This window comes from Amycolatopsis albidoflavus, from assembly GCF_039525725.1.
Lineage (GTDB): Bacteria > Actinomycetota > Actinomycetes > Mycobacteriales > Pseudonocardiaceae > Amycolatopsis > Amycolatopsis albidoflava.
On the sequence record NZ_BAAAHV010000008.1, the window covers coordinates 227,062 to 284,732 of the forward strand.

Here is a 57,671-nt window from a genome sequence, read left to right on the forward strand (position 1 = left end):
CCGATCAGGATCGCGCACAGGATCGCCGCGACGGTGAGGATGATCCGCCGACGCGCGGCCGCCTTCTCGCGAACAGCTTGTGCGGACGCGGCCTGCTGCGCCGGGGTGGGCGTGTAGCGGGCGGTCGGCTGCTGCATGGCTTGCTGCTGCATCGGCTGCGCCGGAGCGGGAGCCTGCGGCACCTGCTGGACCGGAAGCTGCATGAGCGGAGCCGGTTGCTGCGCGGGCATCGGCTGCTGCGGCGGCATGATGTGCTGGGTGGCGTCCGGCTGGATCTGCTGAGTGGCCTCGGCCAGGTTCGGCTGCTGTGTCGGCACCGGCCGCGACGCCGGAACGGTCGGCAGCGCGGGCGCGGTCGGCGGAATGAACGCGGTCTGCTCGCGTCCGACGGTGATCGCCTTCAGCGCGTGCACGGTGTCGTCCATGGTCGGCCGAGCTGACGGCTCGGCGCGCAGCATCTTCTGCAGCGCCCCGGCGAGCGGACCCGCGTTCTCGGGCGGCCGTTCCGGGGACTGGCCGTCGTCGCCGAACGGCGGCACACCCTCGACCGCCGTGTACAGCGTCGCGCCCAGCGAGAACACGTCTGCAGCTGCCGACGGAGGAGCGCCCCGGGTGACCTCAGGCGCCCGGTAAGCGGCGTGCGGACCCCCGCCGGTGATGCCGATGTCGGTCAGCTTGACGCTGCCGTCGTCGGCAAGCAGCACAGTGTTCGGTTCGAGCGTGCGGTGGACGATGCCCGCCGAGTGGATCGACGCCATCGCGTCGCCCAGCTGAATGCCCAGGAACGCGGCCTGCTCCGGGGTGAGGCGGCCGTGCTCGGCGAGGAACACCGACATCCCGCGCGACGGGATGTACTCCATCACCAGCCACACGTCCTGGCCGTCGGGCAGCACGTCGTACACCGTGATCGCGCACGGATGGTCGATCCGCGCCGCGGCCTTGCCCTCTTCCATCGCCATCGCGCGGGCCTGTTCGGCACGGTCGGTCGGCAGGCCGACGGGCAGGTACATGCGTTTGACGGCGACGGTCCGGAACAGCCGCGTGTCGAACGCGAGCCACACGATGCCCGCGCGGCCGCGCCCGATCGGCTGGTCGAGCCGGTACCGCTCGCCGACGATGCTGCCTTCTGAACTCAATGCTGTCCCTGGATCGCTTAGCTGGACGGACCCGTCGGCGGTGCCGTTGCCGAGGTTTCCGACGGCTTCGGCTTGGTTGCCGACGACGTCGGTGACTCCCGCGTCCTCGACGGCTGATCCTGCGTCGGAGTGTCCTCCGCCGTAGTGGACTTCCGCGAGTGCCGCGTCGACTGCGTCTCTCGTGTTGAGCTTTCCCGGAAAGACGTAGGCGGGGACGTAGTGGTTGCTTCCGAAGGCGGCTGTGTGACGGATGTCGGCGCCACTGCGGAGGACGAAGCGGGCGGTGCCGGCTGCGAGGCATCCGGCGGATTGCCCGGGGTCAGCAGCCACACGCCGAGCGCGACCAGGCCGACCACCACAACGCCGCCGATCAGCGCGGGCTTCTTCCAAGCGCCGGGCTTCTCGTCCTCGTCGTCCTCGGGCGCGGTCTGCACCCGGGTGCGAGGTGCGGGGTCCTCGTCGTACGGGTCGTCCTCGTAGTGGTCCGGCACCGGGACCGCGCGCGTGGCGGCGAGGCCGTTGCGGCTGGGGTCGCCGTACAGCGGCGGTTCCTGGTAGCCGTCCTGGTGGTAGCCGTGGTCGTCGTAGTCGTCCTCCGGGTAACCGGAGCCCGGCGGGTACGGGTCCTCGCCGTAGTACTGCTGCGCGCTCGGGTCGTATTGCTGCGTGGCGCCCGGGTCGTCGAGCAGCGTGCCGGAGTGGCCCTGCTCGTCGTCGTGGTGCAGCAGACCGGCCGCGGCCGCGCCGCCCGCCGCGCCCAGTGCGGCAGCGCCGAGGGTGCCCGAGGACGAGGCCATCATCGTCTCGCCGTCCGGGCCGCCGAGCGGGGTCTCGCCGCGCGCGACGGCGGACAGCAGCTCCTCGCATTCCTCGGCGGTGGGCCGGTGCTGGGTCTCCGGGTGCAGCAGTACCGCGAGCACGCTCGCCAGCGGACCGGACTGCCGAGGCGGGTTGATCTGCCCCGCGGCGACCGCGTGCAGCAGGCTCAGCGTGTTCTCGGACAGGCCGAACGGCGGCTGGCCCTCGCAGGCGGCGTACAGCGTGGAGCCGAGCGAGAAGACGTCCGACTCGGGGCCGGGGTCGCCGCCGATCGCGACCTCGGGGGCCAGGTAAGCGGGGGTGCCCGCGATCATCCCGGTCTTGGTGACCGTGACGTCGTCCTTGGCCCGCGAGATGCCGAAGTCGGTGATCTTCACGGTGCCGTTGCCGGCGAGCAGGATGTTGCCCGGCTTGATGTCGCGGTGCACGATGCCGACCGCGTGCGCCTCGCGCAGTGCGGCGGCGATCTGCGCGCCGATCCGCGCGACCTCCAGCGGCGGCAGCGTGCCCTTTTCCTGCAGCACCTGCGCCAGGCTGGTAGAAGCCAGGTATTCCATGATCAGGCAGGGCTGGCCGTTGTCGTCGGTGACGACGTCGAACACGGTGATCGCGTTCGGGTGGTGCAGCCGGGCGGCGATCCGGCCCTCGCGCATGGTGCGCTGCCGGGCGTCCTCCGCCTCGTGGTTCTCCAGCCCGGGCTGGAGCAGAAGCTGTTTGATGGCGACCGTACGGCCCAGCACCTCGTCGTGGGCGCGCCAGACGGCCCCCATCGCGCCGGAACCGATCTTTCCGACGATCCGGTACCGGTCGGCGACCAGACGACCCTCGTCGCTCACGCGACCTCCCTTTGGGGCTCCGACTTGCCGGGGCGGGACTTGTCTACCCCAAAGGGGTGAGTTCGAACCCGCCGCAGCACCGGAGCGTAGGCACCTGCTGTGGACCGTGCGCCGGTTTTGCCGAGACCGACCCGTGACAAGGCTAGGCGCTCACTCTGCGCACACGCACGCGGCACACTTCCGACGACCCGGCACAACCACGTTCGCGCAGGTCAGGAGTAGACCGCGGACAGGACGCGGGCCTGGGAGATCACATCCTGCTCGACGACGTCGAACAATTGGGTCACGCGCACCAGGGTGCCGTCGGCCTGGTGGACCAGCGCCACGGCGAAGACCGAGCCGTCGTCCTGGACGTGCAGTTCCTGGACGTCGATCGAATCGGCGCCGCTCCACGCGCGGACCAGATCGCCCGTTTCGCCGCGCGCGACGTTCGGGGCGAGCAGCGAAAGCGCGTTCTCGGGCTGGTGGTCGATCGAGGCGTAGAACTTGCGCACCGCTTCGAGCTTCACCGGATCCGGCGCGGCCGCCGACGAGGTGGCGGACTTCTTGTGCGACTCTGCCGACGACGGGGCGCTCGGCGCGGAAGACGACGAGGTGCCGGAGGTGGTCTGCGGAGTCGCGGCACCCGAATTCGACGGCGTCGTGGCCGCGGAGTCGGTGTGCTTGGACTGCGTCGTGCTTTCGCTCTGCCCCGACGTCGTGCCGCCGGACGAGTGGCTCTTGCGCTGCTGCGGGACGGCCTGGCCGCCGAGCGCTGCCGCGCCGCTGAACCCGGCCGGCATCGCGGTTTCCTCGGCGACCGGAACGGTGGGCCGCGGTCCGCCGCTGAGCAGCGAGGCGGTGACGACGGCGCCGGCGACGAGCGCGCCCGCCCCGACGAGCCCGGCCAGCTTCGCGCGGCGGGCGAGCTTGCTCTCGGGCTCTTCCACGGGTTCCGCGGCCCGGACGACCGGACGGCGGCTGCGCGGCGGCAGGTACTTCTGCGGTTCGCGGAACACCTGCTCGAGATACTCGCGGTCGGCTTCGGCCACGTCCTCGAGCAGCTCCGGCGGGATCACGTCCTCGACGCGCACGGCGTCGGGTTCTCGCCGGGTTCGCTGCCGTTCAAGCACGAAAGTCCTCGCTCTGGGGGTTCGGGGCAGGACACGACACGGTGGCGGTGTCCCCGGGGCGGTCCGGACAGCCGATTCGTGGTCGGCGCCGGGCCTTGTAGTCGCCAGGTAACCCTGTGCCGACCGGCTGCCGCCAGACTCCGTCGCCGGAATGCCGCCGTCGTACGACGAACGGCAGCTTATGTCACCCAACCGGACGAGGGAACAACCGCTCACCGCTCCGCACGTGCATCAGCATTTGCAGACAGTGTGCTGGTCAGCGGCCGTCGTCGGTGATCTTGCCGTTGTCGTCGAAAGTGAGGGTGCGCTGCTCGGTGCTCTTGCTGCCGTCCTCGTGCGTGACCTCGACGGTGTTCACCGTGGTGCCGTGCTGCGGGTCGATGGTGACCTTCTTGACCTCGAAGTACGCGACGCCGGCGTAGCGCTTGCGCAGGCCCTGCGGACCCTGCTGCTTGAGGTCGCCGGACGTGACCGACGAGGCCTCGGACGGGTCGGTGGTGACGTTGTTGAAGAACTTCTCCGAGTTGTTGCCCATGGTGTTCGGGTCGGCGGCGGTGAAGTAGGGGTCCTTCGTTTCCCGCTGAGCGGGAGTGACCGGCGGCTTCTCCGGCGGCTCGCTGGACGAGGGCGTGTCCGTGGTGGTCGGCGCGGACGTCTTGCTGCCGGTGCCAGGGCCCGCGGACGTGGTCACGCCGGTGGAGCTGCTGCTCGCGGAACTGCTCGGACCGGGGCCCTGCTGCGGGTGCGTGCCGTTGTCCGAGGTGACGCCGTCCGGGCTGGTGCTGGCGCCGCTGCGCGGGACGTTGCCGCCGACGCCGCCGTGCTGCCCGTTCGGGATGAGCGCGCTGAGGTTCGGGTTGCCGCCGTTCTGCCTGCCGGGCCAGCCTCCGCCGCCGACCGCGTCGGTCGTCGTGGTGGTGGGCCCGCCGACCAGGAACGTCCCGGCGAACAGCAGCCCGACGACCACCGCGCCGGACGCGCCGGTGGCGAACCACGCGGCCTTGCGCCAGGTCTTCGGCGGGGTGACCGAAGCGGGCACGGAGCCGAGGTCGAAGGTGCCGAGGCCGTCCAGCAGCGGCGCGGCGTACACGCGCACCTCGTCGTCCTGCTGTTCTTGCGTTTCCTGCTTCGAGACGGCCGGCTCGCCGAGGGTGACGCGCTGGCGCCGGGGCGGCTCTTCGGAGACCGGGTTCAGTTCGACGCGCTCGCGGGGGCTTTCCGGCCGGCTGGCCAGCGCGGCGGAGGTGGTCGCGACGCGTTCCTGCCGGGTGCGCCGGGTCGGCTGGGGGAGCGCGCTCTCCGGCGGGGCGAAGGCGCGGTGCTCCTCGGGGATCCGGTCCTGCGGGGGCGCGAAGGCGGCGCGAGATTCGGCGCGGCGGCTCTGGGCTTCCGGCTGCCGGGCAAGCGGGGCGGCCTGGCGGCTCTGCGGCTCGGCGGTACGGCTCTGCGATTCGGCCGGTCGGCGCGGCGATGCGGCGGTGCGGCTCTGCGATTCGGCGGTGCGGCTCGGCTGGCCAGGGGAAACGACGGTCTGGCGGGGTTCGGCCAGCCGATCCGGGACGGCGGCCTGGCGACGTGAAGGTTCGACCGGGGCTCGGCGGCCCTGCGGCTCGACCGGAGCCCGGCGGCGCTGCGGCTGCGGCAGCGGGGGCTCGCCGATCGGCAACGTGCCGCTCGAGGTGGGGAAAACGGGCTGGTTCGGGGCCGGGCGGTTGCCGTCATCGGGCACCCGGTTCGCGCGCGCGGCCGGTGCGCCGCGCTGCTGCGGGTTCTCGCTGCCGCGCTGCGCCGGAGCGGCCGGGCCGCCGCCGGTGCGGTGCCGGTGATGTCCGGCGGCGCGGGCGGGCACCACGGGAGTCCAGGTGCCGTCGGCGCGGACGCGGTGCCGTCCGGGGACGGTGACCTCGGCGTCCGACACCGCGCCGGGACGGTCAGCGTGCCGCGAACCGCCCATCGTGTTTCCCGTCATGCCGGTCCGACCCCTCCGCGAGAGGGGCGTGACGGCGCCGGGGCGGTCGTCAACCCGAACGGAGCAGGGAGGAAGAGAACGACGCTTGCGTCCACACTTGCGAACTCCCGAGCAAATGCACGCGCACGCGGAGAACGGCGCGCGGAGCCGCAGCTCCCGCGCGTCCTCCGGGCATAGCCCGGCGCAGACGCCAGGGTCCTCACGGACTTCACAGTAGGAAACCGGCAGGCGAATGTCTTCACCCATCCTGCAACTTGCACCGGTTTCACTCGACCGGGCGCGCCCGAACGGGCGGCACGTCACGCAGCGCAGCATGCCGCCCGGTATTTCCCCAGTTCGGGGGCTAATCAGCCGCCGCTGCGGTACTTCGCCTGCGTCGACTGGAGGGCCTTCACCGACGTCGCGCCGCTACCGACCGCGATGACGATGGCGAGGATGTCCAGCACGACGTTGCCGGAAGTGAGCAGCCAGGCGAACAGCGAGGCCGCGGTCGCACCGCCGGCCAGCGCCCAGCGGCTGCGCACGTACTGCGCCACCGGAGCCCCGCCCGCCCGCTTGCCCGCCGCGTTGTTCAGCATTGCCAGGTAGCCGACGTGGCCGAGGGACGCCAGCACGCTCGCGATAGCGATGATGACGGCGATGATGTTAATCATGTGTCCAGTCTGCCCGGTTTCCGTGCGGCGCGAATCGGGGATGCCCCGGATACCGCGTCAGCGGCCCAGCCTGCCGCGGCCGAGGTTCAGCAGAAGCATCGCGAGCTGACGGCCCTCCGGACCCAGTTCGCGGTAGCGCGCCAGCACGTCCATCTCGCGGTTGTAGACGATTTTCGTGCCGCCCGCGGCCATCCGGGCCGCGCCGATGGTCTTCGACACCTCCACCCGGCGCTTCACGAGCCGGAGGATTTCGGAGTCGAGGAAGTCGATCTCCTCGCGAAGCGACGAGATGTCCTCGCCCGCCGGCGTGTGCTCGGAAGGCTGGCCGTCGGCGTTCTGCGTCTGCGCGTTCATCGGGACCTCTCTGAAGTCCGGACTCCCTGTGGCCCAGGGACGGCGAAAGCCCCGGGTCCAGTGGACTCCGGGGCTGCGGGTGATGGCGGGTGGGGCACTACGCGATCACGGGAGCCGGAGTCCGGGTCCCGTAAAAAAATCGCTCGCTGCTGTGCCGCACGGGTTCAGTATGGCACAGGCGCACCCGGTCGCCGCCGGAACGCCCGCACCCGCGCGTGCAGCACAAGGCTGATGAACAGCCAGAACAGCGGCATCGCCGGCCAGAAGAACAGCGCGCCGCCGATCGCCCATCGGACGATCAGCAAGGTCGCGAGCACCGCGACGATCCCGAGATGAACGCGCAACGCCGGATGTTCGCGCAAGGCCGCCCGGGTGAGCGGCCAACCGCCGCCGCGCGGCCGGGCGGGCGTCGGGCGGGGGAGATCGGAGGTGAGTTCGCCGAGTTCGTCGGTGTAGCGGACGGCGTAGACCGCGCGCAGCCGCTCTTCCACCTCTTCGAGTGTGAGCCGTCCTTCGGAACCGGCGGCCTGGATGGTCTCGGCGACGCGCTCGCGGTCGCCGTCGGAAGCCCTCAGCCGGGCGGGAATCTTGTCGTCCATACCGTTCGATGCTCCGCGCCGCGGCGGCCTCGCGCGTCGGACGCGAGGCGACACTGCGGCGTACGTCGACAAGCGCAGGCCGACCCCGTGGCTGTTCCGGGACTGTCGTACCCCCGGGGTAGCGTTGACAGACGATGGACACCCTCTTCGATCTCCCCGCAGACCCGCCCGCCCGCGCTGCCCGGCCGGGAACCGCAGACCTGCTCGAGGACCTCAACCCCGCCCAGCGCGAGGCGGTGACGCACGCCGGAGGTCCGCTGCTGGTCGTCGCGGGAGCCGGATCGGGCAAGACGCGCGTGCTCACGCGCCGGATCGCCTACCTGCTCGGGCAGCGCGGCGTGCATCCGGGCGAGATCATGGCGATCACGTTCACCAACAAGGCCGCCGCCGAGATGCGCGAACGCGTCGCGGCGCTCGTCGGCAAACGCGCGAACGCGATGTGGGTGTCCACGTTCCACTCGATGTGCGTGCGAATCCTGCGCCGCGAGGCGAAAACCCTCGACATGTCGTCGAGTTTCTCGATCTACGACTCGGACGACACGAAGCGGCTCATCACGCTCGTGGCGCGCGATCTCGACATCGACCCGAAGAAGTACGCCGCGCGCACGCTCGCGGTGCACATCTCGAACCTCAAGAACGAGCTGGTCGATCCGGACGAGGCGGCCTCGAAGGCGGCCAACGACCTGGAACGCCGGGTCGCCGAGGTCTACGCCGAGTACCAGCGCAGGCTGGCGAGCGCGAACGCGTTCGACTTCGACGACCTGATCATGCGGACAGTGTCGTTGCTGCAAGCGTTCCCGGACGTCGCGGAGTACTACCGGCGGCGTTTCCGGCACGTCCTGGTCGACGAGTACCAGGACACGAACCACGCGCAGTACACCTTGGTGCGCGTGCTCGCCGGCACCGAGGCGACGGATACCGGGATCGAGCCCGCCGAACTGTGCGTGGTCGGCGACGCGGACCAGTCCATCTACGCCTTCCGCGGCGCGACCATCCGCAACATCGAGGAATTCGAACGCGACTTCCCGAACGCGCACACGATTCTGCTGGAGCAGAACTACCGCTCCACGCAAACGATCCTGTCCGCGGCCAACGCGGTGATCGCGCGCAACCCCAACCGGCGGGCCAAGCGGCTGTGGACCGATTCGGGCGACGGCGAGAAGATCGTCGGCTACGTGTCGGACAACGACCACGACGAGGCCGCGTTTGTCGCGGGGGAGATCGACTCGCTGGCGGAGAAGGGCGAGGCGGACTACTCGGACGTCGCGGTGTTCTACCGCACCAACAACCAGTCGCGAGTGTTCGAGGAAATCTTCATCCGGCTGGGCCTGCCGTACAAGGTCGTCGGCGGCGTGCGGTTCTACGAGCGGCGCGAAGTGCGGGACATGATCGCGTACCTGCGCGTCCTCGCGAACCCCGACGACACGGTCAGCCTGCGGCGGATTCTCAACGTCCCCAAGCGCGGCATCGGCGATCGTGCCGAAGCCGTCGTGGCCACGCACGCGGAACGGGAACGGATCTCGTTCTGGGCCGCGCTGCGCGATGCGGTCGAGGACAAGGTGGCGCTGCTGAACCCGCGCTCGGCCAAGGCGATCACCGGGTTCGTGACGCTGCTGGACGAGCTGCAGGAGATGGCGTCGTCCGGCACCGAGGTGCACGACCTGCTCGAAGCGGTCCTGGAACGCACCGGCTACCGCGCGGAACTCGAGGAGTCGGACGACCCGCAGGACGCGTCGCGCGTCGAAAACCTCACCGAATTGGTGACGGTGGCGCGTGAATTCGCGGAGTTCACCGCCGAGGTCACCAACGACGAAAACGCGGAACTGGTCCTGGACGACGGCGTCCCCGCCCCTGGTTCGCTGCCCGCTTTCCTGGAACGGGTTTCGTTGGTCGCGGACGCCGACTCGATCCCCGCGGCAGACGGTGGCGAGGAAGGCGACGGCGGCGCGGGCGTGGTCACGCTGATGACCGTGCACACCGCGAAGGGCCTGGAATACCCGGTCGTCTTCTGCACCGGCTGGGAAGACGGCGTGTTCCCGCACATGCGCGCCCTGGGCGATCCCGCGGAGCTGGCCGAGGAACGCCGCCTGGCCTACGTGGCGATTACCCGTGCGCGGCAACGACTTTACGTGTCACGAGCCCTGACTCGGTCGGCATGGGGACAGCCGCAGATGAACCCGGCCTCCCGCTTCCTGGACGAACTGCCGCCCGATCTCGTCGACTGGCGGCGCCTCGAACCGTCCTCGCCGGGCTTCGGCAACTTCGGCTCGTCTTCCGGTTCCTCCTCCGGCCCGCGTGCCGCGACGACGTGGGGCCGCCGGTCCTCGACGTCGACGTCTTCGAGCTCGCCGTTCGGAAAGGGCTGGAAGGAGACAGTGGCCCTGAAGCTGGACGTCGGAGACCGGGTGAGCCATGACAAGTACGGCCTGGGCACGGTCATTTCGTGCGACGGCATCGGCCCGCGCGCGACGGCGACGATCGACTTCGGAGCGTCCGGCAAGGTCCGGCTGATGCTGATCGGCAGCGTGCCGATGGTGAAACTCTGAGAACTGCTGGGATTTCGGCGGTTTCGGTGGGTTGATCTCTCGGTGCCGTGCCGTGCCGTGGTGCGTTCTCCCCAGCGGGGGTCATAGCGTCAGCCCAACCCACGCTCCAGCCCAACCTGTCAAACCGGCCGGCGCACCTCCTCCCCGCCCTTCGCAGCCCACCGTCCTCCCGGATTTCTCCGTCTCACCCAAGGCGTCAGTCAGCTTGCCTAGGCAGAGACTGGCCTGCGCAGATCCCCGACCCGGCACAGGCCTCCCCTCCGCGCGGTGCCGTCCCGCTGCCACCGGATGGCTCTCGGGGAGCTAGCCCTGGAACCTCCGGCTCCTGATGCTGCCCTGCTCCCAAGGCACAGCGAGCCGCTCATGCCCGGTGCCCACGACGCCCTCTCCCGCCCCGTTCCGGACAACTTTCGCCGGACCGAGTGAACCCTCCAGCGATCAGCCGATCTTGTCGGTCCCCTCCGGCATACTGAGCTATATCGAACACAAGTTCGATGAAATGCGGTATGCTGTGGAAGGGACGCAGGGGGATGGACGCGGTGCTGTTTGGGGTATTTGCCGCTGGGGTACAGGAGTACCTGAGGAGAGTCGCGGGGACGGTTGCTGTGGGGACGGCAATCCGGCCAGCTCGGGACGTGCCAGGGGATGTGGCACGGCTGGCCGCGGCGTGGCGCGCGTTGCTGAGGCAACACGCATTGGGGCCAGACGGCAGATGCGTCGTCTGCGGAGGATCGTCGCGCGCCGACGAGAGGATCGCGCGATGGATGCCGTGGCGAAGACGCGCGGACCTCTGCACCGTGTGGCAGGTGGCAGTCGCCTACTTCGTCCGTCGCCTTCCGGGCAACGATCCGTGATGCCCACTGACGGCCTAGGCCTATCCCAGACGCTCACACGCGGCCTGGCGGAGATCGCCGCAGATTCCCTGCGGCACCAGATTGTTCGGAGCGACTTCCACTCGATGCACCACGACGAAAGCAGGGCCGATTGACCGATATTCTGCCGCGGCACGCGGACTGTACACACGCAGCGCGGTTCAGCGCTACCAGCTGCGTGCGAAGCAGATTCCGCTGCTAGCCGTAGGGATCGTTCCGCGCGGTTCAGGCACAGATGGCGACCATCGAGGCGGCGGCAGTTGCCTCTCTGCACTGGTTACCTGGCAGGCGCTCCGTCCGGCTCAAGCTCAGGCGATGATCGCGGTGGGGCAGTAGATGCCCAGTGCGCCAGTTGTCCGACAGGCAAGACGTGCTGGCCACGCTCAGATGGCGTGCGTCGCGCGGCGGCAGAGCCAATGCGCCGGGTTGCCCAGCGGGCGAGACGTGCGTTCAAGCTCAGAGGGCACCCGTCGCGCGACAGCGGATGTCGCTGCACCGGTTGACCGGCGGGCGGACGAGCAGGTCAGCGGACGGCGGACGAGACGAGCAGGTCAGTTGACGTTCACGCCGCGGGCAGCAAGCCACGGGCGCGGGTCGATCTTCTTGCTGCCGTCCTGCCACACCTCGAAGTGCAGGTGCGGGCCGGTGCTCTCGCCGCGGTTGCCGATCTCGGCGATCTGCTCACCGCACTTGACCTTCTGGCCCTCGCGGACGGAGAAGCTGTTCATGTGGCCGTAGACCTGGATGGTGCCGTCGTCGAGCTGGACGCGGACCCAGAGGCCGAAACCGCTGGCGGGGCCTGCCTGGATGACAGTGCCATCGGAGGCGGCGTAGATCGGGGTGCCGATCGAGTTGGCGATGTCGATGCCGAGGTGGCTCGTGCCCCAGCGGGCGCCGAAGCCGGAGGTGAACGTGCCGTGAGCGGGCATGCAGGTCTTCGGGCGGGCGGCCTCTTCGGCGGCCTGGCGCGCGGCTTCCGTTTCCGCCTGCACGCGGGCCTTGGTGACCTTGGCGCTGTCGGCCATCTTCGCGGCTTCGGCGGAGGCGTCGACGGCGTGGCCGGTCGGCAGCAGTTCGGGAGCTCCCCCGGAGCCCGAGCTGCCGAGGGTGAACGAGGCGCTCGCGTTCTGTGCGTTGGCGAGCGGGGTGACCGCGGCGTCGGAGTCCCCGCCGCTGGTCGACTTGAGGGTCTGCCCGGCGGCGGCTGCGGCGAACGCGCCGGCCGCGACGGCGGCGACCACGACCCGTCCGCGAAGGGCGGAGGAGGGCGGGGAGATGCGGTGCTGTCCCCGGACGCGGATGACTGCACCGTCCAGTGCGTCTTTCAGCGCCGGGGAAGGGGCTTGGCCGCCGGGGGAGCGGTGTGAAGCCAAGACAGGGCCTTCCATCGTCGGGGAGCCGGGCGGAAGCGAACTCGGGCGGGGGATCCCGTGAACGAACCTCGGGGGTGATTCGCTCAGCGTTCTGCTTCGTGACCTGACTGTAATGGGGACCGGAGGACAGTAACGAAGCGGCGCCTCAATGAGCAAGGCGCGACCGGGCTTTCGGCCGAACGAGTGGCACGCATCGAGCTTCTAGCTGTGGAAACTACCCAAAGTTAATCGGGAACTACTTCACTGGATGTGGCTTGAGTCACATACCTTCGGATGGCCCAACGCCCCGAAGGCCCTCCCGGCGGCCTGGCGGACGAAATAACCGGCCGCCCAGGTGCGTTGAAGGAGTTTCACGCCGAGTTCTGTGATGGCGCTCACTCGCGCCAGGCCCGCCCGGACCCTCTTGGACGGCTTCGCTTCGCGACACTTCGCGCCCACTCTCCGGCGACGGATCTCTCCCCGGAACCACATGAACCAGGCCCGGGACCCGGTCCGTGCTGCCCCCCGGCAGGCCCTGGCCATCCCCGTCTCCGGCGGATCGTCCCCACGATCCGCCAGTTCTTGTCGCAACTCCGCGACCCGGCCCGGTCGCCTGTCCTCCCCGGCAGGCGACCGGACCGTCTCCGTCCCGGTCAGGCCCTCCCCGGCCTGACCGGGACGGAGATCGCGGCTCCCCTCCGCGAGGTGGCCGTTCACCTGCCCTCCCCGGCAGGTCTCGGCCGTCTCCACCTCGGTCCCGGCACGTCGTCCCCACGACCTGCCGGCACCCGCCGCGGCTCCCCTCCGCGGCCTGGTCGGGTGCCTGCCACGAACAGGCATCCGACCTCGTCCATCGCCCCCGCGATGTGTCCCCGTGCTTCGTCCCGCGCCGGAGTGACGCCCCGAACGCCACTCCCTTACGCGACTTCCCCGAAGTTTTTCCTCGACACTCCCTCCGGCCTTCGGTCCCTCTGCCGTCGAGACCTCCGGCCCGCGCCCCTCTTACGCGGATCGGAGGATTTTTTCTTCGCACCTGTCAGACGCACGGGGACGGCCCGAGGTTCATCCGACGCGGAATTCACCCGCAAGTGCGTTCCGGCCTGGTCGAGGCGGCCCTGCCGTCCGCCTGCCGGGACCGGTCCTTGCTAGCGTCGCGAGCGATGACTCCGCCGACCCCAGAGCCTCCCGACGGCGACTCCGCCCCGGACACCCCGGGCCGTCCCGCCGGATCCCGGCGTCCCAGCCTCGCCGAGCGCAAGGCCGCCGCCCGCGCCCGAGCCCGCCGTGACGCCGGTCGCGCGAAATCGGACCAGGTCGACAGTCCCGCCGACTCATCCCGCCGTGCCGGGGCGACCGCGGAAAGTTCAGACCCCTCCAGCAGCGACGAGTCAAGAGCGAAAAACTCGGCTACTCAGTCCGGCGGAGAAGGCGCGGCACCCGAGACCTCCGACGCGCCCCCTGCCAAGGACCCGCGCGACAAGGCCGCACCGGCAGGCCTGACCAGCCGCCAAAAACCCGATGCTGACCCGTTCGAGCGAAGGTCAGCGCCCCGCACCATTCCCGGCCGTAAAGACTCGAGCCAAGGCGAGAACACGCCCCTCCTCGACCTTGCCGACCAAACCCCCTCCCCAAGGCTCCGGGCCGCCACCGCCCTCCTCGCCCTCGGCGCCCTGGCTCTCGCCGCCGGGGCCATCGCCCCCGTCTCGCCCGACGCCGGACCCGGCTACCTCTCCTGGCCGCTCCTCGTGATCCTCGCCGTAGTCCCGGCCGGGATCGCGTTCGCGGCGGCTCGCAGCGGGCGGCACGGCCTGGCCGCCGGTCTCGTCACCGGCCTCGCCGCTCTCGCGCCGGGACGGCTGATCCTCGATCTCCAATTCCTCGTCAACGGCTCCAAAACCATCCGCCCCGAGCTGTATCTCCCGGACCGGCTGCTCGACCGCAGCGGCGTAGGCATCGGGTTCTGGCTGCTGATCGCCGGGCACCTGCTCACGCTCGTCGCCGGAATCGTGGCCGCGCAGGTCGTGCGCGAGCGCAACGAGATCGCCGGAGGGGACGACAAACGCCGCTGGCGGTTGATCATTCCGCTGCTCGCCGTAGTCGCCGCGGTCGGATTGCTGATGACTCCGGTCCTCTCCGACGATCCGTTTCTCCTTGCGCGGTCAGCGTTTGAGGGTCCTGGGCTAGCGCTCGCCGGTTACCTTCTCCTCGCCGGCGCGCTGCCGGTCGCCGCCGTGCTCGGGGTTTCCGCCGGGTCCGACGGGGTCGCTCGAGGGACGCTCGGCGGGATCGTCGCGGCGGTGCTCGCCGTCGCGGTGCCGACGTTCGTCGCTGGGCTGGCCGTGTCGGGGCTGGGGGTGTCGACCGGTGCGTATCTCGCCGTCGTGCCGATGGCGCTGGTCCTCGTCCTCACTCCACTTGCGACACCGCAGCAGACCCAAACCGAACGCACCGACCTGGCTGGCGAGGCCCGCGTCCCTGGGCTCACTATGTGGCGCGCGCTCACCGCATTGCTGGCATTGCTGACCGGAATCGCCGCGGCGATCGGCGCGTACGCTCCGCAACTCGGCAACAGCACGGACAGCCCGGCCCGCTTGCAACTACTGATCGCGGCAGTTCTTGTCGTGCTGCCAACACCTTTCCTCCTCGCAAGCCGCACCGCGTCGTTCGCGCGCGGGGTGCTCGCGGTGTTGTGGGCCGGTGTCGTTCTCGCGGGAACGGCCGTGCTCAGTACCGCCATCACCGCTTCCGAGGCGACGGGACTCGGCGGGCTCGGCGGCGCGATCAGTTACCACCTCGGCGCGGGAGCCGTTTTCACCGCGATCGCGCTGGGGCTCGCCGGGCTTACCGGATTGGCCGCGGTGGTGACCGGCGTCGTGGAACGCGACGACACCGGTACCGAAGGGCCGCGATCCCGAGTTCTGCTTCCGGCCGGAATCACCGCTGTACTGGCGATCGCGACGTTCGGCACGCCGGTGTTCACCGCGCAGGATTACGCGCCGCCCGGTCTCTGGTCCGATTTCGACACTCCGTCGTGGGGATTGCTCGCCGCGGTGCTCGTCGTTCTCGGGACGCTCGGGCTGAGCGTGCGTTCGCGGCCCGGCGCCGCGGCGGCGGGGCTGACCGGAGCGGCGGTGCTCCTTGCCTTGCACGTCGCCGAGATTCCACTGGTCAGTTCCCTGTTCTCTACAGCGAAGCCGGGCCTGGGTTTCTGGCTCGGGCTCGCCGCGACAGCGGCGGCAGTGGTCGCCGCCGTCACCGCGGCCGCCGGTGCGAAGAAGTGAGCCCGCGGCGCGTCGTCCTAGTGGAGCTGGCTGAAGAAACCGCGGCAATTCCCTTGGCGAGAATGCTGCGCGACGCCGGTCTCGAAGTCGTCCACGTTGGACACCTGGACACGACGGAAAAGATCGTGCGGACAACCGAACAGGAGGATCCAGACATTCTGGGCCTCCTCGGCGGTCCAATACCCGAGGGTCTCGCTGAAGCGCTTCACGGCACCGACGTGATCGAACTGGGTGCCGAAAGCCTCGAAAAGGCCGTCGAAATGCTTGTCGGTGGGCGGTCTCACACCCTCGGCACACCCTCTGACCGCGCACGGTGACCGACTTCACCAGGTGCGGCGTCCCCTGCGTCTGCGCTGGTCGCTAACCTCGACTGGTCCGACAGCGCGGTCCGGAAAACGGACCACCACAGTGGCGTGTCGTCAGGAGACTGGAGTAGTGGACCTCTACGAGTACCAGGCGAGGGATCTCTTCGCCGCCCACGGAGTACCGGTTCTGCCGGGCGCCGTGGCAAGCACCCCGGAAGAAGCCAAGGCCGCCGCGGAGCAGATCGGCACCCAGGTCGTCGTCAAGGCGCAGGTGAAGGTCGGCGGCCGGGGCAAGGCGGGCGGCGTCAAGCTGGCCCAGACGCCCGACGAGGCGAAGGAGAAGGCGGAAGCCATCCTCGGCCTCGACATCAAGGGCCACATCACGCACCGCGTGCTGGTGGCGGAAGCCTCGGACATCGCGTCCGAGTACTACTTCTCCTTCCTGCTCGACCGCGCCAACCGCACTTTCCTCGCGATGGCGTCGTCCGAGGGCGGCATGGAGATCGAGCAGCTCGCGGTCGAGCGCCCGGACGCGCTCGCCAAGATCCCGGTCGACGCGATCAAGGGCGTCGACAAGGCGACGGCGCTCGAGATCCTGAAGGCCGGCAACTTCCCGGCCGAGATCATCGACGAGGCCGCCGACGTCGTGGTGAAGCTGTGGGAGACCTTCGTCTCCGAGGACGCCACCCTGGTCGAGGTCAACCCGCTGGTCCGCGACCCGCAGGACAAGATCATCGCCCTCGACGGCAAGGTCACCCTCGACGAGAACGCCTCCTTCCGCCACCCGGCGCACGAGGAGCTCGTCGACAAGCAGGCCGAGAACCCGCTCGAGGCGAAGGCCAAGGCCAAGAACCTCAACTACGTCAAGCTCGAGGGCGAAGTCGGGATCATCGGCAACGGCGCGGGCCTCGTGATGTCCACTTTGGACGTCGTGGCGTACGCGGGCGAGAAGCACGGCGGCGTGAAGCCCGCCAACTTCCTCGACATCGGCGGCGGCGCGTCGGCCGAGGTCATGGCGGCCGGGCTGGACGTCATCCTCAACGACACCGACGTCAAGAGCGTGTTCGTGAACGTCTTCGGCGGCATCACCGCGTGCGACGCGGTCGCGAACGGCATCGTCGAGGCGCTGAAGATCCTGGGCGACGAGGCCACCAAGCCGCTGGTCGTCCGCCTGGACGGCAACAACGTCGTCGAGGGTCGCCAGATCCTGGCCGACGCGAACCACCCGCTGGTCACCGTGGTGGACACAATGGACAACGCGGCCGACAAGGCTGCCGAGCTCGCCGCGGCAGGTGCGTGAGATGTCGATCCTGATCAACGAGAACAGCAAGGTCATCGTCCAGGGGCTCACCGGCTCCGAGGGCATGAAGCACGCGACCAAGATGCTGAAGTCCGGCACCAACATCGTGGGCGGCGTCAACGCCCGCAAGGCCGGCCAGACGGTCACCGTCGAGGGCAAGGACCTCACCGTGTTCGGCACGGTCGAGGAGGCCATCAAGGAGACCGGCGCCGACGTGTCGGTCATCTTCGTGCCGCCGAAGTTCGCCAAGGACGCGGTCATCGAGGCCATCGACGCCGAGATCCCGCTGGCCGTCGTCATCACCGAGGGCATCCCGGTGCACGACTCGGCCTACTTCTGGGCGCACGCGGTCGCGACCGGCAACAAGACCCGGATCATCGGGCCGAACTGCCCCGGCGTGATCAGCCCCGGCAAGTCGAACGCGGGCATCATCCCGGCCGACATCTCCCAGGGCGGCCCGATCGGCCTCGTGTCGAAGTCGGGCACGCTGACCTACCAGATGATGTACGAGCTGCGCGACATCGGTTTCTCGACCGCGGTCGGCATCGGCGGCGACCCGGTCATCGGCACCACCCACATCGACGCCCTCGAGGCGTTCGAGAAGGACGCCGACACCAAGGTCATCGTGATGATCGGCGAGATCGGCGGCGACGCCGAGGAGCGCGCCGCGGCCTACATCAAGGAGAACGTGACCAAGCCGGTCGTCGGCTACGTCGCGGGCTTCACCGCCCCTGAGGGCAAGACGATGGGCCACGCGGGCGCGATCGTCTCCGGTTCGTCCGGCACCGCCGCGGCGAAGAAGGAGGCCCTCGAGGCCGCCGGCGTCAAGGTCGGCAAGACCCCGAGCGAGACCGCGGTTCTCGCGCGCGAGCTGTACAACAGCCTCGGCTGACCAGCAGCGACTCCAACGGCGGAGGCCGGGCACCGACACGGTGCCCGGCCTTCGCCGTTTCCGCCCGCAACCGATCCGGCGCTCGGTGCGTCCAACCTCGCGGACGCCAAGGGCGGATGCGCTAGCGTGCAGTCACTCGTGAGCGGGGGACGCCGCCGGCGCGCCCGGGCACCGCAGGATCTCGAACCGCCGGTCGATGAGACAGGAGACCTTCCGATGACCTTCCCCAGTGGCGGGCCCGGCTACCCCCAGCAGGGCCAGCCGTCCCAGGGACCGCCCCCGTCGGGCGGGTTCCCGCAGCAGCCCCAGCCGCAGCAGGGCCCGCCTGCCGCGGGTGCCGGAACGCCGCCGAACCTTCCGCTGCTGCTGTCCCTCGGCGTCGCCGGACTCGGGCTGGTGCAGTACTTCCTCGGCTTCGCCGCCGAGGCGGGCACGGCCGGGCAGGCCATTCTGTTCCTGCTCGTCGGCGGTCTGCTGTCGGCGATGAACCTGCTGCCCAAGGGGCCGAAGACGCTGCCGTTCGCCGCGCTGTTCAGCGTGCTCGGCGGGCTGGGCGCGCTCGACAGCGTCATTTCCGGCCGCTCGTCCGCCATTGTGATCGTGGTGCTGATCCTCGGTCTCCTGCAGATGGCCGCGGCGGTCGCCGTGCTGCTGTTCGAGTACGGCGTGCTCAAGCCGCCGACGGCGCAGCCGGCTGCCCCGGCGTACCAGCAGCCCTACGGTCAGCCGGGCCAGTACCAGCCGACGCAGTACCAGCCTGCTCCCGGACAGCAGACGCCCCAGCAGGCTCCGGGACAGCAGCCGCCGTCCCCGCAGCAGCCGCCCGCCACGCCGCCTCCGGGCGGACAGGCCACGACGTACGCGCCGCAACAGGGCCAGTTCTTCCAGCCGCCCGCCGACCAGAACAAACCGGGCACGCCGCCCGGAGGTTTCGGACAGCAAGGCTGATACCCCTGCGCATTACCCACCCGCTGTGACTCTCCGTGTCACAGCGGGTGTTTTTATTGCCCTCGTGCCACGACCGGGTGGGCGTTGGATTCGCCACGTCCGCCGGGCGGCGTGCCTCACCCGGACGGCCGAGCGCGGATGTCATGGTCGGGGACATGCAGGTGCTCACCAGTCCCGGACGCCCCGCGGGCGACGAGCCGGTGGGCGACTCCCTTGACCAGGATGTCCCGCAGGCACCCCGGTTGCGGGTGTTGCTCGTCGCGGCCCTCGGCCCGCTCGTCACCGGCTACGCGGCGGTCGCCACCCTGCTCGCGCTCGTCACGCTGACCGCCCAGCACGCGATCTTCTCGGCGGGCGGCGTGCTCCTGTCGGCGGGACCCGGCTGGCTGGCCGCCTACCAGGTCGAACTCGGGATCGGCGGTCATCCGCTCGGGATGCTGCCGCTGCTGCCGACGGTCGGCGTGGTGCTGCTCGTCGCGCGGGCAGCGGCCAAGGCGGTGCGACAGCTGCGCTGCGCCCGGCTGCGCCACACGGTTCCGCTGATCGCTACGATTTCCGGCGCGCACCTGGTGTTCGGCGTGCTGATTTCGCTGCTGTCGATCGGCGAACCGGTACGGGCGAACTTCTGGCTCGCCGCGGTGGTGCCTGCCGTGATCTCCGGACTCGCGGCTACCGGCGGGGTCCTTCGCCGTTTTGGGATGCCGCAGGTGCTCGCCGATCGGCTCGATCCATTGGCTCTTCGCGGTTTGCGTGCAGGCCTGCTCGGTCTGTTCGCGCTGCTGGCGGCGGGCGCTCTGACGCTGACCGCCGCCACGGCGCTGTCCGCGCGCACAGTGTCCAGCCTGTTTGAGCCGTCGTTCGGCAGCAGTTTCGGTCTGTTCCTGCTTTCCGTGCTGTACCTGCCGAACGCTGTGGTCGCCGCGATGTCGTTCGTGAGCGGGCCCGGGTTCAGCATCGGGACCCTCGACGTGCACCTCATCGGCTATCGCGGCGGTTCCGTCCCAGGGGTTCCGTTGCTGGGCGGCATTCCCGAGCACGCCGCGTCGTGGTGGCCGGTGCTGCTGGTGCTGCCGCTGGCCGTCGGGGTGCTGGTCGGCTGGTCGGTCCGCGCGGTGGACGAGGACCCGGCGGCGCGGCTGCGGGTCGTGGTCGTCGCGGGAGCGGTCGTCGGGTTCGGCTGCGTGCTGCTGGGCACGCTCGCCGGCGGACGGCTCGGCGACGGTCCGTTCGACCCGGTCAGCGTGCCGGTCGGGGTGGCGTCGATCGTGGCGTTCTGCTGGATCGTGATTCCGGCCGGGTTCGTGGCGTTCTTCGCGGGGGCGCACTCTCCGATGCGGCCGGTCGGTTCGCTCGAGGTGGAGGACGAGGAGCCGGAAACCGAAGCCGAGTCGGATGCGGCTGAGGATGGCGAGCCGGAGGAGTCCGAGTCCGATGAGGACGTCGCGGACGAGGAATCCGAAGAAGTCTCGGACCTGGCTGAAGACTCCGAAGAGACTGAAGACGCCGAAGACTCCCCGGACGACGAGGACTTCGACGCCGAGGCCGACGCCGAACTGGGCCTCGACCTGCCGGAGGACGAGCCGGAAACCGAGGCCGCCGCGACCGAGGACAAGGCTGAAGCCGAGCCCGAAACCCCCGGCGAAGAGCCGGACGCTGTGACCGAGTCCACCGAGGACTCCGGCGACGCGAAGCCCGCCGAGGACGACCGTTAGGGTTGGGGCGACCTGGTGAAGCGCCGTGCGCCCGAGGCGTACCGCCGTGCAAGGAGCCCGTTCTGGCCAGCCGCTTGGAACTGCCCACTCCGGTGAAGATCGTCGTGCTCGCGTCCGGTTCCGGCACGCTGCTGCAGGCCGTGCTCGACGCCGTCGGGCAGCCCGGGTTCCCGGCCTCCGTCGTCGCGGTCGGCGCGGACCGCACCGGCATCGAGGCGCTTGCGCGGGCGGAGCGGGCCGATGTGCCGTCGTTCACCGTGCGCGTCGCCGACCATCCGGACCGGGCCGCGTGGGACCGCGCGCTCGCCGAGGCCGTCGCGGCTTACCGGCCCGACCTCGTGGTGTCCGCGGGCTTCATGAAGATCCTCGGACCGGAGTTCCTGTCGCGGTTCGCGGGCCGCGTGATCAACACCCACCCCGCGCTGCTGCCGTCGTTCCCCGGGATGCACGCGGTCGCCGACGCGCTGGCCGCGGGCGTGCGCGTCACCGGATCGACGGTGCATTTCGTCGACGCCGGGGTGGACACTGGCCCGGTCATCGCCCAGGAGGCGGTGCCGGTGGAGACCGACGACACCGAAGACGTCCTGCACGAGCGGATCAAAGCCGTGGAACGCAGGCTGCTGGTTGAAACGATCGAGCGACTCGGCCGTGGTGGGTGCACCGTGGACGGACGAAAGGTGAGGTTTTCGTGAGCACAGCACAGGGACGGCGCCCGGTCCGGCGCGCGCTGATCGGCGTCTCGGACAAGGCCGGCCTGCTCGAGCTCGCGACCGGCCTGCACGCGGCCGGCGTGGAGATCGTGTCGACCGGCGGCACGGCGAAGGTCATCGCGAACGCCGGGGTCCCGGTCACGCCGGTCGAGCAGGTCACCGGGTTCCCGGAGTCCTTTGACGGCCGGGTCAAGACGCTGCACCCGCGCGTGCACGCCGGACTGCTCGCCGACCAGGGCAACGACGACCACGTCGCGCAGCTCAAGCAGCTCGACATCGCGGCGTTCGACCTGCTCGTGGTGAACCTGTACCCGTTCCAGGCGACTGTCGCGTCCGGCGCGAGCCCTGAGGACTGCGTCGAGAACATCGACATCGGCGGCCCCGCGATGGTGCGCGCGGCCGCGAAGAACCACGGCAGCGTCGCTGTCGTCGTGGACCCGGCGCGGTACGCGTGGGTGCTCGAGCAGGTCTCCGCGGGCGGCTTCGAACTCTCGGACCGCAAGCGGCTCGCTGCGCAGGCGTACGCGCACACGGCTGCGTATGACACGGCTGTCGCTTCGTGGTTCGCCAACGCGTACGCGCCTTCGGACGACAGCGGCTTCCCGGACTTCCTCGGCGCGACGTGGGACCGTGCGGACGTACTGCGCTACGGCGAGAACCCGCACCAGAAGGCGGCGCTGTACCGCAGCGCGCAGCCGGGCCTCGCGCACGCGGAGCAGCTTCACGGCAAGGCGATGTCGTACAACAACTACGTCGACACTGACGCCGCGCGCCGGGCCGCCTTCGACTTCTCCGAGCCGGCTGTCGCGATCATCAAGCACGCCAACCCGTGCGGGATCGCTGTCGGAGTGGACATCGCCGAAGCGCACCGCAAGGCGCACGCCTGCGACCCGGTGTCCGCGTACGGCGGCGTGATCGCCACGAACCGCCCGGTGAGCGTCGCGGCGGCGGAGCAGATCGCCGAGGTCTTCACCGAGGTCGTGCTCGCCCCCGACTTCGAGCCGGAAGCGCTGGAGATCTTGCAGCGCAAGAAGAACGTGCGGCTGCTGAAGCTGTCCGCGATCGAGAACGCGGCCCCGGTGGAGTTCCGGCCGATCTCCGGCGGCGTGCTCGTGCAGACCGCCGACGCGATCGACGCCCCCGGCGACAACCCGGCGAACTGGGAGCTGGCCACCGGCTCGCCCGCCGACGAGCAGACCCTGGCGGACCTGGAATTCGCGTGGCGGGCACTGCGCGCGGTGAAGTCCAACGCGATCCTGCTGGCGCACGAGCAGGCGACCGTCGGGGTCGGCATGGGCCAGGTCAACCGCGTCGACTCGTCGCGGCTGGCAGTCTCGCGGGCAGGCGACCGGGCGAAGGGCTCGGTCGGCGCGTCGGACGCGTTCTTCCCGTTCCCGGACGGGCTCGAGGTGCTGATCGAGGCAGGCGTGCGCGCCGTTGTGCAGCCTGGCGGGTCCATCCGCGACGCCGAGGTGATCGCCGCCGCGGAGGCCGCCGGGATCACGCTGTACCTGACCGGAACGCGCCACTTCGCGCACTGATTTTTTTGCTGGCCGGCCGGGACTTTTGGGTCCCGGCCGGTTTTTCATCCCTCGTGTCCCTCGCGCAAGATCGCGTAGACGACCTCGTCGCGGTAGCCGCCGTCACGCCAGGTGACCTGGCACAGCAGACCTTCGCGATGGAAGCCGGTCTTCTCGAGCGCCTGCTGCCCGTCGAGGTCGTCACTGTCGACGAAGGCTTCGAGCCGATGCGCGCGGGTGTGCCGGAAGAGCTGGTCGACGAGCAGCTGGTACGCCTTGTCCATGCCGTGCCCGCGGTAGTCCGGCAGCAACGTGACGCCGACCCGGAAACACCCACCGGCCGGCCCGCCCCGATCGGCGGCTTCCCAGGTCGCCATCCCCGCGACAGCCGAGTCGGCAGTCACCGCGACCGCGCTTGAAGCCGGGCTGAGGAACCCGTCCTCAGCGAACCGGCGTCGTGCCCGCGGCCCGGTGAAACTCGTCCACTGGAAGGCCGCGGCGACGTCCGGGTCCGTGGAGAACCGGTCGAGCACCGGCAGGTCAGCTTCGGCGAAACCCCGCAGGGCGATGTGTCCTGTCTTCATCAGGGTTCCCAGTGTAAAGAGCTGTTTTCGTGGTGTCCCGGTGATCTTTCGGGTTCTTCCTTCGTCCGCGCTTGACAGTCGGGGAGGGGGCGAGTGAGACTGGATGGTGTCGAACGGGTGTTCGATCCTGTTCGGCGCAGTGGTGTGTTTTTGGGTGCGATTGTTGGGTGACCGTGCGGATTCCGCGCGGATGAGGATGCGGAACCGCCTTCCCCGCGGTGTGCCGACGTCCGTCCCGGGCTGGGTTTGACGACCCTGCTCCCGGGGCGGGCTGTCGGTCGATCTCGGAGGAAGGAGGGGACCGGTGACGACCGGAGTGGCTTCGGGGGCTGCTTCTTCGGAGCTCGCTTTTTCGGGAGCTGCTTCGGAGATCGCGGGAGAACCGGGAGCTTCAGAGGCCGCGGGGGCGGTTTCCGGAGCCGAGGGGACTTCTGCGGACGGTTCGGTCGCGGCTGGTTTTCCTGGGGCGGGTGCGGCCTCAGCTTTGGCCGGGATGGCTTCGGGGGCTTCCGGGGCGCGGGGCGTTTCGACCGCGGCCGGGGTGGGCGGCGTTTGGTCTCTGTCCGAGGCTGTTCCCGGGGCAGCCGGTTCTTCGGCGACGGCCGAGGACCTGGACGTGCCGATACTGCCTGCTGCCTCTGCTGATCTCCTTGGCATTGCGGGGATTCCAGCGAAGCCGAAGAAACCCGCCAGGTCGTCTCGGAAGAACTTCTCCGACGCGGAAGTCGTAGCTTCCGCCGCCACGAGCGTGCCGGAGGCGCGGCCGGCACGCTCGTGGGAAGTAACGGTGCCATGGGCGGCGATCGAAGCCTTGGCGAAGGAACGAACGCCGGTCGCCGCGATGTCCGCAGGGGCGCCGAGGTCGATGTTCTCGTTGGGGGAGAACGGATCTCATGCCCGGCCGAGTTCTCTGGACGTGGCGTACGAGCCATGGACGCCGGCCAACTTCGGCCGAACGGCAGAAGCCGGCTCGTCGACGCTTCGTTCACGGGCACGGTCAGGCCCGTCGGTCGAATCCGGTCGTGAACTTCCTGCCAGGACTGCGGCGTCTGCTGACGCGCGTATGTCCAGCGGACCTGATTCCCCGACCCCGCTCACCCCTCCGACTCAGCTGCACCCCGCAACTCCGTCTAACTCCGGTCCGAAAACTCCGCCCGAGAGTCCGCTCGCTCCTCCGACCCCACTGCACCCCGCAACTCCACCCGACTCAGCAACCCCGCTTAACCCCGAAGCACCCGACTCGCCGAAACTCCGTCCCCCAACCCGGCTCCACCCCGCCGACTCGCCCTCGCCCGCCGACCCGCCCGCACCCGCGGACCCCTCGCACCCGCTGGCCAAACTGACCGCCCTCCCCGGCGTCAGCACTGCCAGCACTGTCGCGGCCGAGCGGGCTTCCCGGGCCGACTGGGGCCAGGCCGCCGGGCGGATGCTCCCCGTGGCCCCAGCCCTGGCCGACCTCCTCCCCGGGGCGGGGTTGCGCCGCGGAAGCATCGTCGCGGTCCACCACTCCACTTCGTTGCTGTTCGCGTTGCTCGCGGAAGCGACCGCCGCCGGGGCGTGGGCGGCGGTCGTCGGTGCCCCGTCGCTGGGGATCGTCGCGGCGGCCGAGCACGGGGTCGCCGTCTCGCGGCTCGCGTTGGTTCCTCAGCCGGGGGCCGAATACCAAGCCGTGATGGCCGCTCTGCTCGACGGCGTCGACCTCGTGGTCACCGAGCCTCGCTCGGTCCGGCCGGACGTCGCGCGCAGGCTCGCGGCGCGGGCGAGGAATCGCGGGGCGGTGCTGCTTTCGTTGGGGCCTTGGCCTTCCGCCGACGTCGAGCTGCACTGCACCCCGGGAGCCTGGGCCGGGGTGCTTGAGCACGGTGCCGGACACCTCCGTTCCCGCCCCGTCGAAGTGCACGCCCGGGGACGCGGCGCGGCGGCCCGGCCTCGGTCGGCGTCGGTGTTTCTGCCCGGCCCGGACGGGCGGGTTTCCCGGGGCGAGAAGCGCGCCGCAGCACGGGAAGAAGCAGTCGGATGACCAGAACTGTCCATAAAGGACAGAAAGACCCACGTCGCCATCCGACGCGGATGCTGGTCTTGTGGTGTCCAGACTGGCCCGCGGTCGCTGCGGTCGCCGCGGCGGGGAGTGTGCTTACTCGGCCAGCGGCGGTGTTCCATGCGAACAGGGTCGTCGCGTGCACCGCGGTCGCGCGGACGCGGAACATCCGGCGCGGCATGCGGCGGCGAGAAGCGGAATCCCAATGCCCGGACTTGGCGGTGTTCGGCGTAGACGACGCGCGGGACGCGCGGTTGTTCGAGAACGTCGCGTCGGCGGTGGAGGAGCTGGTCGTCGGGCTGGAAGTGGTGCGGCCGGGGCTCCTCGCGGTTCCCGTCGCGGGTGCGGCCGGGTATTTCGGCGGCGAACCGCAGCTCGCGGAGAAGCTGGTGGACCAGGTGGCCGCGGCGGCCGGGGTCGAATGTCAGGTCGGCGTGGCGGAAGGGTTGTTCGCGGCGACCCTCGCCGCGCGGCAGGGCGCGCTGGTCGAAACTGGGCGGACGGCCGAATTTCTCGCTCCGTTGCCGGTGATCGAACTGGACCAGCCAGGTTCTGAGCGAGCGGACCTGGTCGGCCTGCTCGTCCGGCTCGGGCTGCGCACGCTCGGCGCGTTCGCCGAACTCGGCGAGCGGGACGTCGCCGCTCGGTTCGGGCGCACCGGGGTGCTCGCGCATCGGCTGGCCCGGGGGCTGTCCGATCGGCCGCCGTTGCGCCGCAGTCCGCCGCCGGAATTGTCGCTCGCCGAATCGTTCGACCCAGTGCTCGCCCGGGTCGATGTCGCCGCGTTCATGGCCAAGAAGCTCGGCGCGCGGTTCCATGCCGCGCTCGCGGATCGCGGGCTCGCGTGCACACGATTGGGTATATACGCGACCACCGAGAACGGGGAGCAGCTCGGTCGCGTCTGGCGTTGTGCGGAACCACTTACGCCGCAAGGGGTTGCGGACCGGGTCCGGTGGCAGTTCGAGGGATGGCTCAAGGCCGCGCCCGGCGAACGGCCCACGGCCGGGGTCGCGCGGTTGCGGCTCGAACCGGAAGAGACTGTCGAAGGGAGGTCATTGCAGCTGGGGCTGTGGCGGGGGAGCGATCCCGGAGCCGGCCCCGGCGAGGACGAGGAATTGGCTGCCGAACGGGCGGGCCGGGCATTCGTGCGGGTGCAAGGCTTGCTCGGCCCGGAAGGCGTGGTCACGCCGCTGCTCGACGGCGGACGCGATCCGGCGAGCCGGGTCCGGCTCATTCCGTGGGGCGACCCGCGGGAAGCCGTCGGACCACCGGACGCCACGTGGCCGGCCCGGCTGCCTTCCCCGTCTCCGGCGACGGTGCTGGAACAACCGTTGCCAGTCCAGGTCATCGACGAACAGGGGCGGCCAGTCGGCCTCACCGCGCGCAAACGGCTGACCGCGCCGCCGCACGGACTTCGCGTCGCGGGCGGGCCGCCGCGGCCGATCACCGGATGGGCGGGCCCGTGGCCGGTCACGTCGGGCCGTCGGTCGACCGGCCCGCAGCAAGCCCGGCTGCAATTGCTGCTCGCGGCAGGGGAAAACGAGGCACCGGAGGCGGTGCTCGTCCTCTGCTCCGGAACTGAAAATCCAATGTGGACGGTTGAGGGAAGTTACGACTGACGGAAAAGCTGATCATCCCTTGCCGAGAAACCCTGTGAAGACAACGAAAGGAAGCCGAAGATGATGGACCACGACCTGCCGACGCCCCGCGTCCCGGTCGAACCGCCGTGCCCGTTCGACCCGGCGCTGCTCGTGCTGCTGATCCCGCAACCCCGTCGATCGCCCGAGAACCGGGTGGACTGACGATGGGCTGGAACAACCCGCCGGTCCCGTGGAAGGACCTCGCGCGGGCGCTGTCGGGCGGGATGCCGCCTGGCGACCACGGTGACAGTCCGGCATGGGGGCGCAAACGCGAGGCGTATCGCCGACCGGCTGACATCCCACCGCCGCGCAGCGACCTGGAAGCCGGGCCGCGAGTGGCGTACGCCGAGCTGCACTGCCACTCCAACTTCAGTTTCCTCGACGGCGCCAGCCACCCCGAGGAACTGGTGGAGGAGGCCGCGCGGCTGCGGCTCGACGCGATCGCGCTCACCGACCACGACGGCATGTACGGCGTGGTCCGGTTCGCCGAAGCGGCCAAAGAGCTAGGCGTCGCAACGGTATTCGGCACCGAGCTGAGCTTCGGGCTGTCCGGTCCGCAAAACGGCGTCGCCGACCCCGAAGGCGAACACCTTCTGCTGCTGGCCCGCGGCGACGACGGCTACCGCAGCCTGTGCCGCGCGATCACCGCCGGACAGCTGCGCGGCCACGAAGACGAAAAAGCGGAACGTGCCGAAAAAGGCCGTCCGATCTACGACTTGCACGCGGTGGCGGAGGAAGTCGCGGGGAAATGCGCGGTGCTTACCGGCTGTCGCAAGGGATCCGTGCGATCGGCGTTGGTGCGCGAAGGCCCGGACGCCGCGCTCGCCGAACTGCGCCGGCTGGTCGACCTCTTCGGCCAGACCCAGGTATACGTCGAGCTGATCGACCACGGCCAGCCGCTCGACAGCGTGCACAACGACCTGCTCGCCGAGATGGCCAGCGAACTCAAACTGCCCACCGTCGCCACCACCGCCGCGCACTACGCCCGCCCGGAACGCGGCCGTCTCGCTGACGCGCTCGCCGCCATCCGAGCCCGGCGCGGCATCGACGACCTCGAAGGCTGGCTGCCCGGCGACGCCGCCGCGTTCTTGCGCTCTGGAAACGAAATGGCGGAAGTCTTCCAGCGGTACCCGGGCGCGGTGCAGCGGTCAGCGTTGCTGGGCATGGAATGCGCCTTCCCTCTTGAGCTTCTCGCGCCGGAGCTGCCGCCGTTCGACGTCCCGCCTGGCGAGACCGAGACCACACACCTGCGAACCCTCGTCAAGAAAGGCTTCAAAGAGCGCTACTCGGGCAAAGAGCACGAAGACAAGGCCTGGCAGCAGATCGAGCACGAGATGGGGGTGATCGAGAAACTCGAGTTCCCCGGGTATTTCCTGATTGTCTGGGACATCGTCCGGTTCTGCCGGGATAGCGGAATCCTGTGCCAGGGAAGGGGTTCAGCGGCCAACTCGGCGGTGTGCTACGCGCTCGGGATCACCAATGTCGATCCCATCGAGTACCACCTGCTCTTCGAACGGTTCCTCGCGCCCGACCGCGACGGCTACCCGGACATCGACATCGACATCGAGTCCGACCGGCGCGAGGAAGCGATCCAATACGTCTACGGCAAACACGGCAGGCTCAACGCCGCACAGGTCGCGAACGTGATCACCTACCGCGCCCGCTCCGCGATCCGCGACGCCGCCCGGGCGCTCGGCTACTCGCCCGGCCAGCAGGACGCGTGGAGCAAGCAGATCGACCGCTGGGGCGCCTTGCAGCGCACGGAAAAGGACCACGACCACGACATCCCGCGCGACGTCGTGCAGCTCGCCTTCGCGCTCGAAGACTTCCCGCGGCACCTCGGCATCCACTCCGGCGGCATGGTGATGTGCCGGGAACCGGTGAGCCAGGTGTGCCCGGTCGAATGGGCGCGGATGGAGAACCGCAGCGTGCTGCAGTGGGAGAAGGAGGATTGCGCCGCGGCGGGGCTGGTGAAGTTCGACCTGCTCGGGCTCGGCATGCTCTCCGCGCTGCACTACATGCTCGACCTGGTCGAGGAGTACAAGGGCGAGAAAATCGATCTCGCCGAGCTGAACCTCAACGACGAGAACATCTACGACATGCTTTGCCGCGCCGACGCGATCGGCGTGTTCCAGGTGGAGAGCCGGGCCCAGCTGGCGACCTTGCCGCGGCTGCGGCCGCGGGAATTCTACGACCTGGCCGTGGAAGTCGCGCTGATCCGCCCCGGCCCGATCCAGGGCGGTTCGGTGCACCCGTACATCCGCCGCAAACAAGGGCGCGAGAAGTGGGAGTACGACCATCCGTTGCTGGAGAACGCTCTGGAGAAGACGCTGGGGGTGCCGCTGTTCCAGGAGCAGATGATGCAGATCGCCCTGGACGTCGCGAACTTCACCCCGGCCGAGGCCGACCAGTTGCGGCACGCGATGGGGTCGAAACGGTCGCAGCGGAAAATGGAACGGCTGCACAAGCGGTTCCTCGACGGAGCCATCGCCAACGAGGTGGACGCGGAGCTGGCGGAGAAGATCTTCCAGAAGCTCAAGGCGTTCGCCAACTTCGGCTTCCCGGAAAGCCACGCGCTGAGCTTCGCGCATCTGGTGTTCGCGAGCGCGTACTTCAAGCACTACCACCCGGACGCGTTCTGCGCGGGGCTGCTGCGGGCGCAACCGATGGGGTTCTACTCGCCGCAGTCGCTGGTGGCGGACGCGCGCAGGCACGGCGTCACCACGCTCGGTCCGGACCTCAACCTGAGCCTTCCGCACGCGACGTTGGAAGCGTTGCCGGACAACGGAAAACTCCACGCGGTGCGCGGCGGGCTCAGCACTGTCCGGATGATCGGCGAAACGCTGGCCGAGGAGATCGTGGCGGAACGGCGCGCGAACGGCCGCTACGAGAGCATGTCCGACCTCGGCAGGCGCGTCCGGCTCAGCACGCCACAGCTGGAGGCGTTGGCCACCTCGGGCGCGTTCAGCGCGTTCGGCCCGGATCGGCGGCAGGCGTTGTGGTCCGCGGGCGCGGTCGCGCAGGACCGGCCGGAGAAACTGCCCGGCACCGGCGTCGGCGTGGACGCGCCGATGCTGCCCGGGATGGACGGGCTCGACCTCGCCGCCGCCGACGTGTGGGCCACCGGGATCTCGCCGGACAGCTACCCGACGGAGTTCATCCGCGACCGGCTCGACGCGCTCGGGGTGATCACCGCCGACCAGCTGCTGGGCCGGGACGACGGGGAACGGGTGCTCGTCGGGGGAGCGGTCACGCACCGCCAGCGCCCGGCGACTGCCGGTGGAGTCACGTTCCTGAACCTCGAGGACGAGACCGGCATGGTGAACGTGATCTGCACCCTCGGGCTGTGGCAACGGTTCCACCGGATCGCGCGGGGCAGCGCGGCGCTGCTGGTGCACGGAGTGCTCGAGAAAGCGGACGGCGTGGCGAGCGTGCGCGCGCAGAAACTCGAGCAGCTGACGCTGCGGATTCCCACGAGATCGCGGGACTTCCGATGACCGGCGGGCAGTTCGTGGACACACGCCTTCCGGCGGCTCGCAGCCACCCCGTCGACGAGGCGGCGCCGGGGCTGATGTCATCCTGTCGGGGTGACGGAGACCGGCGAGGACTACACCGAAGCACGACTTTCCGGCCAGTGGTGGGAAAAACGCCAGTTCGTGGGTTGCGACTTCACCGAGGCGGACCTGCGCGACCTGCGCACCCGCGGCTGCACCTTCGACAACTGCGACTTCACCAAGGTCGATCTCGCCGGCTCGCGGCACGACGCGTCGGCGTTCCGCTCGTGCACGTTCGACCGCTCAGTGCTCGCCGACAGCCGCTGGTCGTCGTGCTCGCTGCTTGGTTCGTCCTTTGTGGACTGTCGATACACCGGGATCGCGCTGACCGAATGCGATCTGTCGCTGGCGTCGTTCGCGCGCGGCCGGTTGCGGAAACTGGACCTGTCGGGTCTGCGGATGCGGGAAGTGAACCTCAACGAGGCGGATCTGACGGATTCCGACCTGCGGGGCACGGATCTGTCCGGAGCCCGGATGATCGGCGCGAAGCTTCCCGGAGCGGACCTGCGCGGCGCGGTCGTCGACGCGAACGGGCTGGTGCAGGCGGATCTGCGCGGCGCGTACGTGGACGTCGAACTGGCGGTGGCGTTCGCCGCGGCCCATGGCTTGGTCGTCAAGTAGCCCGTTTCCGGGCACGAAAAAGGGGCGAAGCCCGCTGGCCCCGCCCCTCTTCCGCGTCCTCAGTCGATCGGCGGTTCGCCCGGGTCGAGTTCGATCAGGTCGCCCTCGGCGAGCAGTTCTTCGATGCTCGCCGGAAGCAGGTACGCCGACCCGCCGCCGGGCTGGTTGAACCACGGGATCGCCACCCCGGCAAGGGTTTCGAGCGGCCGCTGCACCCGGTACACGTGGTAGGGGCGGTTCACCCACTCCGGCACCAGCGAACGCTCCTCGAACGGGGTGCCCGCCGCGTAGGTCAGGTTGCCGTTCGGGCCGCCGAAGCGGTCCAGCTCGCTGCCCGCGGGCAGTTCGCGCAGTTCCTTGCCGCGGAACAGGGTCAGCGGCGGTTCTCCGGACAACGGCGCGATCGGCCACTGCCCGCCGCCGCCGGTTCCGTTGGCGCGCACCGGTTCCTCGCGCCGCACCGGCGGCTCCCGGCGCTGCGGCGGGCTGACCGGCGGCGCGACCTGGGTGGGCGGAGCGCTGACCGGCGAGGCGATCTGCGTCGGCGGCGCGCTGACCGGAGGGGCCACCTGGGTCGGCGGGCTCACCGGTGCCGCGATCTGCGTCGGCGGAGCGGGCGGCGGGGTCTGCCGGGCAGGCGGTTCGTCGTCGGCCAGCAGCTGATCCGCGGGCGTGAACGCGGTCTGCTCCTGCGGCGGCACGTTCTCACGCGGCCGGACCGGGAACGAGCCGGTCGCGACCTCCGGCGACAACGTCGCCACCACCGGCGGCTTCGGCGCGTCCGCGACGGGCTCAGCCGGCGCGGGGGCTTCCGGCGCGACGTACCCGTCGGGGTACAGCAGCACCTTGCCGAGCATGAACGCCGCGGCGTCCTCCGCGTCGCCGAACACCGCCGGGTTGATCAGCTCGCCGTCGTACCAGCCGACGCGCCAGCCTTCGCCCACCTGCTCGACGCTCCACCCGCGTTCGGTGGGGCCGCCGAGCCGGTACGCGGCCTCGGGCACGTTCAGCTCGTCGAGCTTCGCCTGCAGGTCGGCCAGCTCCGGTTCGGCGGGCTGCTCCCGCCGTGGCGCCGGAGCCGGTTCGGCCTGCTCCCGTGCCGCGCGCCGCCCGCCGGACGGCGGGGGCACCGGCATCTCCGGCACCGGAAGCCCGCCGGGGATCTCGGCCCCCGGCATGATCATCGCGGTCGGCGGGCCCGAGTCGTACTCGGCCTCGCGGCGGTTGTCGTCCTCGTAGCCGCTGGAGTGCGTGAACAGTTCCGCCCGCTGCTCGTCGTCGTCGCGGGACGGTTCGTTGCCGTGCGTGAAGAGCACCGGCTCGTCGCCGGCGTCGACCGGCTGATGGACGTCGGTCTGGTCCTCGTCGTCCGGGTGTCCCGGACCGGTGCCGTTGCGACCGGGGACGAGGTCGTGGTGGACGTCGGTGTGGTCCTCGTCGTCGTAATGACCGTCGTGACCATCGTCGTAGCGGTCGTACTGCGCGCCGTCGAAGTCCTGCTCGAACGGCGGCTCCGCGGGACGCTCCGGCGCGGTGCCGTGGCGACCCTCGGCCTCCTTCTCGCGCCCCCGGCCGTGCGCGGCGGCCAGCCCGGCCGCGGCCAAGCCACCGGCCGCTGCGATCCCGGCCGCGGCCGCCCCGACGTGACTGCTGCCGTGCTCGTCCGCCGGTTCGGCCTGGCTGTCGGTTTCCGCGCCGCGCCGTCCGCCGGTCTCGGCGTTCAGCCGCACGTCCTCCTGACGGCTGTCGTCCGCTTCGGCATCCGGCTGGGCTCGCCGACGGCCGCCCTCCTGGTCGGCGTCCGCTGCCGCGCCGCGACGACCCGCGTCCGGCTCGGCGGTGTGCCGGTTCGAGGCGGTGGGTTCGTCGGTGGAGCTGTCCGCGCCGATGAGCCCGTCTGCACCGATAAGGCCATCCGCGCCGACAAGCCCGTCCTCGGCCTGCGGGGCCGGCTGCTCGAACGCGCCGACGCCCGGGACGTTGCTCCCGTGCGCGTCGAGGTGCTCGTCGTACCCGTGAGCGTCGTCGTAGCCGCTCGCCGCGTCATCGGCGTGGTGCGCGGGCTCGTCGTAACCCGCTTCGCCGTGCCCACGCTGACCGGCGCCTTCGTCGTATCCGTGCGGCTCGGCGTACTGCTCGTGGGCGGAGTCCTCGTACCCGTGCTGGTCGGCGTAGCCGCTCTCGTGCCCCTCGTACCCGTGCGGCTCGGCGTCGTACCCGCGGGCGTCGTGCGGTGCGGATTCGTCGTAGGCGCCGTGGGAGGCAGGGTCGCGGTAGCTGCCTTCGTGGCCGGACTCGTCGTAAGCCTGGTCGTGCTGGTCGTAACCCTCGGCGTGGCCAGACTGGTCGTAGCCGTCGGCGTCGTGGTGGCCGGGTTCGGCGTAACCGGCGGCGTCGTGGGCTCGTTCGTCGTAGCCGGACGCGTCGGAGTGCTCGTCGTAGCCGGCTTCGTGCGGGTGGCCGGGTTCGGCGTGGGTGCCGTTCGCGTCGGCCTGCTGGCTAGTCCCGCGCGAGGCGGCGTATCCGGCAACTCCCGCCACGCCGGCAGCTCCCGCGGCAGCAGCCGCGACGCCCAGTCCGTGCGATCCACCGGAGCTGTCCGGCCCGCCGGAGACCGGGGCGGACACTCGCGTGCCCTGCGGACCGTTCGCCGCGCCGGGACCGCTCTGCACATCCTGCGCGCCCGGCCTGTCCGAACCGCCGCGTGCGGCTGGTCCGTTGGGCTCGAAGGGACCGTCGGAGCCGCCACGTGCGCCGGGACCGCCGCGCTCGTCGAAGCCGGATTCGTCCGCCGCACCGGGCTCGCCGGGCCTGCCGAACTCGTCGGCTCGCCCGAACCCGTCGGGACGGCCTGCGGTGTCGGGCCTGCCGGATTCGGGACGGCTGAATTCGTTGACTCGGCCGAGATTGTCTGGGCCGCCTGCTGTGCCGGGCCTGCCTGACTCGGGACCGCTGAACTCGTTGGTTCGGCCGAGATTGTCTGGACCGCTGGCCGCGCGGGGGCCATCGGCTGCGCCGGGCCTGCGGGAACCGGGATCGCCGAATTCGCTTGCCGAGTCGTAGTTCTCGGGGGCAGTTGGCCGACCGGCTGTGCTGGGCCTGCCGGAGCCCGAGGCGCCGAACTCGCTCGGGTCGTAACCCTCGGGGCCGGGGCCGCCGGAGCCGGGGCCGCCGAAGTTGTCGGCTGGGTGGAAGTCGTCGGGGCGGCCGGCTGGTTCGGGCCTGCCGGAATCGGGGGAGCCGTATTCGTCGGCCGGGTGGAAGTTGTCGGGGCTTCCGCCCTTGCCGCCCGCCGCGCCGAGTGCGGCTGCGCCCAGGCCGGCTGCGCCGAGCCCGGCCGCGGCGGCGCCGACTCCGGCTGCGCCGAGTCCTCCGGAACCAGCGCCGGTGGGGCCGTCTGCGCCAGCTCCACCGGAACCTGGTCCGTGGGAATCGAATCCGCCGCCGGCACCATTCGGTCCGCCTGGGCCGTTGGGTCCGCCTGGCGCACCGGCAACGCCGGGGCCGCCAGCGTTAGCCGGGCCGTTCGGACCGCCAGGGCCGCCCGGCGCGCCAGGTCCGCCAGCGCCAGGTCCGCCAGGTCCAGCCGCACCGCCCGGCGCGCCACCACCCGGTCCACCCGAGCCAGGTCCACCAGAGCCAGGTCCACCAGGAGCACCAGCCCCAGGAGCGGGCCGCTGCTGGGGAGTCTGGCTCCCGCGAGTCAGATAGGCCGCCGCGCCCTGCAGGGTCAGTTCATCGACCTGCGGAAGCTGGAAACCGTTGGCCCGGATGTGCTCGATCAGGTCCGCTTCCGGCGAGACGCCGTACGTGCGGAGGTAGAAGTTCACCGCGGCGGGCCAGATCCAGTGGCCGTCGCTGTGGAAGGCGACCGGCACCGTCGCCTCGGGAGTCTGGGCGAGCCGGTCGATGTCGTAGCCGCGGTCCTGGACCACCAGCGGTGCGTGGTCCAGATAGTCCAGCAGCCGGTCTTGCTCGTCGACGTCCAGGTCGGGACGGTTGATGACCGGGCGGCCGGCGGGGCCGATGGTGTCGAAGATCCGTGCGATGCGGAAGTGCGGGCCGGGCTGTTCCGGGCCGAGGCCGGACATCCGGCGGATCAGCCACTCGGGCACGTTCTCCTCGGTGCGCGGGAACATGCGCAGCTCGTCGGAGTACGCCTGGGGCGGCGGGGCGAGGTGCCAGCCGGGCTCGTCGCGGTTGTACTCGAGGTTGTAGCTGGAGGGGTGGTCCAGCTGGTACCGCGCGTTGAACCAGGTGCCGCGGCCGTCTCGGTACATGCCCGCGCGGAGCCTGCCGAAGAGGGTCGCGATGTCGTGCGTCGCGATCCATTCCTGGGCGGTGCCGTCTTCGAGCACGATCTCGCCGGTCAGCTCGTGGTACCTGCCGACGGCTCGGTACTCCGCGGAGACTTTGCGCCAGTCGCGCGGGGCGGCGCGCAGCAGGGCCAGTCCGATCTGCTTGACCAGAGTGTCCTGCTCCGTCGCGTTCAGCTGCGTCGTCGGTTGTGCCACAGAGAACATTTTGACTGTTCGCGCGCGCGAACGCACCCCGCATAGGGCATTTGCCACCCGAGGGCCGGTGGACGTGCCCGCTGACCTCGACGGACGCGATATGGCACGGGTCACACGCCAGGGTGGGTGATGCGGTGGAGCCCCTCCAGCTTAAGACCCGGGAAGGCTGATTCGACGGAAGACGCGCGGGCCGATCGGGTGGTGTCGTGGACACACAGGGTGTAGGGCGCACTAGTGGATAGTGGTGGATAGTGTCTGCGACAATGGCCGCCGTGACGGCGAAGATTCTCGACGGCAAGGCCACGAAGAACGCCATTTTCGCAGAGCTGCGCCCGCGAGTGGCCGCGCTCGCGGAGAAGGGGATCACCCCTGGGCTGGGCACGGTGCTGGTCGGCGACGACCCCGGTTCCCACGCCTACGTGAAGATGAAGCACGCCGACAGCGCGAAGATCGGCGTCAACTCGATCCGCCGCGACCTGCCCGCGGACATCTCGCAGGAGAAGCTCGAGGCCGTCATCGACGAGCTGAACGCCGATCCGGCCTGCCACGGCTACCTCGTCCAGCTGCCGCTGCCGAAGCACCTCGACGCGAACCGCATTCTGGAGCGCATCGACCCGGAGAAGGACGCCGACGGCCTCGCGCCGATCAGCCTCGGCCGGCTCGTGCTCGGCGAAAAGGGCGCGCTGCCGTGCACGCCGTACGGGATCATCGAGCTGCTCAAGCGGCACGGTGTCGAGCTGAACGGCGCGCAGGTCACCGTCGTTGGCCGCGGCATCACCGTCGGCCGCACGCTCGGCCTGCTGCTCACCCGGCGCAGCGAAAACTCCACCGTCACGCTTTGCCACACCGGCACCCATGACCTCGCCGCCGAGGTGCGCCGCGCGGACATCGTGATCGCCGCGGCGGGCGTTCCCGGGATCATCAAGCCGGACATGGTCAAGCCCGGCGCGGCGGTGCTGGACGTCGGCGTTTCCCATGTGGACGGCAAGCTCACCGGCGACGTCGACCCGGCGGTCGCCGAGGTGGCCGGCTGGATCTCGCCGAACCCCGGCGGCGTGGGCCCGATGACGCGGGCGATGCTGGTCACCAACGTCGTCGAGGCCGCGGAACGCGCGGCCGCCCGCTGATGGCGATGACCGGTCCACGGCAGCGCGGCGCTCGCCCCTGGCTCGTCCACATGCCATTCGCGGTGATCATGCTGCTGCTGGCCGTGGCTGTGGTGCGGGCCTTTCAGTACCACTGGCGCGAGGGCGCGGCGCTGGTCGGCGTAGCCCTGTTCGTGGCCGGCGTGCTGCGCGCGGTGCTGCCGGAGGAGCGCGCCGGGCTGCTGGCGATCCGCGGCAAGGTCGTCGACATCCTCACATACGGCGCGTTGTGCGCCGCGGTGCTCTACATCTCGCTGTCGATCGTCGGCGGCCCGTTCGACGCATCGTCCTAAAGAAACCGGGTCAGGACGCGAGCGCGAGTTCCTTCTGGACCCGCGCCTCGCGCCGGTCCAGCAATCCGGACACCGCGGCGATCGACACCCCGAGCACAGCCAGCAGCGCGCCGACCCAGTTCGGGGCCAGCAGCCCGAGGCCGCCCGCGATGACCAGGCCGCCGAGGTACGCGCCGATCGAGTTGGCGATGTTGAACGCCGACTGCACCGCGGCCGAAACCAGCGACGGCGTGCCGCCCGCCTTCTCCATGATCCGCGCCTGCATCATCGGGCCGATCATGAAGCCCGCGACACCCACGAAGAAGATCGTGACCGCCGCGCCGACCTTGCCCTGCGCGGTCACGGTGAAGATCGCGAGCACGGTCGCCAGCGCGAGCAGCGCGACGTAGAGGCTCGGCATCAGCGCCTTGTCCGCGAGCCGTCCGCCGAGGTAGTTGCCGATCGTCATGCCGACGCCGGCCAGCGAGAGCAGCACCGTGACGTTGGCGGGCGAGTATCCGGCGACGTCGGTCAGCATCGGCGCGATGTAGGACATGCAGGCGAACACGCCGCCGAGGCCGAACATCACGATCGCCAGCGCCAGCCACACCTGCGGACGGCGGAACGCGCCCAGTTCGCCGCGGATCGACGGGTCCGCCGGGCGGCCCTGGTGCGGCACCAGTTTCGCGATGGCGGCGATGGCGAGCAGGCCGATCACCGCGACGACGCCGAACGTCGCGCGCCAGCCGACCTGCTGGCCGAGCAGCGTGCCGAGCGGGACGCCGATGACGTTCGCCAGCGTCAGGCCCATGAACATCATCGACACGGCCTTCGCGCGCTGGCCCGGCTGCGCGAGGCTGGACGCGACGACCGCGCCCGCCCCGAAGAACGCGCCGTGCGGCAGGCCGGCGAGGAACCGGAACGCGATGCCGAAGTCCTGGTTCGGCGAGAGCGCGAACAGCGCGTTGCCGACCGTGAACAGGCCCATCATCGCCAGCAGCATGGTTTTGCGCGGCAGCCGGACGGCCAGTGCGGTGAGCAGCGGCGCGCCGATCACCACGCCGAGCGCGTAGGCGGAGATGAAGTAGCCCGCGGACGGGATGTCGATGTGGAAGTCCGCGGCGGTCAGGGGCAGCACACCCATCATCACGAACTCGGTGGTACCGATGCCGAAGGCACCGACGGCGAGCGCGAGCAACGCGACGGGCACGGCTCTCCCTTCCTGGAGAAATCGTTTTCTCAGCGCCTGGGTCACAGGCTTCTGAAGCGCTTTAGAACGAGGGCAAAAAACTAGACAGCCCCGACGTCGTCGTGCTGTCTCGCTCTAGTTGATCGTCGTGCTGTCTCGCTCTAGTTGAACCGATGGAGGGCGGCCTTGTCATCCCGGTATTCGGGTGAGGCCCGCCACGTAGCGCGACCGCTCAGCGCGGCGCGGCCAGCACGCCGTCGAGCAGGCCGGGGAACAGCGCGTCGAGATCGTTGCGGCGCAACGCGTTGTACCGGGTGGTGCCAACCTGGCGGCCGACGATCACGCCGGCCTGGCGCAGCGTCGCGAGGTGATGGGTGAGTGTGGACTTGGTCACCGGCACCTCGAAACCGCTGCACGAGATCTCCGTTTCGGAGTTCGCCAGCTGCCGGACCATCGCCAGGCGAACCGGGTCGGCCAGTGCGCGGAGCACCGCTTCGACGGTGATCTCGTCGCGGTCCGGATAGGCGAGCGGCGGGAGCGGCACGGAGGCGGGCATGCGTCCATAGTACGACGGCTGTCGAAATTGTCGGTGCCGCCGTGTACGGTCGTCATCGAACTACGACGTTCATCGAACTATCCGTTCAGGTCTCATTGGGGGGACATTCATGTCCAGCGTCTCGTCCTCGGCGGCGGCCCGGAACTCGGTGCTCGCGTTCGGGGCCTTCGGCGTCGGCACCAGCGGCTACATCGTGGCCGGGCTGCTGCCGGCGCTGACCTCCGAGCTGCACATCTCCGCGACGGCCGCGGCGCAGCTCGTCACGTCGTTCGCCATCGCGTACGCGGTGGGCTCGCCGTTGTTCGCCGCCGCCACCGGCCGGTGGGAACGGCGGACGCTGCTGGTCGCCGCGCTCACGGTGGCCGCGGTCGGGAACATCTTCGCGGCCGTCGCGCCGGGGTACACCACATTGCTGATCGCGCGGGTCGTCACGGCGATCGGGGCCGCCGTCTACACCCCGGCCGCCACCGCGGTCGCCGCGGAGCTGACCACGCCGGATCGTCGCGGCCGAGCCGTTTCGCTGGTGTTCGGCGGGCTCACCATCGCGCTGATCTTCGGCGTCCCGCTGGGCAGCGTGATCTCCCAGCAGTTCGGCTACGAGGGCGCGTTCCTGTTCGTCGGCGTCCTCTCGGCGCTCGGCGCGCTCGGGGTGCGGGTCGCGTTGCCGAAGGTCGCGCCGCCGCCGGCGGTCGGGCTGGCCGAGCGGTTCGCGGTCGCCCGGGACAAGCGGATCGTCGCGTTGCTGGTCACCACCACGCTCGCCTGCCTCGCCGCGTTCATGGTCTACACGCTGGTGTCGCCGGTCTTGTCCGCCACGGCTGGGGTTTCCGGCGGGACGGTCACGGTGCTGCTGTTCTGCTACGGCATCGGCGGCGCGATCGGCAACTTCGCCGGCGGCCGCGCGGCCGACCGGTGGGGTCCGCGCAAGCCGCTGCTGATCATCCTCGCCGTGTTCACCGCTGTGATGGTGCTGCTGCCGTTCACCGCGACGACCGTCGTCGGGGCCGGAATCACGTTGTTCGTGTGGGGTGTGGCGAACTGGTCGTTCAGCCCGCCGGTGCAGCATCGGCTCATTGAGCTGTCGCCGGGGCACGCCGGTCTCGCGTTGTCGCTCAACGCGTCGGCGATTTACCTGGGCGTCGGGCTGTCCGGCGTCGTCGGCGGCGCGGTGCTGACCTCGGCCGGTGCCACCGTTCTGCCGGAGATCGCCGCGATCCTCGCCGCGGCGGCGGCGCTGGTGGTCGTGTTCTTCTGGGGCACGAGGAAGCGGGTTGAGGTCCGCGAGGAGGTCGCGGTCTGAGAAGCTGCCGGGCGTGGCGGAGGTACTGGAGACCGTGCCCGGGCACGGCGGAGAACTGGTGCTGCGGCGCGACGGCGCCGAGTTCGAGGTGATCGAAAACGGGATGTTCCTGATGGACACCCGAAACGGCGAGTCGGAACGGCTGCTCGTGACCGGAGCGGCCGACCGGCTCGCCCCTGGCGCGCGGGTGCTGATCGGCGGTCTCGGCGTCGGGTTTTCGTTGCGCGCCGCGCTGGACCATTCCGCGGTCGGCTCCGTGGTCGTGGTGGAACGCGAACCGGCGGTGATCTCGTGGAACCGCACCGGTCCGCTGCGCGAGGTCCACGGCGGGGCGCTGGACGATCCGCGGGTGACCGTGGTCGAGGCGGATCTGCTGGAGTGGCTGCGGACGACCGGTGAGACGTTCGACGCGCTGTGCCTGGACATCGACAACGGTCCAGAGTGGACGGTCACCGAGGGGAATGCCTCGCTGTATGCGGCTTCCGGCCTGGAGAGGCTGTCCCAGCTGCTGCGTCCGGACGGGGTGCTGGCGGTGTGGAGCGCGGGCGCGGCACCGGGGTTCACGGCTCGGTTGCGGGAGCGGTTCGCCGAGGTGGATGTGGTGGAGATTCCGGTGCCGCGCGGGGAACCGGACGTGGTTTGGTTCGCGCGGGGCTGAGTCAGTTCGCCTTGGCGGCAGCCTTAGCGGCCTTCTTGAACGCGCGCACCTCGCCGAGCGTCTTCGCGTCCGTCACGTCCGCAATGGACCGACGAGACCCGCGATCTCCGTACGCGCCGGCAGCTTCGCGCCAGCCCTTCGGGGCTACACCGCGTTGTTTGCCCAGCAGTGCCAGGAAGATCTTCGCCTTCTGCTCGCCGAAACCGGGCAGCGCCTTGAGCCGCTTGAGCACCTCTTCGCCGTCCGGCTTCGGGCGGCCGTCGAGCCAAATGCCCTCGGTACGGCCGTCGTAGTTCTCGATGATGTGCAGCGCCAGCGCGTGCACGCGACGGGCCATCGAGCCGCCGTAGCGGTGGATTGCCGGCGGGACCACGCACATCTCGACGAACGCCTCGACGTCGGTCGCGGCGATCTTCGCGAGGGAGAAGCCGTCCATCCGGTCGGCGATCTTCCGCGGGCCCGCGAAGGCGTGCTCCATCGGGTACTGCTGGTCCAGGAGCATCCCGGTGAGCAGGGCGAACGGGTCGTCGTTGAGCAGCTTGTCGGCCGCCGGGTCGCCGGTCAGGTGCAGTTCGCGCAGCATGGCGCCATCTTCGCACAAACCGCCCGGTCAGCCGCGTGCGAAGCGCGCCGGGGTGGTGCCGAGGTAGTGGCGGAAGTGTCGGGTCAGGTGTGCCTGGTCGGTGAACCCCGCGGTGGTGGCGACGGCAGCGGGCGGGGTGCCGTCGAGCAGGAGCCTGCGGGCGTGGTCGACGCGGCGGCCGGTGACGTACCGGTGCGGCGGCAGCCCGAAGCGGCGGCCGAAGGCGCGGACCAGGTGGACCGGGTGCGCGCCTAGGACGGCGGACGCGTCGGCCAGCGTCAGCGAATCCGGCAGGCGTTCGTCGAGGAGGTCGCGCAGGTCGTCGGCCAGGCTGCGGTCGGGTGGGGTGATGGCCGGGCGGCCGAGGTGCAACCGCAGCCGCTGGGCGACCAGGGCGAGGCGGCTTTCGGCCTCCAGCGGTTCGGCGAGCGACTGGTGCAGCTGGTGGATTCTGGTGCGCAGCAACGGATCCGGCAAGCTCGGCTGATCGACGGCGGCTCCGATCAGGTCGACGCCGAGCACGTCGGCGTCGAGGTAGAGCACGCGTTTGCGGAACCCTTGGCTCGTCGCGGCACGGCCGTCGTGCGCGACGTTCGGCGGCAGCAGGGTGACGGCCGTGCCGAGTGCGCCGTGGTGGTGCCGGTCGAGGTCGTAGCTGATCGCGCCGTCGTCGACGATCAGCAGCGTCCAGGTGTCGTGCGTGTGCGCGGGGTAGGCGTGATCGGTGAACTGGGCGTGGAACGCCTCGGCGATCCCAGGCACCGAAGGACGCCAGGCCGACACCGTCATGTTCAAAACGTACAAGACCCGCGCGCGGCACCGAGCCGATGCTGTCTCGCATGAACCGATTCGACACGAAGATCGCCGTGCTGCTGCGGGACGACCTGGCCTCGTGGCAACGGCTGAACGTCACGGCGTTCCTGGTGAGCGGCGTGGCCCACACGACGCCCGAACTGATCGGCGAGCCCTACCTCGACGCCGACGAAACCGAGTACCTGCCGATGTTCCGCCAGCCGGTACTCGTGTTCGCGGGCACCGCCGAGACGCTCGCGCTGGCGCACAGCCGGGCGCTCACGCGGGGCCTGCGGTTCTCGATCTTCACCGACGAGCTGTTCCAGACCGGCAATGACGTCGACAATCGCGCCGCGGTGCGAGCGGTGCCGACGGAGAAGCTGGCGTTGGCGGGGATGGCTGTGCATGGGCCGAAGAACGCGGTGGACAAGATCCTCAAGGGCGCGCAGCTGCACGGCTGAACGGAGTATTTTTCGCCGCAGCGAAAGGGAATCCTGCCAGACGGCTGGGACTGGGCACGCCTCGAACTCAGCGCGCCTGCCGGACAACAGTTGCACGAGGGCGCCTACTCGGGCGTCAGCGTCCGAGTGCCGAATTCGCCGCAGGCCGCCACGCCGAGCTTCATCGCGTTTCGCGGGACCGCGCAGACCCCGGAGGTGCCTGCGCGGCCGCCGATTTCACCGTTTCCCGCCTGGCCGCTTAGGCCTCCGCGAAAACCGCGAAAACCTGCCGCACCCGGTCGCCCTGATCGAGCGTTACGTGCTGTGCCGTCGCCGAGCTGAATCCGGCGTCGGTGGCCAGCGCGGCGGCTTCGTCGAGGGTGCCCGGGACGCGCAGGTCTCGGGGGTACACGTCGGCGAACCTGCCGGTCGGCTTGAAGCGTTCCGACGACACCACGCTGAACGCCAGCCTCCCGCCCGGGCGCAGCACTCGCCGCCAGTCGGTCAAGGCGCGCGCGCCCAGGAAGTGCAGTGCCGAGGCACAAACGACCGCGTCGGCCTCGCCGCCGCCGATCGGCAGCGGGACCGCGGAGCCGACGTGCCAGGAGATCCGGCCGTCCGGGTCGCGGTCGGCGGCCTTGCCCCGGGCGATCTCGATCATCGCGGGGGAGAGGTCGATCGCGAACACCGCGGTCGGGTCCAGCTGCCGGAGCGCCGCGTAGGCAGCCGCGCCGGTGCCCGCCGCGACGTCGACCAGCAGGGTGGGCTTGGGGGCCAGGCCGCCGATCAGCTGCTCGGCCACATACGGGTGGAAGGTGTCCTCGTCGTATCCCGCCGCGTCGGCGTCGAAAAGTGTGCTCACCCAGCCACCGTAGTGGGCTTGACCAGTGATTATCCGGGCAATCGGCGACGGCCGGCGAAACCGAGGTCGGCCCGGTGGTACCAGGTCAGCTCCCGGTCGCCCTCGAGCCAGCACAGCAGCACGTCGTCGCCGTCGAGCGAGGCCGGGAAGTCCACCAGCAGCGGGGCGAACCCCTTCAGCTCGGCCCCGGTCGCCTGGATCGCGGTCATCAGGTCGTCCAGCCGGGCCTGCGCGGCCTTCCATTCCGGCAGGCCGCCGAGGCTGGTGTCCCGCCCGCCCGGACGCAGGGACGCGGCGAGCTCGGCGGCGTCGGCGCGGACCCGGATCAGTTCGGCGAGAACGGGAAGCAGCCGGGCGAGTTCGGTGCGGGCCTCGGCTACGGTGAACAATCCCATCTGCAAATAGTCTCACCGGGCCCGCGCCGTCTCGCCGCTACCTGCGTCGTCGCGCCAGCGTCGCCGCCAGGCTCGTGCCGACCAGCAGGAATCCGGCGCCGAGCAGCGCGCCGGACACCAGCCAGCCGCCGAATCCGGCCGCCAGCTCGTCGCCCGGCAGCAGGCGCAGCAGGTCGATTCCGGTCCGCGGCGACACGAGCGTGGCGACCCCCGGCAGCACGCCCCAGACCACTCCGCCGACGATCGGTCCGGCGGACGACCACGCGCCGAGCGCGGCCACTCCGACCAGCAGCAGCGCGCCGACCACCATCAGCGCGGTGCCGAGGCCGTCGCCGTGCTCGCCGAAGGTCGCCGACACCTGCGTCTGCTGGCGGTAGCCGCCGAAGGCCAGCACGCCGACCGCGATGGGCGTGAGGATCAGCCCGCACAGTCCGCTCAGCACGCGCGCGACGGCGCGGCTGGCGGGCTGGCCGGCCATCGCCGGCTGGGCGGGGTAGGGCGCGGGGTACGACATGGTGTGACCTCCCAGGCTGTGGTTACGCGATGGGATGATCGCCGGGCTCGTCCGGTTCCCCTCGATCGGGCACCCGGATCGTGCCCGGTCGGAGAGCCGCGTCAAGGGTGGTAGAGACTTGATTCCGACCACTTCTGGAACCATCCAGCTCTGTTAAGCAGTACGCTTGTACCGCTATCGGAGAGCGAAGAAGCGAACGCGAAGATCCGCGGAAGGAGCACCGCTGCTCATGGCCAAGATCAAGGTCCAGGGCACCGTTGTCGAACTCGACGGCGACGAGATGACCCGCATCATTTGGCAGTTCATCAAGGACAAGCTGATCCACCCGTACCTGGACGTCAACCTGGACTACTACGACCTGGGCATCGAGGAGCGGGACCGCACCGACGACCAGATCACGGTCGACGCCGCCAACGCCATCAAGCAGCACGGCGTCGGCGTCAAGTGCGCCACGATCACGCCCGACGAGGCGCGCGTGGAGGAGTTCGGCCTGAAGAAGATGTGGGTGTCCCCGAACGGGACCATCCGCAACATCCTCGGCGGCGTGATCTTCCGCGAGCCGATCGTCATGCGGAACGTGCCGCGGCTGGTACCCGGCTGGACCAAGCCGATCATCATCGGCCGGCACGCGCACGGCGACCAGTACAAGGCCACCAACTTCAAGGTCCCCGGCCCGGGCACCCTGACGATGACCTACACCCCCGAAGACGGCTCCGAGCCGATGGAGTTCCAGGTCGCGAACTTCCCCGAGGGCGGCGGCGTCGCGATGGGGATGTACAACTACCGCAAGTCGATCGAGGACTTCGCGCGCGCGTCGCTGCAGTACGGCCTCGACCGCGAGTACCCGGTCTACCTCTCCACCAAGAACACGATCCTCAAGGCCTACGACGGCATGTTCAAGGACGTGTTCCAGGACATCTTCGAGGCCGAGTTCAAGGCCGACTTCGACGCCAAGGGCATCACCTACGAGCACCGGCTGATCGACGACATGGTCGCCGCGTCGCTCAAGTGGGAGGGCGGCTACGTCTGGGCGTGCAAGAACTACGACGGCGACGTCCAGTCCGACACCGTCGCGCAGGGCTTCGGTTCGCTCGGCCTGATGACCTCGGTGCTGCGCACGCCGGACGGCAAGACGGTCGAGGCCGAGGCCGCGCACGGCACGGTCACCCGGCACTACCGCCAGCACCAGCAGGGCAAGCCGACCTCCACGAACCCGATCGCCTCGATCTACGCGTGGACCCGCGGCCTCGAGCACCGCGGCAAGCTGGACGGCAACTCGGAGCTCATCGGCTTCGCGAACAAGCTGGAGCAGGTCGTCGTCGACACCGTCGAAGGCGGCAAGATGACCAAGGACCTCGCGCTGCTGGTCGGCAAGGACCAGGAATGGCAGACGACCGAGGACTTCCTCGCGACGCTGGACGAGAACCTGGCCAAGAAGATCGCGCAGGGCTGATCTTTCTTTAGCCGTTTGAGAGAAGGGCACCTCGGAGGAGTCTTCCGAGGTGCCCTTCTCTTTTTTGTCACTCTTCGTGTTGTGTCGGTGACAGGATTGGCACCTCCGGGTGGAATGGGGGCGAGAACCTGTCCGGGCGACGGCGGACTGCCTACTCTGGACGAGGGGTTTTTCGCGACTGAGGAGCGGCCGTGATTCTGGGTTTGCCCAAGAAGACACTGATTATTATCGGCGTCATCGCTGCGGTCGTGGTCATCTACGCGTTCGGCCAGAAAGGCCAGGCGGACGCGCAGGGATCCCCGACCGGCTGCAAAGTCTCGGTGACCGCCGACGTGCTCAACGCGCGGGAAACCGCCGCGGGTAACGGGAAAGTCATCGGGAAGTACCTGCGCGGCGCGGAATTCGACGCACAACCCGTGGTGCAGAACGGGTTCCGGAAGATCGCCGACGGCAAGTGGGTCGCCGACAGCTTCGTGACGCCGGTGCAAGGGGCCAAGTGCTGAGTCCGGTTCGTACTGGTGCCTGGTTAAGGCGCTGATCGTCCTCTGTGTGCACGGACTGCTTGCCGCGCTTGGGTTCGTGTGGTTGCTGGGTTCGATGCGGCGCGTGGTTCGGCTGGGACCGGCCGGTCGCTGGGCTTGGTTCCGGGCCTTGTCCGGTGTGGTGTCTCGGTTCTCGTGGCCGTTCGCTGGTTCGTCCCATGTGGTGGGACGGTTTCGGTTGTCCAACCGGGATTGCCGCCGATCGGCCGAGTCGATGCCTCCGTGCGGCTCGGAACCTTCGCGATTGCCGGATTCCTTTACGGCGCCTGCTCCGGTTCGGTTTGCTCTCCGAACTGCTCGGTACCGGCGCGAAAACGTGCGGTGGGTGATCGCGATTTTTCTCCGGTGCGCGATTATGCGTGATTCAGCATGAGTCCTTCTTCCGCGGCGAACACTTCCCCGGAGAACTCGGCGCGGGCTTCGGCCACCGAAACCGCGCGGTCGGAACCGGGCCAGAAATGCGTGAGCAGCAGCGTCCGGACATTCGCCGCAGTGGCAAGCTGGCCTGCTTCCGCGGCGGTCATCAGGTAGCGCGGACCGTCCGGCGGTGCGCCCTGCAGAGTGGCTTCGCAGATGAGGACGTCGGCGTCGTGGACGAAGCCGGCTAGTTGCGGAGTGGGACCGGTGTCGCCGGTGTAGGCGACGGTGTAGCCGGGTGTGGTGAGCCGGACTCCATAGTTCGGCACGTGGTGCCGCAGGAGTAGGGCAGTGAGCCGGAAGGGGCCGAGGTCAGTCTCCGGGCCGAGGTTGTGGAGGTCGAAGTTCTCGCCGGGGGCCGGATCGGGCTCCATCGCGGCGAGCCGGTGCACGGTGCCGGGAGTGCAGTGCAGCGGGAGCTTGCGGTCGGTGGTGTAGTGGCGGGCCCGGCCGAGCGCGCTGACGTCCGCGAGGTGGTCGGGATGCTCGTGGGTCACGACGATCGCGTCGAGCCGGTCGGCGGGGACGTGCCGGAAGAGCTGGGCGGCGGCTCCGTAACCGAGGTCGAGCGCGACGTGGAAATCCTCGTGGGACAGCAGGAAACCGGCGCAGGCGCGGCCGGGTTCCGGCCAGGCTCCGCAACTGCCGAGGACAGTCAGTCTGGGCATGGCAGTCATTCTGGACCTCGCCGGACCTGCCGTGCGCGGAAAATTGTCGGACCCGGCGGGTAGCGTGCGCGGGGTGCTGATCGTCTCCACTGTCAACGTCAATGGCCTCCGGGCCGCCGTCAAGAAGGGCTTCGTCGAGTGGCTGGCCGCCACTGAGGCGGATGTCGTCGCGTGTCAGGAAGTGCGGGCCGAGGCCGCGCAGCTGCCCGCGTCCGTCGTCGCGCCGGAGGGGTGGTTCGCCGCGCACGCGCCTTCGGCCGCGAAGGGGCGCAACGGGGTCTCGCTGTACAGCCGCGTCGAGCCGGACGAGGTGCGGACCGGGTTCGGCGAGCCCGAGTTCGAGGACAGCGGGCGGTACCTGGAAATGCACCTGCCCGGCGTGGTGGTGGCGAGCCTGTACCTGCCGAGCGGCGACGTCGGCACCGAGCGCCAGGACGAGAAGGAACGCTTCATGGCCGCGTTCCTGCCGTACCTGGTCGAACTGCGCGCGAAGTCGGCCGCGGAGGGCCGGGAGGTCGTCGTGGTGGGCGACTGGAACATCGCCTACGACACGGTCGACCTCAAGAACTGGCGCGGCAACCAGAAGAACTCCGGCTTCCTGCCCGAGGAACGCGAGTGGATGGGCCGCGTCTACGAGGCGGGCTACAGCGACGTCCAGCGTCGCCTCGACGCCGAGGGTCCCGGGCCGTACACGTGGTGGTCCTACCGGGGCAAGGCGTTCGACAACGACTCGGGCTGGCGCATCGACTGCCAGCTGGCGACCCCCGGTCTCGCGGAGAAGGTGACGTCCGTGGTGGTCGAACGGGCAGAGTCCTACGACCAGCGCTGGTCGGACCACGCGCCGGTCACCGCGAAGTACGACGTGCCGTTCCCCGGCTGAGCCGGGTTGTCCCGCTGGTGACGAGCTGGTGAATAACCTGCTGAGAGTAGTTCGGGTTTGTTCCGAGGGGTGATTCTGTCCGGTTTCGCCGGGGTTGAGGACACTGTGCGTGGTCCCGCGAGCCGCGCACGGCGCTGACCACCGACGACACCGAGACGGCAGGGGTGCCCATGGTTACTCCCCGAGTGGGCGCTAGCCTCGGCACCCGAGTTGATCAGATCCGACAGGTCTTGACACGCTCGGTAGTTTTCTGACCAGTAGCACGTCGAGAACTCATCCTTACGGGTGAGACGCTCGCTCAGAACAGTCACCTCGCGGGAGGCACTCCGGTGCGCAACCCAGGCCGGTTCGTGACACGGTCCACGCTGGCTCTTGGCCGTCCAGCGCTTCACGCGTCCGTCACCCCATCGGGGGTGTCCGGCGCGGAGGCGGCCGAGCGGACTCCGGTTCGCGGCTCGGCGCGCGACGCTTTGGCGGTCGGCAGCACCCGTGCGGCCGCTTCCGGCCGCTCGTGGGCGGTCGCGGGCGGTCGAGTCTTGGCGGTGCTCGCGACGATGCTGGTCGCGGCCGTCGGAACGGGCGCGACGGCCTTCGCGGACACCGGTGTCGTCCGCGCGGAGACGACTTCGACCGGGTTCGGAATGCTCGGACCGGTCGGGCTGGTCGCGGTCGGTTTCGGCATCATCGGGATGGCGCTGGGCGTCGTCCGGCAACGGCGCAAGGCCCGCGCGAAGGCGATCGAGGCGGTGGCCGCCGCCAGGACTCTCGACGAGGAACCGACCCGCCCGCTGGAACCGGCTCCGGCCGCGCTGCCCGTGCGGCAGTCCTAGTCACCTGGCCGATTCTCCGGCAGCAGCGGTGAGTTTCCCCGCCAGAACTTTCTTACGGCCTGGTCGCCACCGACCCGTCAACAGCCCCGACGAGGCACGGCCCAGTTCGCAGCGTGCCCGGACCCAAATCTCCCGGCGGCGCTGGATCGTCGGCGGCTCCAAGCTGCGTGCAGTTCGGAGCTGGGGTCTCGCGGCGGTGCTGGATCGTCGGCCGCCCCGAACCGCGTGCAGCTCGGGGCCTGAGTCCCGGCGGCTCTGAATCGCCCAGCAGCGGCTCCTCCCCGGAAGCGGATCTTCGGGCGGAGGCCGTCGAGTCGTCCCGGCTGCCTGGCCGCACCGCGAACCGGCGGGGCCGCGGCGGCGTCGGCTTCGCTGCCTGAAAGAATCCTGGCGTGTCCGACGAACAGAACGGGCGCCTGCGGGTGCTTTCCGGGATCCAGCCGACTGCCGACTCCTTCCACCTCGGCAACTACCTCGGCGCCCTGCGTCAATGGGTGCGGCTGCAGGACACCCACGACACCTTCTACTGCGTCGTCGACCTGCACGCGATCACCGTCGAGCAGGACCCGAAAGTGCTGCTCGAGCGGACGCGGCGCTCGGCCGCGCAGCTGCTCGCGATCGGGGTCGACCCGGCGCGCAGCGCGCTGTTCGTGCAGAGCCACGTGCCCGAGCACGCTCAGCTGAGCTGGGTGCTCGAATGCCAGACCGGCTTCGGCGAGGCCGGCCGGATGACGCAGTTCAAGGACAAGGCCGCCAAACAGGGCAGCGACCACGCGAGCGTCGGCCTGTTCACCTACCCGGTGCTGATGGCCGCGGACATTCTGCTCTACCAGACCAACGCGGTACCGGTCGGCGAGGACCAGCGGCAGCACCTCGAGCTGACCCGCAACCTCGCGCAGCGGTTCAACAGCCGGTTCGGCAAGACGTTCGTGATGCCGGAGCCGTTCATCGTCAAGGACACCGCGAAGATCTACGACCTGCAGGAACCGACGGCGAAGATGAGCAAGTCGGCGGCGACCGCCAACGGGCTCGTCGAACTGCTCGAGGATCCGAAGCGCTCGGCGAAGAAGATCCGGTCCGCGGTCACCGACACCGGCCGCGAGGTCCGGTTCGATCGCGAGGAGAAGGCGGGCGTCTCCAACCTGCTCACCATCTACTCCGCGCTGACCGACCGCACCGTCGCCGACCTCGAAACCGCTTACGAGGGCAAGGGTTACGGCGATCTCAAGAAGGACCTCGCCGAGGTGCTCGTCGACTGGGTCACGCCGCTGCAGGAGAGCGTCCAGTCCTATTTGGACGATGTCGCCGAGCTGGACCGGATCCTCGCCGCGGGTGCGCGGCAGGCGCGCGAGGTCGCGTCGGCCACGCTCGCGTCGGTCTACGAGCGGATCGGGTTCCTGCCCGCGAGCTGATCGCGACCGGTAACCGCGCGGGCACGCTCGCGTTGCGGGGCCCGGTCGCCGTGGTTAGCGTTTTCCGGTGGCGAAAGAGACCGGTGACAAGGAAAAGCTGCTGCCCCGGCTGCGGCGGAAGTACCCGTGGCTGGATCACCTGATCCGCGCCAACGATTCCTTCAACGAAAACTACGGCAACCATTACGCGGCGGCGATCACCTACTTCAGCGTGCTGTCGGTGTTCCCGATCTTCATGGTGGCGTTCGCGATCGTCGGCATGGCGCTCGGGCACAACACCGCGGTGATCGACCAGATCACGCACGGGATCGACAGTTCGGTCCCCGAAGGCCTGCGCGGCCTGGTCAAGCAGATCACCGACGCCGCGCTGAAGTCCGGCAGCGGCATCGGGGTCTTCGGGCTGCTGCTGGCGCTCTACTCCGGCATCGGCTGGATGGCCAACCTCCGCGACGCGCTCACCGCGCAGTGGGGCCAGGAGAAGAAGACGGAACCGTTCGTCGGCCGGACGATCAAGGACCTGCTGTCGCTGCTCGGGCTCGGGCTGGCGCTGGTGGTGTCGTTCGCGATCACCGCGGCGGGCAGCGGTCTCGGCGAACTGCTGCTGAAGCTGGTCGGGCTGGAAGGCCAGGGGTGGGCGAAGTTCCTGCTGCACCTCGCGACGATCGTGCTCAGCCTGGTCGCCAACGCACTGGTGTTCCTGTGGGTGATCGCGCGGTTGCCGCGGGAGCACGTCGCGCTGCGGAGCGCGGTCAAGGGCGCGCTCATCGCCGCGGTCGGATTCGTGGTCTTGCAGCAGGTCGCGACGGTCTACCTGGCGAGCGTCACGAAATCCCCGTCGGCAGCGATCTTCGGCCCGGTGATCGGGTTGCTGGTGTTCGCGAACCTGGTGTCGCGGTTCCTGCTGCTGGTGACGGCGTGGACGGCGACCGCGCGGGAGAACCAGCGCCGCGTGGTGCAGCCGCCCGCTCCGGTGTTGCTGGAGCCGCGGATCACGGTGCAGCACGGGCTGGGGCTCGGCTCCGTGGCCGGCGCGTTCAGCGCGGGTGCGCTGCTGGCCTGGCTGGGCCGCCGAAAGGGCTGAGTAAAGCTGTGAAGGGCCCCTTGAGGGAATGAGATTCCCTCAAGGGGCCCTTCACGGACCTAACCGGTCGCTATGCCCGGGAGTTGCGTTTCCGCTGATAGCTGATGACGAACCCGGCCACGATGATCACCAGCACGATCACCGTCAGGATCCAGCCGGTCGTCCCGAACGGATCCGGCTTCTCCGCGGCCGCGGTCGTCGCGCCCGCGGGGGTGACCTGCTTGTCCGACATCGGGGCGGAGTCCGCGCTCAGCGGCTGGTAGGCGATCTGGCCCACCGGCTGCGCGCCGTTCTTCTCCAGCGCGAAGCCGTAGTCGAGCAGTTTCGCCGCCTGGTCGACTACCTTCGTCGGGCGCTGTTCGGCCCGCATCATCACGATCGCGAGGCGGTGGCCGTCGCGTTCCGCGCCGCCGACGTAGGTGTGCCGCGCGTCGTCGGTGAAGCCTGTTTTCCCGCCGAGGAAACCGGGATACACGCCGAGCAGCTTGTTGTCGTTGAACACCGGAATCGGCGGTTTCCCGTCGATGGCCGGGATCGTGAAATTCTTCGTCGCCACCACCTTGGCGAATTCCGGCTGCTTCATCGCGTAGTGGAAGACGAGGCTCAGGTCGTAGGCCGAGGTCGACATGCCCGGTCCGTCGAGGCCGGACGGGGTCGCCGCGCGGGTGTCGGTCGCGCCGATGCGGGCGGCGAGCGCGTTCATCTTGGCAACGGCCGCGTCGGCGCCGCCCAGCGCGGTCGCGAAGGCGTGCGCCACGTCGTTGCCCGAGTGCATCAGCAGGCCGTGCAGCAGCTGGTCCATCGTGTAGTGCCCGCCCGCGGCGATGCCGACGCAGGTGCACTCCTGCTCGGCGTCCTCCTTCGTCGGGACGATGACCTGCTCGGGCTTCAGCTCGGTGACCACCACCAGCGCGAGCAGCGTCTTGATCAGCGACGCCGGCCGCTCCCGCGCGTGCGGGTCCTTCGCCGCGACGACCGCGCCGGTGTCGAGGTCCTGCAGCACCCACGACGCCGAGGTGTCGCCAGGGGGCAGCGCGGGCGCGCCCGGCGGGAGGATCGGGCCGCAGCCGCCCAACCGGTCGCCGCCGACGGGCTGGGCGGGCACCGGAAGCGGCGGCGGGACGGTCTGGCCCGGCTTCGGCTTCTCCGAGGTGTCCACCGGGGCCGGCGGCGCGGCGTGCTCGGTGCATTGCTCCGCCGACGCCGGGGCGGCGAAGGCGACAGGCGCGGCGACGGCTACGAGGGCTGCGGCGAGTGGCGCGGCGAATGCTCGCAGCGACCGGGCGAAAGCAGGGTGCACCCACGCAATCTAGCGCCGATGGCCCGGCGGCATACTCGAGACATGCGCATTTCACGAGGTACAGCGATGGCCTTGTTCGCTTTCGGCATCTGGTCCTGGATCATCTGGATCACGTTCGCCAAGAACCTGTGGGCCAGCAACCAGTCCTGGGCGGCCGACGGTTCACCCACTGGGTACTTCATCGTGCACGCGGTGCTGACGGTCGTCTCGTTCGTGCTCGGCACCGCGATCGGGATGCTCGGCTGGCGCGGCATCCGGGCGACCTCTAAGGACCGCGCGAACACCTGATGCGGTGACCGTCCTTTGGTCGGTGGCGGGACGCGTCCGGGCTGGCTTAGTTTCGGGCGACCGACCATGGAGGCTAAATGTCCCGTTTACGTCGATTGCTCGTCCCGATCGCGGTGGCCGGGGTCGCCGCCGGCGCGGTGGCCGTGCCGGCGTCCGCCGCGCCCGCGCCGTCGTGTGACACCACCAGCACGCAATACAGCTACGTCGTGCTGTACCAGCCGGGCGAGAAGCAGCGTTCGGTCGACGCGGAGCTGAGCACCAAGTGCGGCAAGCGGATCGCGTACTACCCGGAGATCGGCGTCGCGGTCGCCAGCTCGCGCAACGCGGACTTCGCCGACCGGCTCGGCGTGAAGCGGGCGTACTCGGCGGGCAAGGACGTCGCCGCGAAGGCCGCCGCCCGCGCCGGACTGCGCTCGGCGGTCGGCATGCTGGAGCGGACGGAGAGCGTCGCCGCCGGTGACGATTTGTCGACTCAGCAGTGGGACATGCGCGCCATCCACGCTCCTGAGGCAAACAAGATCAACCCGGGTTCGCGGTCGGTCACCGTCGGCGTGCTGGATTCCGGCATCGACGCCAAGCACCCCGCGCTCGCGAACGCGGTAGACGCGCGGTCGTCGACCGGCTGCGTCACCGGCGCACCTGACGCTTCCGCGTGGACGCCGACGAACTCCGACCACGGCACGCACGTCGCCGGCACCATCGCGGGCAAGGACCCCGCGCGCGGCTTCACCGGCATCGCGCCAGGCGTGCGCTTGGCGTCGGTGAAGGTGGTGAACGACGACGGCTACATCTTCCCGGAGGCGGCGGTCTGTGGCTTCGTCTGGGCCGGACAGCACGGCTTCCAGGTGACGAACAACAGCTACTACATCGACCCCGGGATGTTCTACTGCCGCAACGAAGCAGGCGACGCTGCCGCGTACGAGGCCGTACGGCGCGCTGTCACTTACTCGACGCAGCGCGGGACTCTCAACATCGCCGCAGCGGGCAACTCCGGCTTCGACGTGCGTACGCAGACTGTGGACCCGAACCGTCCACACAAGATTGACTCTTCGTGCGGCATCCTGCCGAAGGCGATCGACGGCGTGGTGACGGTGTCTGCGGTTGGTTACGCGGGTACGAAGTCTGCTTACTCCAACTACGGCTCAGTCACGGTTACCGCGCCGGGCGGGGATTCGGCGCAGAAGCCGCCTGCCGGGCAAGGCGCGGGGTGCCCGCTGTCGACCGTGTTCAACGGCGCTTACGGCACTAAGTGCGGCACCTCGATGGCTTCCCCGCACGCGGCCGGGGTTGCGGCTCTGTTGGCTTCTACGCATCGGAACGCGCCGCCGCGTGCTTTGGCGGCTTTGCTTACCGCAGAGGCGGATCCGGTGGCTTGCGATGTGTCGGCGTGCGAGGGTCCGAAGCAGAACAACTCGTACTACGGGCGCGGCCTAGTGAACGCCCTAGACGCAGTCCACTGACGTACGTGAGGGGAACCCTGAGGGACTCAGAGTCCCTCAGGGTTCCCCTCACGTACTAGCCAGCGGGGCGGAGGGAGACCGGTGGCCGAGGGCGGACCTCGGCGGCACGGTACGCGTCGCCGAGTTCGTTCAGAACTGCGTTTGGCTCGGTGCGCAAACGGGACGGCAGAGTCTGCACCACGGCAATACCCAGTGCCGCGTAGCGAGTATTTCGATGCAACGTTCGTGCGTAATCGTTCGAGCGAAAGTGAAATTCCATCGAGTCGATCTCCCACGCCAGTCCGACATCGTCCCACCAGAAATCAGGTCGCCCCGCGTAGTGGCCCGAGCGGTCGTAAAGCGCGGCGTTCTGATGAGTTGGCGGATTCGGAAGGCTCTTGGCTAATTTCTGTGCCTCGGCTTCGGCGACTGACCGGATGTCCGACCATTCGGCGAGAAGCCGCCGGGGGATCGCGGTCCCCCGTTTGGTGCCGCGATCAAGCTCTTCTGCCAGGGCTTGCGGTGAACAACGTCCTCGCTGGATCGCTTCGATCAGGATGCGGCTGACGGTCTCGGAGTCGCGTGTCCGCCGGACCACATCCGTGGTGGCTCTGACCAGGGGTGCGAGCGGGACGCCAGCGCGCAGCCACGGTGCCGGGAGGTGCCTCGTCCGTTCGATGGTGACGAACTCAGAGCTGTTCAGCTTCTGTCGATGCGGAACCAGCAGGTGGATGTGCCGTGGGCCTTCAGCGTCCGGAAGACGCAGGCCGTACCGCAGGCAGGCTTCTTCGCCGGTGACGATCGCTGATTCGCCCGCGTACAACAGGGCCGCATGCACCAGTTGGTCCGGTGTGGGGTCGTTGTTGTGCAGGAGGATGACTCCGGGCAATAACCGTCGCCATGGTCCCCCGGGCAGGCATCTTCGATAGATGACTCTGCTGCTCATGTCCAGTGATTCCAGGGTCATCGCCCGGATCACTTGATGCGTGCTGTGCTGCGTGAGCGTTTCGGGGTGTGCGGCCCAGCGGCCTCGTTGTTTCACCCGACAAATGCTGCCGCACCCGGCAGCGCTTCGTGGTTGGCCCAATCCATTCTGTGGACAACCCGCGGCCTTGTGGATAGGTCGGCTAAACAGCCGTGAGGGGAACCCTGAGGGACTCAGAGTCCCTCAGGGTTCCCCTCACGTACGTTCGGAGGATCAGACGCGCTTGAAGAGGAGGGCGCGTTTCACTTCCTGGATGGCTTTGGTCACCTGGATGCCGCGCGGGCAGGCGTCGGTGCAGTTGAACGTCGTGCGGCAGCGCCACACGCCTTCACCGTCGTTCAGGATGTCCAGCCGCTCTTCGGCGCCCTCGTCGCGGGAGTCGAAGATGAAGCGGTGGGCGTTCACGATCGCCGCCGGGCCGAAGTACGAGCCGTCGTTCCAGTAGACCGGGCAGGACGACGTGCAGCAGGCGCACAGGATGCACTTGGTGGTGTCGTCGAACCGGTTCCGGTCGGCCTGGGACTGGATCCGCTCGCGGGTCGGCTCGTTGCCGTAGGTGATCAGGTACGGCTTGATCGCCCGGTACGCCTCGAAGAACGGGTCCATGTCGACGTAGAGGTCCTTCAACGTCGTCAGGCCCTTGATCGGGGCGATGGTGATCTCGGTCTTCTTGCCGTTCTTCTCGAGCAGGTCCTTCAGCAGCACCTTGCAGGCCAACCGGTTGATCCCGTTGATCTGCATCGCGTCCGAACCGCACACGCCGTGCGCGCACGAGCGGCGGAAGGAGAACGTGCCGTCGATGTAGTCCTTCACGTAGAACAGCAGGTTCAGCACGCGGTCGGTCGGCTGCGCCGGGACGTCGTAGGACTCCCAGTGCGGCTCCTGGTCGACCTCCGGGTTGAACCGCAGGATCTTCAGCGTGACCTGGATCGGCGTGTGCTCGTCGGACGCCTTGGCGGAGGGCGCCTCTGGGGTGGCCGTCGTCATCAGTACTTCCGCTCCATCGGTTCGTAGCGGGTGAAGGTGACCGGCTTGTAGTCGAGCCGGATGTCGGACGACAGCCCCTCGCCCTGCTTGTAGGCCATGGTGTGCCGCATGAAGTTCGTGTCGTCGCGGTTCGGGTAGTCCTCGCGGGCGTGGCCGCCGCGGGACTCCTTGCGCGCGATCGCGCCGACGACCAGCACCTCGGCCAGTTCCAGCAGGAAGCCGAGCTCGACGGCCTCGAGCAGGTCGGTGTTGTACCGCTTGCCCTTGTCCGCCACGGTGATCCGCTGGTAGCGCTCCTTGAGCGCCTGGATGTCGGTCAGCGCCTGCTTCAGCGTGTCCTCGGTGCGGTACACCGAAGCGTGCGAGTCCATCGTCTGCTGCATTTCCTTGCGGATGTCGGCGACGCGCTCGTCGCCGTGCTCCGACAGCAGACCGGCCAGCTGCTCCTCGACCAGGGTGGTCGGGTCCTCCGGCAGTTCGACGTGCTCGTGCGCCAGCGCGTACTCCGCGGCGGCGATGCCCGCGCGACGGCCGAAGACGTTGATGTCCAGCAGCGAGTTCGTGCCCAGCCGGTTCGAGCCGTGCACGGACACGCACGCGACCTCGCCCGCGGCGTACAGGCCCGGGATGACGTGCTCGTTGTCGCGCAGCGCCTCGCCGTGGATGTTCGTCGGGATGCCGCCCATGACGTAGTGGCACGTCGGGAACACCGGCACCGGCTCCTTGACCGGGTCGACGCCCAGGTAGGTGCGGGAGAACTCGGTGATGTCCGGCAGCTTGGTCTCGAGGACCTCGACCGGAAGGTGGGTCACGTCG

Annotated in this window: 49 protein-coding genes (2 of these 49 only partly in view); 26 read left to right on the forward strand and 23 right to left on the reverse strand. The window is 69.8% G+C overall.

Annotated features, from left to right (window positions below; translation table 11 throughout):
* The 7 genes from ABD156_RS11440 to ABD156_RS11470 form a co-directional block, all read right to left on the reverse strand.
* A protein-coding gene (locus ABD156_RS11440; protein ID WP_344270463.1) for a serine/threonine-protein kinase crosses the window boundary here: on the reverse strand, window positions 1-1,136 show its 5' portion. 31 nt of this gene lie to the left of the window's left edge; the window shows 1,136 of its 1,167 coding nt (coding positions 1-1,136); it begins with the start codon at window positions 1,134-1,136; the stop codon falls past the left edge of the window.
* A gap of 17 nt (window positions 1,137-1,153) precedes the next feature.
* Window positions 1,154-2,791, reverse strand: coding sequence for a serine/threonine-protein kinase (locus ABD156_RS11445; protein ID WP_344270466.1), 1,638 nt, complete (start codon window positions 2,789-2,791; stop codon window positions 1,154-1,156).
* Window positions 2,792-3,003: 212 nt separating this feature from the next.
* The gene (locus tag ABD156_RS11450; protein ID WP_344270469.1) at window positions 3,004-3,903 is read right to left on the reverse strand and encodes a hypothetical protein; all 900 of its coding nucleotides are present in this window, start codon (window positions 3,901-3,903) and stop codon (window positions 3,004-3,006) included.
* 256 nt (window positions 3,904-4,159) lie between these two features.
* Window positions 4,160-5,872, reverse strand: a complete 1,713-nt coding sequence (locus ABD156_RS11455; protein ID WP_344270472.1) for a hypothetical protein — start codon at window positions 5,870-5,872, stop codon at window positions 4,160-4,162.
* Window positions 5,873-6,219: 347 nt separating this feature from the next.
* Entirely contained in the window at window positions 6,220-6,525 is a 306-nt protein-coding gene (locus ABD156_RS11460) for a hypothetical protein (RefSeq protein WP_344270474.1), read from the reverse strand.
* Window positions 6,526-6,582: 57 nt separating this feature from the next.
* Window positions 6,583-6,879, reverse strand: a complete 297-nt coding sequence (locus ABD156_RS11465; protein ID WP_344270477.1) for a chorismate mutase — start codon at window positions 6,877-6,879, stop codon at window positions 6,583-6,585.
* A gap of 164 nt (window positions 6,880-7,043) precedes the next feature.
* Complete coding sequence (locus tag ABD156_RS11470; RefSeq protein WP_344270480.1) at window positions 7,044-7,478, reverse strand: DUF1707 SHOCT-like domain-containing protein; 435 nt, start codon at window positions 7,476-7,478, stop codon at window positions 7,044-7,046.
* Window positions 7,479-7,612: 134 nt separating this feature from the next.
* Between ABD156_RS11470 and pcrA the strand changes: the two genes are divergently transcribed.
* Window positions 7,613-10,024 carry a DNA helicase PcrA gene (pcrA, locus tag ABD156_RS11475; RefSeq protein WP_344270483.1) on the forward strand — a complete coding sequence of 804 codons (2,412 nt, stop codon included), beginning with the start codon at window positions 7,613-7,615 and terminating at the stop codon, window positions 10,022-10,024.
* A gap of 1,423 nt (window positions 10,025-11,447) precedes the next feature.
* Here pcrA and ABD156_RS11480 read toward each other — a convergent pair.
* Window positions 11,448-12,137, reverse strand: coding sequence for a M23 family metallopeptidase (locus ABD156_RS11480; RefSeq protein ID WP_344270486.1), 690 nt, complete (start codon window positions 12,135-12,137; stop codon window positions 11,448-11,450).
* Between the two features lie 1,271 nt (window positions 12,138-13,408).
* Here ABD156_RS11480 and ABD156_RS11485 point away from each other — a divergent pair.
* Window positions 13,409-15,529: a hypothetical protein gene (locus tag ABD156_RS11485; RefSeq protein ID WP_344270489.1), complete on the forward strand. Its 2,121-nt coding sequence runs from the start codon at window positions 13,409-13,411 to the stop codon at window positions 15,527-15,529.
* A 17-nt stretch (window positions 15,530-15,546) separates the two neighbouring features.
* Here the strand turns inward: ABD156_RS11485 and ABD156_RS11490 are convergent, their stop codons facing one another.
* Window positions 15,547-15,813, reverse strand: a complete 267-nt coding sequence (locus tag ABD156_RS11490; RefSeq protein ID WP_344270492.1) for a hypothetical protein — start codon at window positions 15,811-15,813, stop codon at window positions 15,547-15,549.
* A 151-nt stretch (window positions 15,814-15,964) separates the two neighbouring features.
* Here ABD156_RS11490 and sucC point away from each other — a divergent pair, with 151 nt between their 5' ends.
* The 6 genes from sucC to purH all read left to right on the forward strand — a co-directional run bounded on the left by sucC (window position 15,965) and on the right by purH (window position 22,937).
* Window positions 15,965-17,134, forward strand: a complete 1,170-nt coding sequence (sucC, locus tag ABD156_RS11495) for an ADP-forming succinate--CoA ligase subunit beta (RefSeq protein WP_182894576.1) — start codon at window positions 15,965-15,967, stop codon at window positions 17,132-17,134.
* Window position 17,135: 1 nt separating this feature from the next.
* A complete protein-coding gene (sucD, locus tag ABD156_RS11500) occupies window positions 17,136-18,026 on the forward strand; it encodes a succinate--CoA ligase subunit alpha (RefSeq protein WP_344270499.1) in 891 nt (296 codons plus the stop codon).
* 216 nt (window positions 18,027-18,242) lie between these two features.
* Window positions 18,243-18,974: a DUF5336 domain-containing protein gene (locus tag ABD156_RS11505; RefSeq protein WP_344270502.1), complete on the forward strand. Its 732-nt coding sequence runs from the start codon at window positions 18,243-18,245 to the stop codon at window positions 18,972-18,974.
* Window positions 18,975-19,129: 155 nt separating this feature from the next.
* Window positions 19,130-20,686, forward strand: coding sequence for a cell division protein PerM (locus ABD156_RS11510; RefSeq protein WP_344270505.1), 1,557 nt, complete (start codon window positions 19,130-19,132; stop codon window positions 20,684-20,686).
* 74 nt (window positions 20,687-20,760) lie between these two features.
* Window positions 20,761-21,378 (forward strand): phosphoribosylglycinamide formyltransferase, encoded by a 618-nt coding sequence (gene purN, locus ABD156_RS11515; protein ID WP_344270508.1) that lies wholly within the window; start codon window positions 20,761-20,763, stop codon window positions 21,376-21,378.
* Window positions 21,375-22,937 carry a bifunctional phosphoribosylaminoimidazolecarboxamide formyltransferase/IMP cyclohydrolase gene (gene purH, locus ABD156_RS11520; RefSeq protein WP_344270511.1) on the forward strand — a complete coding sequence of 521 codons (1,563 nt, stop codon included), beginning with the start codon at window positions 21,375-21,377 and terminating at the stop codon, window positions 22,935-22,937. Before purN ends, purH begins: the two co-directional genes overlap by 4 nt.
* A 44-nt stretch (window positions 22,938-22,981) precedes the next feature.
* On the opposite strand, the gene ABD156_RS11525 is transcribed toward purH, so the two are convergent.
* Entirely contained in the window at window positions 22,982-23,500 is a 519-nt protein-coding gene (locus tag ABD156_RS11525; protein ID WP_344270514.1) for a GNAT family N-acetyltransferase, read from the reverse strand.
* Between the two features lie 1,426 nt (window positions 23,501-24,926).
* On the opposite strand from ABD156_RS11525, the gene ABD156_RS11530 reads away from it, so the two are divergent.
* The 5 genes from ABD156_RS11530 (at window position 24,927) to ABD156_RS11550 (ending at window position 31,353) form a co-directional block, all read left to right on the forward strand.
* Entirely contained in the window at window positions 24,927-25,520 is a 594-nt protein-coding gene (locus ABD156_RS11530; protein ID WP_344270517.1) for a hypothetical protein, read from the forward strand.
* Window positions 25,521-25,570: 50 nt separating this feature from the next.
* Window positions 25,571-27,157 (forward strand): DNA polymerase Y family protein, encoded by a 1,587-nt coding sequence (locus ABD156_RS11535; protein ID WP_344270740.1) that lies wholly within the window; start codon window positions 25,571-25,573, stop codon window positions 27,155-27,157.
* A 60-nt stretch (window positions 27,158-27,217) separates the two neighbouring features.
* The gene (locus tag ABD156_RS11540; RefSeq protein WP_344270520.1) at window positions 27,218-27,340 is read left to right on the forward strand and encodes a hypothetical protein; all 123 of its coding nucleotides are present in this window, start codon (window positions 27,218-27,220) and stop codon (window positions 27,338-27,340) included.
* A gap of 2 nt (window positions 27,341-27,342) precedes the next feature.
* A complete protein-coding gene (locus tag ABD156_RS11545; RefSeq protein WP_344270523.1) occupies window positions 27,343-30,675 on the forward strand; it encodes an error-prone DNA polymerase in 3,333 nt (1,110 codons plus the stop codon).
* A gap of 90 nt (window positions 30,676-30,765) precedes the next feature.
* Entirely contained in the window at window positions 30,766-31,353 is a 588-nt protein-coding gene (locus tag ABD156_RS11550) for a pentapeptide repeat-containing protein (protein ID WP_344270526.1), read from the forward strand.
* Between the two features lie 59 nt (window positions 31,354-31,412).
* Here ABD156_RS11550 and ABD156_RS11555 read toward each other — a convergent pair whose 3' ends face one another.
* A complete protein-coding gene (locus tag ABD156_RS11555; RefSeq protein WP_344270529.1) occupies window positions 31,413-35,867 on the reverse strand; it encodes a glycohydrolase toxin TNT-related protein in 4,455 nt (1,484 codons plus the stop codon).
* Between the two features lie 272 nt (window positions 35,868-36,139).
* Here ABD156_RS11555 and ABD156_RS11560 point away from each other — a divergent pair, with 272 nt between their 5' ends.
* Both ABD156_RS11560 and ABD156_RS11565 read left to right on the forward strand, forming a co-directional pair.
* Complete coding sequence (locus ABD156_RS11560; RefSeq protein ID WP_344270532.1) at window positions 36,140-36,994, forward strand: bifunctional methylenetetrahydrofolate dehydrogenase/methenyltetrahydrofolate cyclohydrolase; 855 nt, start codon at window positions 36,140-36,142, stop codon at window positions 36,992-36,994.
* Window positions 36,994-37,305 carry a DUF3017 domain-containing protein gene (locus ABD156_RS11565; protein ID WP_344270535.1) on the forward strand — a complete coding sequence of 104 codons (312 nt, stop codon included), beginning with the start codon at window positions 36,994-36,996 and terminating at the stop codon, window positions 37,303-37,305. The genes ABD156_RS11560 and ABD156_RS11565 overlap by 1 nt, the downstream gene beginning before the upstream one ends.
* Window positions 37,306-37,315: 10 nt before the next feature.
* Here the strand turns inward: ABD156_RS11565 and ABD156_RS11570 are convergent, their stop codons facing one another.
* Window positions 37,316-38,494 carry an MFS transporter gene (locus tag ABD156_RS11570; protein WP_101435923.1) on the reverse strand — a complete coding sequence of 393 codons (1,179 nt, stop codon included), beginning with the start codon at window positions 38,492-38,494 and terminating at the stop codon, window positions 37,316-37,318.
* 211 nt (window positions 38,495-38,705) lie between these two features.
* A complete protein-coding gene (locus ABD156_RS11575) occupies window positions 38,706-39,029 on the reverse strand; it encodes an ArsR/SmtB family transcription factor (protein ID WP_344270540.1) in 324 nt (107 codons plus the stop codon).
* Window positions 39,030-39,138: 109 nt separating this feature from the next.
* Between ABD156_RS11575 and ABD156_RS11580 the strand changes: the two genes are divergently transcribed.
* Together ABD156_RS11580 and ABD156_RS11585 are read left to right on the forward strand one after the other, a co-directional pair.
* Window positions 39,139-40,329, forward strand: coding sequence for an MFS transporter (locus ABD156_RS11580; protein WP_344270543.1), 1,191 nt, complete (start codon window positions 39,139-39,141; stop codon window positions 40,327-40,329).
* A gap of 13 nt (window positions 40,330-40,342) precedes the next feature.
* Entirely contained in the window at window positions 40,343-40,987 is a 645-nt protein-coding gene (locus ABD156_RS11585; RefSeq protein WP_344270546.1) for a spermine/spermidine synthase domain-containing protein, read from the forward strand.
* 1 nt (window position 40,988) lies between these two features.
* Here the strand turns inward: ABD156_RS11585 and ABD156_RS11590 are convergent, their stop codons facing one another.
* Both ABD156_RS11590 and ABD156_RS11595 read right to left on the reverse strand, forming a co-directional pair.
* On the reverse strand, window positions 40,989-41,570 hold the full coding sequence (locus tag ABD156_RS11590; RefSeq protein ID WP_344270549.1) for an HhH-GPD-type base excision DNA repair protein: 582 nt from the start codon (window positions 41,568-41,570) through the stop codon (window positions 40,989-40,991).
* Window positions 41,571-41,597: 27 nt separating this feature from the next.
* Window positions 41,598-42,359 (reverse strand): AraC family transcriptional regulator, encoded by a 762-nt coding sequence (locus ABD156_RS11595; protein WP_344270552.1) that lies wholly within the window; start codon window positions 42,357-42,359, stop codon window positions 41,598-41,600.
* Window positions 42,360-42,409: 50 nt separating this feature from the next.
* Here ABD156_RS11595 and ABD156_RS11600 point away from each other — a divergent pair, with 50 nt between their 5' ends.
* A complete protein-coding gene (locus tag ABD156_RS11600; RefSeq protein WP_344270555.1) occupies window positions 42,410-42,823 on the forward strand; it encodes a DUF2000 family protein in 414 nt (137 codons plus the stop codon).
* Window positions 42,824-43,061: 238 nt separating this feature from the next.
* Here ABD156_RS11600 and ABD156_RS11605 read toward each other — a convergent pair whose 3' ends face one another.
* From ABD156_RS11605 to ABD156_RS11615, 3 genes are read right to left on the reverse strand one after another with little or no spacing between them, the layout of a single operon-like run.
* Entirely contained in the window at window positions 43,062-43,664 is a 603-nt protein-coding gene (locus tag ABD156_RS11605) for a class I SAM-dependent methyltransferase (RefSeq protein ID WP_344270558.1), read from the reverse strand.
* 29 nt (window positions 43,665-43,693) lie between these two features.
* A complete protein-coding gene (locus ABD156_RS11610; RefSeq protein WP_116201667.1) occupies window positions 43,694-44,059 on the reverse strand; it encodes a DUF2203 domain-containing protein in 366 nt (121 codons plus the stop codon).
* Between the two features lie 37 nt (window positions 44,060-44,096).
* Window positions 44,097-44,573, reverse strand: coding sequence for a hypothetical protein (locus tag ABD156_RS11615; RefSeq protein ID WP_344270564.1), 477 nt, complete (start codon window positions 44,571-44,573; stop codon window positions 44,097-44,099).
* 229 nt (window positions 44,574-44,802) lie between these two features.
* Here ABD156_RS11615 and ABD156_RS11620 point away from each other — a divergent pair, with 229 nt between their 5' ends.
* Window positions 44,803-46,026, forward strand: a complete 1,224-nt coding sequence (locus ABD156_RS11620) for an NADP-dependent isocitrate dehydrogenase (protein WP_344270567.1) — start codon at window positions 44,803-44,805, stop codon at window positions 46,024-46,026.
* Window positions 46,027-46,217: 191 nt separating this feature from the next.
* A complete protein-coding gene (locus ABD156_RS11625) occupies window positions 46,218-46,529 on the forward strand; it encodes an SH3 domain-containing protein (RefSeq protein ID WP_344270570.1) in 312 nt (103 codons plus the stop codon).
* 392 nt (window positions 46,530-46,921) lie between these two features.
* On the opposite strand, the gene ABD156_RS11630 is transcribed toward ABD156_RS11625, so the two are convergent.
* Window positions 46,922-47,653: an MBL fold metallo-hydrolase gene (locus tag ABD156_RS11630; RefSeq protein WP_344270573.1), complete on the reverse strand. Its 732-nt coding sequence runs from the start codon at window positions 47,651-47,653 to the stop codon at window positions 46,922-46,924.
* A 64-nt stretch (window positions 47,654-47,717) separates the two neighbouring features.
* Here ABD156_RS11630 and ABD156_RS11635 point away from each other — a divergent pair, with 64 nt between their 5' ends.
* The 4 genes from ABD156_RS11635 (at window position 47,718) to yhjD (ending at window position 51,856) form a co-directional block, all read left to right on the forward strand.
* Window positions 47,718-48,533: an exodeoxyribonuclease III gene (locus ABD156_RS11635; RefSeq protein WP_344270743.1), complete on the forward strand. Its 816-nt coding sequence runs from the start codon at window positions 47,718-47,720 to the stop codon at window positions 48,531-48,533.
* A gap of 413 nt (window positions 48,534-48,946) precedes the next feature.
* Window positions 48,947-49,363, forward strand: a complete 417-nt coding sequence (locus ABD156_RS11640) for a hypothetical protein (RefSeq protein ID WP_344270575.1) — start codon at window positions 48,947-48,949, stop codon at window positions 49,361-49,363.
* A gap of 392 nt (window positions 49,364-49,755) precedes the next feature.
* Window positions 49,756-50,775 carry a tryptophan--tRNA ligase gene (gene trpS, locus ABD156_RS11645; RefSeq protein ID WP_344270578.1) on the forward strand — a complete coding sequence of 340 codons (1,020 nt, stop codon included), beginning with the start codon at window positions 49,756-49,758 and terminating at the stop codon, window positions 50,773-50,775.
* A 67-nt stretch (window positions 50,776-50,842) separates the two neighbouring features.
* Window positions 50,843-51,856 carry an inner membrane protein YhjD gene (yhjD, locus tag ABD156_RS11650; RefSeq protein WP_344270581.1) on the forward strand — a complete coding sequence of 338 codons (1,014 nt, stop codon included), beginning with the start codon at window positions 50,843-50,845 and terminating at the stop codon, window positions 51,854-51,856.
* Window positions 51,857-51,926: 70 nt separating this feature from the next.
* Here the strand turns inward: yhjD and ABD156_RS11655 are convergent, their stop codons facing one another.
* On the reverse strand, window positions 51,927-53,156 hold the full coding sequence (locus tag ABD156_RS11655; protein WP_344270584.1) for a D-alanyl-D-alanine carboxypeptidase family protein: 1,230 nt from the start codon (window positions 53,154-53,156) through the stop codon (window positions 51,927-51,929).
* A gap of 42 nt (window positions 53,157-53,198) precedes the next feature.
* Between ABD156_RS11655 and ABD156_RS11660 the strand changes: the two genes are divergently transcribed.
* Together ABD156_RS11660 and ABD156_RS11665 are read left to right on the forward strand one after the other, a co-directional pair.
* Window positions 53,199-53,444: an SCO4848 family membrane protein gene (locus ABD156_RS11660; RefSeq protein WP_344270587.1), complete on the forward strand. Its 246-nt coding sequence runs from the start codon at window positions 53,199-53,201 to the stop codon at window positions 53,442-53,444.
* 77 nt (window positions 53,445-53,521) lie between these two features.
* Complete coding sequence (locus ABD156_RS11665; protein WP_344270590.1) at window positions 53,522-54,904, forward strand: S8 family peptidase; 1,383 nt, start codon at window positions 53,522-53,524, stop codon at window positions 54,902-54,904.
* 55 nt (window positions 54,905-54,959) lie between these two features.
* Here the strand turns inward: ABD156_RS11665 and ABD156_RS11670 are convergent, their stop codons facing one another.
* From ABD156_RS11670 to sdhA, 3 genes are all read right to left on the reverse strand, one after another.
* Window positions 54,960-55,925: a hypothetical protein gene (locus ABD156_RS11670; protein ID WP_344270593.1), complete on the reverse strand. Its 966-nt coding sequence runs from the start codon at window positions 55,923-55,925 to the stop codon at window positions 54,960-54,962.
* 156 nt (window positions 55,926-56,081) lie between these two features.
* Entirely contained in the window at window positions 56,082-56,855 is a 774-nt protein-coding gene (locus ABD156_RS11675) for a succinate dehydrogenase iron-sulfur subunit (protein ID WP_344270596.1), read from the reverse strand.
* On the reverse strand, window positions 56,855-57,671 hold the 3' portion of the coding sequence (gene sdhA / locus ABD156_RS11680; RefSeq protein ID WP_344270599.1) for a succinate dehydrogenase flavoprotein subunit. The gene runs 938 nt beyond the window's last position; the window shows 817 of its 1,755 coding nt (coding positions 939-1,755); its start codon lies beyond the right edge, outside the window; the stop codon is at window positions 56,855-56,857. Before sdhA ends, ABD156_RS11675 begins: the two co-directional genes overlap by 1 nt.

Excerpts from the sequence above, each read along its gene's own strand:
- ABD156_RS11565 (WP_344270535.1), top strand. The coding sequence starts at position 36,994 with ATGGCGATGACCGGTCCACGGCAGCGCGGCGCTCGCCCCTGGCTCGTC.
- ABD156_RS11510 (WP_344270505.1), top strand. The coding sequence starts at position 19,130 with ATGCAGGTGCTCACCAGTCCCGGACGCCCCGCGGGCGACGAGCCGGTG.
- ABD156_RS11575 (WP_344270540.1), bottom strand. The coding sequence starts at position 39,029 with ATGCCCGCCTCCGTGCCGCTCCCGCCGCTCGCCTATCCGGACCGCGAC.
- ABD156_RS11610 (WP_116201667.1), bottom strand. The coding sequence starts at position 44,059 with ATGGGATTGTTCACCGTAGCCGAGGCCCGCACCGAACTCGCCCGGCTG.
- ABD156_RS11505 (WP_344270502.1), top strand. The coding sequence starts at position 18,243 with ATGACCTTCCCCAGTGGCGGGCCCGGCTACCCCCAGCAGGGCCAGCCG.
- ABD156_RS11665 (WP_344270590.1), top strand. The coding sequence starts at position 53,522 with ATGTCCCGTTTACGTCGATTGCTCGTCCCGATCGCGGTGGCCGGGGTC.
- ABD156_RS11630 (WP_344270573.1), bottom strand. The coding sequence starts at position 47,653 with ATGCCCAGACTGACTGTCCTCGGCAGTTGCGGAGCCTGGCCGGAACCC.
- ABD156_RS11485 (WP_344270489.1), top strand. The coding sequence starts at position 13,409 with ATGACTCCGCCGACCCCAGAGCCTCCCGACGGCGACTCCGCCCCGGAC.
- ABD156_RS11465 (WP_344270477.1), bottom strand. The coding sequence starts at position 6,879 with ATGAACGCGCAGACGCAGAACGCCGACGGCCAGCCTTCCGAGCACACG.
- ABD156_RS11545 (WP_344270523.1), top strand. The coding sequence starts at position 27,343 with ATGGGCTGGAACAACCCGCCGGTCCCGTGGAAGGACCTCGCGCGGGCG.
- pcrA (WP_344270483.1), top strand. The coding sequence starts at position 7,613 with ATGGACACCCTCTTCGATCTCCCCGCAGACCCGCCCGCCCGCGCTGCC.
- ABD156_RS11615 (WP_344270564.1), bottom strand. The coding sequence starts at position 44,573 with ATGTCGTACCCCGCGCCCTACCCCGCCCAGCCGGCGATGGCCGGCCAG.
- ABD156_RS11600 (WP_344270555.1), top strand. The coding sequence starts at position 42,410 with ATGAACCGATTCGACACGAAGATCGCCGTGCTGCTGCGGGACGACCTG.
- ABD156_RS11595 (WP_344270552.1), bottom strand. The coding sequence starts at position 42,359 with ATGACGGTGTCGGCCTGGCGTCCTTCGGTGCCTGGGATCGCCGAGGCG.
- ABD156_RS11525 (WP_344270514.1), bottom strand. The coding sequence starts at position 23,500 with ATGAAGACAGGACACATCGCCCTGCGGGGTTTCGCCGAAGCTGACCTG.
- ABD156_RS11660 (WP_344270587.1), top strand. The coding sequence starts at position 53,199 with ATGCGCATTTCACGAGGTACAGCGATGGCCTTGTTCGCTTTCGGCATC.
- ABD156_RS11675 (WP_344270596.1), bottom strand. The coding sequence starts at position 56,855 with ATGACGACGGCCACCCCAGAGGCGCCCTCCGCCAAGGCGTCCGACGAG.
- ABD156_RS11580 (WP_344270543.1), top strand. The coding sequence starts at position 39,139 with ATGTCCAGCGTCTCGTCCTCGGCGGCGGCCCGGAACTCGGTGCTCGCG.
- sucD (WP_344270499.1), top strand. The coding sequence starts at position 17,136 with ATGTCGATCCTGATCAACGAGAACAGCAAGGTCATCGTCCAGGGGCTC.
- ABD156_RS11620 (WP_344270567.1), top strand. The coding sequence starts at position 44,803 with ATGGCCAAGATCAAGGTCCAGGGCACCGTTGTCGAACTCGACGGCGAC.
- ABD156_RS11455 (WP_344270472.1), bottom strand. The coding sequence starts at position 5,872 with ATGACGGGAAACACGATGGGCGGTTCGCGGCACGCTGACCGTCCCGGC.
- ABD156_RS11470 (WP_344270480.1), bottom strand. The coding sequence starts at position 7,478 with ATGGACGACAAGATTCCCGCCCGGCTGAGGGCTTCCGACGGCGACCGC.
- ABD156_RS11530 (WP_344270517.1), top strand. The coding sequence starts at position 24,927 with ATGCTCCCCGTGGCCCCAGCCCTGGCCGACCTCCTCCCCGGGGCGGGG.
- ABD156_RS11535 (WP_344270740.1), top strand. The coding sequence starts at position 25,571 with ATGCTGGTCTTGTGGTGTCCAGACTGGCCCGCGGTCGCTGCGGTCGCC.
- ABD156_RS11590 (WP_344270549.1), bottom strand. The coding sequence starts at position 41,570 with ATGCTGCGCGAACTGCACCTGACCGGCGACCCGGCGGCCGACAAGCTG.
- ABD156_RS11540 (WP_344270520.1), top strand. The coding sequence starts at position 27,218 with ATGATGGACCACGACCTGCCGACGCCCCGCGTCCCGGTCGAACCGCCG.
- ABD156_RS11460 (WP_344270474.1), bottom strand. The coding sequence starts at position 6,525 with ATGATTAACATCATCGCCGTCATCATCGCTATCGCGAGCGTGCTGGCG.